Origin of the sequence: Streptomyces sp. TSRI0281, from assembly GCF_001905125.1 — a bacterium.
Classification (GTDB): domain Bacteria; phylum Actinomycetota; class Actinomycetes; order Streptomycetales; family Streptomycetaceae; genus Streptomyces.
On record NZ_LWLE01000034.1, the window covers coordinates 1 to 55,805 of the forward strand.

The following is a 55,805-nucleotide window of genomic DNA, read 5'->3' on the forward strand; positions in this document are numbered from 1 at the left end:
GGGGGACCCTGTGGGAGAGTAGGACGCCGCCGAACAATTTTTCCGGGAAAGCCCCGTGCCTTGTGGCACGGGGCTTTTCTGCGTTCTGAACGTCTAGGGTCGAACCATGCGCTACGAACTGGTCATCTTCGACAACGATGGTGTGCTCGTCGACAGTGAGCCGATCTCCAACACCATCCTCGCCGGCTACCTCACCGAACTCGGTCACCCCACCTCCTACGAGGAGTCGCTCCGCGACTACATGGGGGCCGCCGTGCACCGCGTGCACGACCTCGTCGCCGAGAGGACCGGGGAGAAGCTGCCCGCGGACTTCGACGAGACACTGCACGCGCGGGTCTTCGCCGCGTTCCGGCGGGAGCTGGTGGCGGTGGACGGGGTGCAGGAACTGCTGGGGACGCTGGTCGCCGACGGGGTGGACTACTGCGTCGCCTCGTCCAGCAGCCACGAACGGATCAGGGTCGGCCACCGGGCGGCCGGGCTCGACCAGTGGTTCGAGGAGGAGTGGATCTTCAGCTCGGAGGATGTCGGGCGGGGGAAGCCGGCGCCGGATCTGTTCCTGTACGCGGCGGAACGGATGGGGGTCGCCCCGGAGCGGTGTGTCGTCATCGAGGACAGCCCGCTCGGTGTCGAGGCCGCTCGGGCCGCCGGGATGGATGTGTACGGGTTTACGTCGATGATGCCGGCGGACCGGCTGACCGGCGTGACCGGCTACTTCTCCGAGATGGCTCAGCTGCCGGAATTGCTTGCCTGATCCATCTACCCATGGGTAGATCCTGGCCCTACGCTCCCGCCATGACAGATGCGCGGTTGCGGCACGGTCGGGCCTCCTTGGCGTTGAGCTTCCTTGTGCAAGGGGTGACCTTCGCTCTGCTCGTGACGCGTATCCCCGCCATCCAGGACCAGTACGGGATATCCGACGGGCTGCTGCCCGTCTTCCTGGCCGCCGTGCCGATCCTGGCGGGGGCCGGCAGCGTGGTCACCGAGAAGGTGGTCGCGCGGGTACGGCCCGGGACCGTACTGAGGTGGGCGCAGCCCGTCGTGCTGCTGGCCCTGCTCGGGGTGGGCGGCGGCGGGGAGGTGTGGCACGTCGCCCTCGCGCTGGGGGTCTTCGGTCTGGCGGTGGGAGCGCTGGACGCCTCGATGAACATGATGGGCGTCAGCCTTCAGCGGGCGTACGGGCGCAGCATCATGCTCGGGTTCCACGCCGTGTACAGCCTCGGTGGGATCGCCGGGGCGTCGATGGCCTGGGCCGGGGCGCACTGGGATCTGTCGTTGCTCGTGTCCTATCTGCCCGCCGTGGTGGTGCTGCTGCCCGCCGCGTTCCTCGGCAGCCGCTGGTACACGGAGGGGAAGGGGCCACAGGGGCAGGATGCCGCGGTGGCCGGAGCCGGTGGGGTGTCCGTGCCGTTCAGGCTGCTGCTGCCGCTGTGTCTCGTGATGAGCTTCGCGTACATAGGGGACTCGACCGTCTCCAACTGGAGTGCCAAGTATCTCCAGGACGTGCTGGGCAGTTCGGAGCAGATGTCGACGGTTCCGTACAACGTCTACATGGTGACGACGTTGCTGGGGCGGGCCCTCGGGGACATCGGGGTGCGGCGGCTCGGGGCGGTGGCCGTGGTGCGGGGCGGGAGCGTGCTGGCGGCGGCCGGGTTCGGGGTGGTGGCCGTGGCGCCGGGGGCGTGGGCGGGGATGCTCGGGTTCACGATGCTGGGGCTCGGGCTCTGTGTGATCGTGCCGCAGACCTTCGCGGCGGCCGGGCGGATGTTCCCCGGGGCCAGTGATGTGGCGATCGCCCGGCTGAACATCTTCAACTACGTGGGATTCCTTGTCGGTTCACCGCTCGTGGGGGCGCTCGGGGACGCGTGGAGCTACCGGGGCGCGATGCTCGTACCGATGGTCCTGGTGCTCGCGACCCTCGTGTACGCCCGGTCGTTCGGGCCGGAACCCGCCCGATACGGTGGCGGGCATGAGCGGCCGCGCACAGCTGATGTGGGATGACGCAGTAACGGGATACGACTTCGGGGACAGCCATCCGATGGACCCGGTCCGGCTCGCCCTGACGATGGGGCTGGTGCGGGCGTTCGGGCTCGACGGGGCAGTGGACGTACGGGCGGCGAAGGCCGCCGGGGACTCCACGCTGCGGCTGGTGCACCGGGCGGACTACGTGGCGGCGGTCCGGGCCGCGTCCGCGGACCCACGGTCCGCGGATCAGGCGTACGGGCTCGGCACCGTGGACGACCCGGCCTTCTCCGGGATGCACGAGGCGTCCGCGCTGATCGCCGGGCTGTCGGTGGGGGCGGCGGAGGCCGTGTGGCGGGGGGAGACCCGGCACGCGGTGAACTTCACCGGGGGGCTGCATCACGCCATGCCCGGTGCGGCCGCGGGGTTCTGCATCTACAACGATCCGGCGCTCGCCATCGCCCGGCTGCTGGAGCTCGGCGCGGAGCGGGTCGCGTACATCGATGTGGACGTCCACCACGGCGACGGTGTGCAGGCCGCCTTCTGGGAGGACCCGCGGGTGCTGACCGTGTCGATGCACGAGCACCCGCGCACGCTGTTTCCGCAGACCGGATGGCCCGAGGAGACCGGCTCCGGGGCGGGTGAGGGCAGTGCGGTGAATGTGGCGCTGCCGGCGGGTACGGGGGACGCCGGGTGGCTGCGGGCGTTCCACGCGGTGGTGCCCGAACTGGTGGCGGACTTCCGGCCGCAGGTGCTGGTGACCCAGCACGGGGCCGATACGCACTTCGAGGATCCGCTGGCCCATCTCGCGGTGTCGCTGGACGCGCAGCGGGCCGTGATGGCGTCCTGCCACGATCTCGTGCACGCGTATGTGGACGGTGGGCGCTGGCTGGCGCTGGGCGGCGGCGGGTACGCGGTCGTCGATGTGGTGCCGCGGTCCTGGACCCATCTGGTGGGGATCGCCGCGCATGCGCCGGTGGACCCGGAGTCGGTGATTCCGGCGTCGTGGCGGGACGAGGTCTACGCCCGGACGCGGCAGCTGGGTCCGGCCCGGATGACGGATGGGCGTACGCCGTCCTGGCAGCCGTGGGAGGCCGGGTACGATCCGGCGGACCGGCTGGACCAGGCGGTGCTGGCGACCCGGCGGGCGGCGTTTCCGCTGCGGGGGCTGCTGGCCTGAGGCGCCCCGGGCGCGGTGGGGGCACGGGCGGGTCCGGGCGTCCAGGGCGAAGAGTGCGGTGGAGCCGTGCCATTACGCCAACGGTGGGGCGTCGTCGGGGTTCCGGCCCCCGGCCGGCCGCCGTGCGGGAGCATCGCAAGGGTGTTGAGCACTGGAGCGCTGCGCGCTCATCTGCTGGCGGCCCGGCTGGCCGGGCCCGTGGCCACCTCGCGGGAGAACAGCCTGCGGAGTTATCGGCTCTTCGCCGCGCGAGATCCGCGGGCGACGCTCGGCCTCGATCCGGAGTGGGCCTGGGGCGAGCGGGATCTGTTGCGGCTGATGGCCGACAAGTGCGGGGTCTCGGACGATCCCGCGCACGTTTCCGGTCAGGATGTGATCGATCCGGAACGGACGCTGGCCGGTCTGGCCGCGTTCGCCGAGCGGCTCGCCGGTGTGGCGGCCCGGCGGGCGCCGGTGCTGTTCGGGACCGGTCATCCGCACCGGCTGATCGGGTTCTACGCCGAGCTGGCAGACGCCTTGTCGGCGGCAGGGTGCCACGTACTCACCCCCGCGCAGGGGCGATCTGTCGACATAACGACCCGGTTCGGCGTACGCACCTACCACCTCGACTACGTACGACGCGTCGCTCTGATGCGCGAACCCAGCGTGCGTGCCCCCGGTGGTGGGACCGGCGTGCACAGCCACTCCCCGCTGCCGGTTCGGGTCGCGCTGGCGGCGGCGGCGCAGCAGTTCGGGGTGCTGCCCGCGCTGGTGATCGGGGACCACGGCTGGGTCTGCGGTGCAGGTCAGCTGGGCATCGAGGCCATCGGGCTGGCGGATACGGATGATCCCGCGCTGTTCGTCGGGGAGGCCGAGGGGCGGGTGTCCGTCGCGGTTCCGCTTGATGACGGCGTGCAGTCGGACTACTACCGCCCGCTTACTCGCTATGTACTCAATCGGGCGTGTCTGTCACAGTAGGCGGCCGATCGCCTCTCCTCTTCCCCACTCGCATCACCCGCCCCTAATCTGGGCAGTGAGCGCACAACGACGAAGAGTCACCGGAGGGGAAGCCGGTGCGCGTCGCATGCGGAAGGTACAGGTGGGTCATGGCTGCTGGCAGCGAGAGGCCTCTGAACGAGGTCAAGTTTCTGACCGTGGCGGAAGTCGCCTCGGTCATGCGAGTGTCGAAGATGACCGTGTACCGCTTGGTGCACAGCGGTCATCTGCCGGCGATCCGGGTGGGAAGGTCCTTCCGGGTGCCGGAGCAAGCGGTTCACGAGTATCTCCGCGAGTCCTTTGTGGGGGTGGAGTCGGCCTGACATCGCCCTCGGATTACGTCCCTCACTCAGTGGCGGGTAGGCTAGGCCGACGTAGGTCGTGTGGGCCCAGACGCCCCGCACCAGTGAAGATGAAGTGAGCGAGGGTAGTCGTGGGCTCTGTTATTAAGAAGCGGCGCAAGCGGATGGCCAAGAAGAAGCACCGCAAGCTGCTCAAGCGCACGCGCGTTCAGCGTCGCAACAAGAAGTAAGCGAACGCAGTTCGTGAATCCGCAGCCCTTCCGCCGTCCTGGCGGGAGGGCTGCGGTGCTTTTTTCGGGCAAGCCCGCGTCAAGCCCGTCATGGGGTCGTCACAGGGCAACATCGACCGGCTACGGTGACGGCCAGGGGATTCCCGCGCTCCGCGCAGGACCCGCTCTCACGACCGACGGAAGGCGCTGATCTTGGGCAAGGTCGTGCTCGTCACCGGAGTGGCCCGGCAACTGGGGGGCCGCTTCGTGCGGCGCGTCCAGCGCGAACCCGGTGTGGACCGGGTGATCGCCGTCGACGCGGTCACGCCCGAGCATCGGCTCGGCGACGCCGAATTCGTCCGCGCGGACATCCGGCAGCCCGCGATCGCCAGGGTCCTCGCCCAGCACTCCGTCGACACGGTCGTCCATCTGGACGTCTCCGGCAAGGCGCTCGGTGCGGGCGGCCGGACGGCGGTCAAGGAGAATAACGTCATCGGCACCATGCAGCTGCTCGGTGCCTGCCAGAAGTCGCCGACCGTCCAACGGCTCGTGATCAAGTCCAGTACGAGTGTGTACGGCTCCGCCCCCCGCGATCCGGCGGTGTTCACCGAGACCACACCGCCCAAGTCCCTGCCCAGCGGCGGCTTCGCCAAGGACGCGGTGGAGGTCGAGGGGTATGTACGGGGCTTCGCGCGCCGCAGGCCCGATGTCGCGGTGTGCGTCCTGCGGTTCGCGAACATCCTGGGGCCCCATCCGGATTCGCCGCTCGCCGACTATCTGTCGCTGCCCGTCCTGCCGACGGTCTTCGGGTACGACCCGCGGCTCCAGTTCGTGCACGAGGACGATGTCATCGACGTCCTGGGGATCGCCTCGCGCGAGCCCCGGCGCGGGACGCTGAACAGCGGGACGTTCAACATCGCGGGCGACGGGGTGCTGCTGCTCTCGCAGTGCTCGCGGCGGCTGGGGCGGCCGACCGTGCCGGTGCTGCTGCCCGCCGTCACCTGGGTCGGCTCGGCCCTCCGTACGATCGGCATGACCGACTTCTCGGCGGAACAGATCCGGCTGCTCACCCATGGCAGGGTGGTGTCCACCGTGCAGATGCGCGAGACGCTGGGTTTCCGGCCGAAGTTCAGCACGGCGGAGACCTTCGCGGAGTTCGCGCGGAGCCGGGGTCCGGGACTGCTGCCGCCCGAAGCGGTGGGCAGGGCGGTGGACCGGCTGGCGTCGCTGCCGTTGCCGGGCGGTGGCGGGGCGACGGGCGGCGGGAGCGGTGCCGGGCCTTCGGGTGGCGGGGCCGGTGCGGTACAGACGACTCACGGCGCCAGGTAGAGGAGCGCACCGACGATGGCGGATGCCAAGGTCATTCCGTTCGACGACGACCGTTCGCGGTCCGGTGGCGCGCCGCGTTCGGCACGTCGCCGGACCGGGGCGGGCAGCGGCGCGACCGGGCAGGGCGAGGGCGCCACGGCGCCCGTGAGCGCGCTGCCGGGCGGGCAGGTCCCCGAATCCGCGGCCGCGCCGCCCCAGGAGTCACAGGGGGCTCAGGAGGGCCCGGAGCGTGGCGGCTGGGACCGGCGGATCGCGGGCGGGCTGGCCTTCCTGCGGCGCCGGGTCACCGGGGACTACGAGGTCGACGAGTTCGGTTACGACAAGGAGCTCACCGACCAGGTCCTGATGTCGATGCTCCGGCCGATCGCGGACAAGTACTTCCGGGTCGAGGTGAAGGGGATCGAGAACATCCCGTCCGACGGCGGGGCGCTCATCGTGTCCAACCACTCCGGGACGCTGCCGCTGGACGGGCTGATGCTCCAGGTCGCGGTGCACGACAACCATCCGGCCGGGCGGCATCTGCGGCTGCTGGCCGCCGATCTGGTCTTCCATCTGCCGGTCGTCAACGAGCTCGCGCGGAAGGCCGGTCACACGCTGGCCTGCGCGGAGGACGCGCAGCGGCTGCTGGAGGGCGGCGAGATCGTCGGGGTGATGCCGGAGGGCTTCAAGGGCATCGGCAAGCCGTTCGGCGAGCGGTACAAGCTCCAGCGCTTCGGGCGGGGCGGTTTCGTGTCGACGGCGCTGCGGGCCGGTGTGCCGATCGTGCCGTGCTCGATCGTGGGCGCGGAGGAGATCTACCCGATGATCGGCAACGCGAAGACCCTGGCGCGGCTGCTGGGGTTCCCGTACTTCCCGATCACGCCGACGTTCCCGTGGCTGGGGCCGTTGGGGGCGGTGCCGTTGCCGACGAAGTGGACGATCCAGTTCGGGGAGCCGATTCCCACGGACGGGTATCCGCCGGAGGCGGCGGAGGACCCGATGCTGATGTTCAACCTGACGGACCAGGTGCGGGAGCAGATCCAGCACACGCTGTACAAGCTGCTGGTGCAGCGGCGGTCGGTCTTCTTCTGACGTCTGTCCGGTCCAGGCCAGTTCGGTCCAGGTCCAGGTCCGGGTTCTGGATGCGGGATTCGGGTGCGAGCGCGCCGAGAGGGGGCCGGTCACTCGGATCGAGTGACCGGCCCCCTCCCGTGCTGCCTTACGGCTTCAGGCTCTCGCCGTCGATTCCCAGGCCCGGGAGCAGGCCCGGGAGCAGGGGTGGCAGGGTCACGTCCGGAGCGGGCGGCTTGCCGGCCTCGTCGTCGGGGGACGGAAGGGTGCCGTCCGTGGGGAGGTTGTCCAGCAGACCGCCCGTACCGCCGCCGAGCAGGCCTTCGGCGGAGGCGTCGCCGGAGCCCGAGGGTTTCGGCGAGGTGGTGTCGCCGCTGTGGCCTTCGGAGGCCACGGGGGGCGAGGGCGCCGGTCGCTGGGGCCGGGTGGCGTCGTGGGACTGTCCGGGGGAGTCGGAACGCGCGGTGCCGCCGCTCCTGCCCGGCGTACGGGGGAGCAGGGACTGGAGCGGTGCGACCTCCTCGTCCATGGCTTCGAAGACCGAGCTGACCTTTTCGCCGATGTCGGTCAGCTGCACGGGCAGTCGGTCGCGGAGGCTGCTCCAGCTCTCGCGGTGCGAGCGGGAGAAGGAGTCCAGGGTCTGGATCGGGCCGATGGTGCCGTCCCGCTGGTAGGCGGAGTGGAGTAGCCGGTGGCCCTCGGAGGCGTCGTGCGACATGCCGTTGAGCGCGCGCCTGACCTCACCGAGCGATTCGTGGTCCATCTCGCCCGAGCGTCCCCGCTCCATGAGGCGGCGGGCCTCGCTGAGCCGGGTCGACGCCTGGTCGAGGTAGACCTCGCCGCGGTCCGCGTCGCCGTCGGCCATGCCGCGGTTGATGTCCTCCATGCCTCGCTTGAGGCCGTAGAGGGAATCACCGGGCAGGGCGTCGGAGCTGGCGGCGGCCACTCCGCCGAAAGCGCCCGCGGCCACACCGACGGTGAGCCCACCGGCGGTGAGGCCCTTCGCCCAGCGTGAGCGGGGGCGCAACTTCCGGAGTGGGGAGGCCCGGTGGGCCCCCCTGTTCCGTTGTTCGGGTACCGGAGGGCCCGTGGACGCGCCACCCTCGGCGAACATGGTCTCCATGGCAGCGACGAGCTGGGCTCGTTGCACCACTTTGACCTCGGGATCCAACTGTGGCTTCGGTAGCTCACCGAGGCCGTTCGCCAGGGCCAACAGCTTTCCGTGGTCGGCCTGTTCGGCCGGTTCCTCGGGCTGTACGGCCGCCGCACCCTGGGGCGTCTGCTCCTCCAGGGCCTGGGCGAAGGCGTTCGCCCGCCGGTGTGCCGAAACGTTTGCGATCACTGGCGGCACCTCCTCTCGTCATGGACGGTCGACTCCCCTGGGGATCCGGAAGGTTGCACACCTTGAGCGTTTCCACACGATTGAGTGAGTGGTAACGGACAGGGGGTGACGACAGGGGGCCTTCGACCGGCACAACGAGCCGTTCGGCACTTGGGTTACGCACGAAGGATGATCGGACCAGTGTGTGACGGATTGGTTGCCGAAGGTGATTTTTTGCCCGGCTGTGGGATCAGCGGGCGTCGTCGGGGAGGAGCCGGGCCAGTGTGCGGACGGCTCGGTACTGGAGGGTTTTGATCGCGCCCTCGTTCTTGCCCATCACGCGGGCGGTCTCGGCGACCGAGAGACCCTGGAGGAACCGCAGCGTGACGCACTCCTGCTGCTGCGGGTTGAGTCGGCGCACGGCTTGGAGCAGTGCGGCGTTGGAGAGGGACTCCAGGACGGAGTCCTCGGGGCTGCGCTCGACCTCGTTGGCGTCGAGCATTTCGCCGGTGGTCACTTCCAGTCGGAAACGACTGGATTTGAAGTGGTCGGCGACCAGGTTTCGAGCGATGGTGACCAGCCAGGCGCCGAAGTCGCGGCCCTGCCAGGTGAACGTGGAGATACGGCGCAGCGCGCGGAGGAAGGTCTCACTGGTGAGGTCCTCCGCTGTCGCCTTGCCGCCCACGCGGTAGTAGATGTACCGGTACACGGTGTCGCTGTACTGGTCGTATAGGCGGCCGAAGGCATCCGCCTCACCGGCCTGTGCGCGCTCGACGAGATCCATCATGCGCGCGCTGTCGCTGTCGGCGGTGGGCCGGCGAACGGTTGACGTGGTCGTGGCGCCGCGGTTGCTGCGTCTTCCGACCGCCGCACCGCGTTCGGCCAGGGCGTAGCAGGGGCCGGCAGGTGCAGGGGTGGCAAAGGCGGGGACGGCGTACGCGGTGGGGACGAAGCCGCGCAAGCGGTCAATGACCGTTGCACGCAGCGTAGCCAGGCCCGAGGCGTCAACCCCGACGTGTGGGTACACGGGACTCCCAGAGGCAGAGCTTCCATCACGAGCAGTTCGAATACCGTCACACGTCGTAGCGGGTGACGGCTCCGGTATGCGTCTGAGGAGAATAACGCTTCGTACAGGCGACGCTACACCGAGTTGCTAAAATCATCGATTACGTCGCTTCTCTTACTGTTCAGCGACGTATCAAGTAGCACATCGTGACCGGTTATTGATCGGATTACTTCGTGATCTGTCTATGGGCGCGACAGGTTGTGGTCGGGCGTCGGTAATCCGACTGGCCGGAGGGGTGGTCGCGGTGCGTGTTCATCCGGTCCCGATCGGCCCTGCGGCCCCGGGCGTGGCACGGGCCGCAGGGACGGGCGCCGGGAACCGCGGGCGCGCTCGCGGGTGTGCTCACGCGTGCGATCAGCGGCGGCGGCGGTGCAGTGCGACCGCCGCGACGGTGCCGCCGGCCAGGGCGCCCACGCCCGCGGCGGCGGGGATGCCGACCTTGGCGGCCTTGCGCCCCGTGCGGTAGTCGCGCAGCCGCCAGTCCAGGGCGCGCGCGTGCTTGCGGAGCTTGGTGTCCGGGTTGATCGCGTAGGGGTGGCCGACCAGGGAGAGCATCGGGATGTCGTTGTGGGAGTCGCTGTACGCCGCGCAGCGGTCCAGGTCCAGGCCCTCGGCCGCCGCCAGGGCGCGTACCGCTTCGGCCTTGGCGGGGCCGTGCAGCGGTTCGCCGACGAGGCGGCCGGTGTAGACGCCGTCGACGGATTCGGCGACGGTGCCCAGGGCGCCGGTCAGGCCGAGGCGGCGGGCGATGATCGTGGCGGTCTCCACCGGGGCGGCCGTGACGAGCCAGACCTTCTGCCCGGCGTCGAGGTGGGCCTGGGCGAGGGCGCGGGTGCCGGGCCAGATGCGGTCGGCCATGTACTCGTCGTAGATCTCCTCGCCGATGGACATCAGCTCGGAGACGCGGTGGCCCTTGACGATGGACAGGGCGCTGTCGCGGGCGTCCTGCATGTGCTCCGGGTCCTCGACGCCCGCCAGCCGGAACCATGCCTGCTGCCAGGCGAACCGGGTGAGCTCGCGGCGCTGGAAGAACTTCCGCTTGTACAGGCCGCGGCCGAAGTGGAAGAGCGCGGCGCCTTGCATCACGGTGTTGTCGAGGTCGAAGAAGGCGGCGGCGCGGTCGTCCCCGGCCACCGGGAACGCGGGTTCCCCGGCGGCCTCGGATGCCGCGGCTTCCGGCACTTCGGGCGCTTCCGGGAGAAGAGAGGGGTCATCGGTGGCGAGCGAGGTCCTGCGTGCTGCTTCGGCTGCTGCCTCGCCGGCCAGCACGCTCCGTGCAGTCGCGGAACGCCTACGGGGTGTGAGCCATCCAAGAGCGGCCATGCCGTGAGCATAACCAGTCCGTCCGTACGTGCCCGACCTGCCGGGATGCGGAGACGTGAACTCTCCGAGGCCGAATCGTTAAACGGGTGATTCCGGGCGTACGGCATCGGTCCGCCGCGGGATCGGCGGCCGTGCGGCGGGCGGGGCCTGACAGGGCTCCGGCGGGCGCAGAATGAGTGCATGAGTGCCTTGCTGCGTCGTAAGAGGAAGAAGCCCGCCGAGCGGGTGATCACCCTGGTGGGGAAGCCCGGTTGTCACTTGTGCGACGACGCCAGGGCGGTCGTGGGGGCGGTCTGTGAGGAGACCGGCGCGTCGTGGGTGGAGAAGGACATCACCCAGGACGAGGCGCTGTACAAGGAGTACTGGGAGCAGATTCCGGTGGTGCTGATCGATGGCGAACAGCACACGTTCTGGCGTGTCGACCCGGTCAGGCTGCGCGACGCGCTGGGGGCCTGACCGAAACCCGGCTACCATCATGGGCGTTTTGAGTGGTCTCGGGGGCGTAGACATGAGGAGCGTGCACCGCTTTGTCCCCTTCGCGCCCGCAACGGGTTGATGCGGTCCATGGTTCCGGGATCGCGCAGGCAATGTGCGTGACCCCGGTCACTTTGACCGGACAAAACGGACACCATCTTTGTGCACGCGTTCACAAAGACATAGCCTGCATTCGACGGGGCGGTCTTGGGACATACGGCCGCCTGCAGCCCCGCTCATCCCGCAGGAGCACCGTGGCAACTGGCCGAACTCACCGACCGGCGACCCGTAGCCGAGGAATTCCCGAGGCCACCGTCGCCCGACTTCCGCTGTATCTGCGCGCACTGACCGCGCTCTCCGAGCGATCGGTTCCCACGGTCTCCTCCGAGGAGCTCGCCACGGCCGCGGGGGTCAATTCCGCGAAGCTGCGCAAGGACTTCAGCTACCTGGGGTCCTACGGCACCCGTGGTGTCGGGTACGACGTCGAGTATCTCGTGTACCAGATCTCCCGCGAACTCGGGCTCACCCAGGACTGGCCGGTCGCCATCGTCGGTATCGGTAACCTCGGCGCCGCGCTCGCCAACTACGGCGGCTTCGCCTCCCGCGGTTTCCGGGTCGCGGCCCTGATCGACGCCGACCCGGCCATGGCCGGTACGCCCGTCGCCGGGATCGCCGTCCAGCACACCGACGACCTGGACCGGATCATCAGCGACAACGGTGTGTCCATCGGCGTGATCACCACCCCGCCCGGCGCGGCCCAGCAGGTCTGCGACCGGCTCGTCGCCGCGGGTGTGACCTCCATCCTGAACTTCGCCCCGACTGTGCTCTCGGTGCCCGACGGCGTCGACGTGCGCAAGGTCGACCTCTCCATCGAGCTCCAGATCCTCGCCTTCCACGAGCAGCGCAAGGCCGGCGAGGACGCCGCGGCCGTCGAGGGCGACGCCGACGAGGCAGCGCCGCCGATGCGCGCCACCCCGGTGAGCCGGAAGGGACCCGACGGGGACATGCCCGCCGTGATGCCGGCATGAGTCTCCTCGTCGTGGGTCTGAGCCACCGCAGCGCCCCCGTCTCCGTCCTGGAGCGGGCCTCGCTGGCCGCCGACACCCAGACCAAGCTGTTGCAGGACACCCTCGCCGCGGAGCCCGCGACCGAGGCCGCCGTGCTGGCCACCTGCAACCGCATCGAGCTGTACGCCGACGTGGACAAGTTCCACGCGGGCGTCGCCGAGCTGTCCACCCTGCTCGCCCAGCACAGCGGGGTCGGGCTCGACGAGCTCACTCCGTATCTCTATGTGCACTACGAGGACCGGGCCGTCCATCACCTCTTCTCGGTGGCCTGCGGCCTCGACTCGATGGTGGTCGGCGAGGGCCAGATCCTCGGCCAGATCAAGGACGCGCTCGCGCTGGGCCAGGAGATCCACACCGCGGGCCGGCTGCTGAACGACCTCTTCCAGCAGGCCCTGCGGGTCGGCAAGCGCGCCCACAGCGAGACCGGGATCGACCGGGCCGGGCAGTCGCTCGTCACCTTCGGGCTCCAGCAGCTCGCCGGTGACGCCGACCCCGCCGCCTGGGCCGGCGGCAAGCGCGCCCTGGTGATCGGTGCGGGCTCGATGTCCTCGCTGGCCGCCGCGACGCTCGCCCGTACCGGCGTCTCCGAGATCGTCGTCGCCAACCGGACCCGGGCCCGCGCCGACCGGCTCGTCGAGATCCTGCACCAGGCCGACGGCACCGGTGTGCGCGCCCGCGCCGTCGAGATGGCCGTGGTCGCGGACGAACTGACACGTGCCGACGTCGTGGTCTCCTGCACCGGCGCCACCGGGCTCGTCCTGACCGCCGAGGCCGTCGCCGAAGCGCTCGGCATCCCCTACGACGCCGCCGTCGAGGCGCCCGCGGCCACCGCCGCGGCCACCCCCGACGACCTCGACCAGCACGCGGCGTGGGTGGAGAACGGTTCCGCCACGGCCGCCGCCCCCAGGACCGCGCGGGCCCTCGTGCCCGCGCAGAGCACCGGCCCCGTCCGGCTCGCCCTGCTCGACCTCGCCATGCCGCGCGACATCGACGGAGCGGCCCACCGCATCGACGGTGTGCGCCTCGTCGACATCGAGTCGCTCGCCGAGGCGTCCGCGGACGCCCCGATGGCCGCCGATGTGGACCAGGTGCGCACCATCGTCGCCGACGAGGTCGCCGCGTTCGGCGCCGCTCAGCGCGCCGCCCATGTCGCCCCGACCGTGGTCGCCCTGCGCACCATGGCCGCCGATGTGGTGGCCGGTGAGATCGCCCGGCTCGACGGGCGTCTCCCCGACCTGAACGAGAAGCAGCGCGCCGAGATCACCCAGACCGTGCGCCGCGTCGTCGACAAACTCCTGCACGCGCCCACGGTGCGGGTCAAGCAGCTCGCCAGTGAGCCCGGCGGCGCCGGGTATGCCGACGCGCTGCGGGAACTCTTCGACCTCGACCCGCAGACGGTGGCCGCCGTCTCCCGGGCAGACCTGAACGACCCGAATAGAGGGCGGTCATGACCGACAACTCATCCCCGGGCGCGCAGAGCACCGCGCCCCTGCGGCTGGGCACCCGACGCAGCAAGCTCGCCATGGCGCAGTCCGGCCTGGTGGCCGACGCGGTCAGCGAGGTGACCGGGCGCGCCGTCGAGCTCGTCGAGATCACCACGTACGGGGACACCTCCCGCGAGCACCTCGCACAGATCGGCGGGACCGGTGTGTTCGTCGCCGCCCTGCGCGAGGCATTGCTGCGGGGCGAGGTGGACTTCGCCGTCCACTCGCTCAAGGACCTGCCGACCGCACAGCCCGAGAACCTCGTACTGGCCGCCGTGCCGCTGCGCGAGGACCCGCGCGACGTGCTGGTGGCGCGCGACGGGCTGACCTTCGCGCAGCTGCCGTCCGGCGCCCGCATCGGCACCGGTTCGCCGCGCCGCATGGCGCAGCTCAACGCGTACGCCCGGACCCACGGCATCGACATCGAGACCGTGCCGATCCGGGGCAACGTCGACACCCGGATCGGTTTCGTACGAAGCGGAGAGCTGGACGCGGTGGTTCTCGCCGCCGCCGGGCTCAGCCGCCTCGGCCGCACCGGTGAGGTGACCGACTTCCTGTCGGTCGACATCATGCTGCCCGCTCCCGGCCAGGGAGCACTGGCGATCGAATGCGCTGCAACCAGCGCGGACCTCGCCGCCGCGCTCGCCGAGCTCGACGACCCGTACACCCGGGCCGCCGTGACCGCCGAGCGTGCCCTGCTCGCCGCCCTGGAGGCCGGCTGCTCCGCACCTGTGGGTGCGCTGGCCGACCTCCTGGTCGACGGTCAGACTGTCAACGAACTGCGCCTGCGCGGTGTCGTCGGTTCCACCGACGGTTCCTCGCTGGTGCAGCTGTCCACCACCGGTCCCGTTCCCACGTCGCACGACGACGCGGCGGCCCTCGGCCGCGAACTCGCGTCCGAGATGCTTGCCAAGGGTGCGGCCGGTCTTATGGGGGAGCGAGCACTTTGAGCCCCACCGGCCCCGCCGTATCCGACTTTCCGGTCCTGTCCGCACAAGGACACGTCACCTTCCTCGGCGCCGGTCCCGGCGACCCCGGACTGCTGACCCTGCGCGCCGTCGAGGCGCTCGCGAGCGCGGACGTCCTTGTCGCCGAACCGGAGGTTCTCGACGTCGTTCGCTGCCATGCGCGGGCAGGCGTAAGCACCCCTGAGCTGACGGTTGTTGACGTGGCGTCAACAGCCGCCGGAGTACCCGTTCTCAGGGACGCGGCCAATCTTGTCATGGAGGCCGCGAAGGGTGGCAGGCGGGTCGTCCGTGCTGTGACCGGCGACCCCGGTCTCGACGGCAACGCGGGCGCCGAGATGCTCGCCTGCGCCGCCGCGGGGGTGCCCTTCGAGGTCGTCCCCGGTGTCGCGAACGTCGTGGGTGTGCCCGCGTACGCCGGGGTGCCGCTGCGGGACGCGCAGGGTGCCGACGTGCGTTTCGTCGACGCCCGCACCGCCTCGGACCGCTGCTGGAGCGAGGTCGGCGCGAGCGACGCGACGGCCGTCGTGGCGACCACGCTGGACTCGGTCGCGGCCGCCGCCGGTGAGCTGGTGTCCGCGGGCCGCAAGCCCGACACCCCGCTGACCGTCACGGTCGCGGGCACGACCACCCGCCAGCGCACCTGGACGGCGACCCTCGGGACGATCGCCCAGGTCCTGAAGCAGGCCAAGGTCCTCCCGTCGCCGGACGGGCACCAGTCGGTCATAGCCGTGGTCGGGGAACGAAGCTCAGCCGCCCAGCGCGACCAGCTCGCGTGGTTCGAGTCCAAGCCGCTGTTCGGCTGGAAGGTGCTCGTGCCGCGGACGAAGGAGCAGGCGGCGTCGCTCTCCGACCAGCTGCGTTCGTACGGTGCCGTGCCGCACGAGGTCCCGACGATCGCCGTCGAGCCCCCGCGTACGCCCCAGCAGATGGAGCGCGCGGTCAAGGGCCTGGTCACCGGCCGCTACGAGTGGATCGCCTTCACCAGCGTGAACGCCGTGAAGGCCGTCCGGGAGAAGTTCGAGGAGTACGGGCTCGACGCCCGTGCCTTCGCCGGGATCAAGGTCGCGGCCGTCGGCGAGCAGACCGCCGCCGCGCTGATCGACTTCGGTGTGAAGCCCGATCTGGTGCCGTCCGGTGAGCAGTCCGCCGCCGGTCTGCTGGAGGACTGGCCGCCCTACGACCCGGTCTTCGACCCGATCGACCGTGTCTTCCTGCCGCGCGCCGACATCGCCACCGAGACCCTGGTGGCCGGCCTCATCGAGCTGGGCTGGGAGGTCGACGACGTCACCGCGTACCGCACGGTCCGCGCCTCGCCGCCGCCCGCCGACACTCGTGAGGCCATCAAGGGCGGCGGCTTCGACGCGGTGCTCTTCACCTCGTCCTCGACGCTGCGCAACCTGGTCGGCATCGCGGGCAAGCCGCACAACCTGACCGTCATCGCGTGCATCGGCCCCGCCACGGCCAAGACCGCCGAGGAGCACGGCCTGCGGGTCGACGTCCTGTCGCCGGAGCCGTCCGTGCACAAGCTCGCCGAGGCGCTCGCCGCCTTCGGCGCGCAGCGCCGGGACGCGGCGAAGGAGGCCGGTGATCCGGTGACCCGGCCGAGCGAGCGGCGTCCGGGCGCGCGGCGCCGTCGTACGACGACCTGACCGGCGGATTCCGCTGTGGGCCCGGCCGCCTCGGTGGCCGGGCCCGTCCGTCGTTCCGGGCCTTTTTCCGGCGCGGGTGTCGGTAAGACGCCGATGTGCGCGGGTCTATGGTCGAAGGATGACTGTGTACGGAAACTTCCCCGGCTCCCGCCCCCGGCGGCTGCGGACGACCCCGGCGATGCGGCGGATGGTCGCCGAGACACGGCTCGACCCGGCGAATCTGATCCTCCCCGCGTTCGTCCGCGAGGGCATCGGCGCCCCGGTCGCCATCTCGGCCATGCCCGGAGTGGTGCAGCACACCCTGGACACCCTGCGGAAGGCCGCCGTCGAGGCGGTGTCGGCCGGGGTCTCCGGGATCATGCTCTTCGGTGTCCCGGAGGACGCGAAGAAGGACGCCCGGGGCACGGCGGGCACGGACCCGGAGGGCATCCTCCAGCTCGGTCTGCGCGCCGTGCGGCAGGAGGTCGGTGACGATCTCGTCGTCATGTCCGACCTCTGCCTGGACGAGTACACCGACCACGGCCACTGCGGGGTCCTGACCGCCGACGGCCGGGTCGACAACGACGCCACCCTGGAGCGGTACGCCGAGATGGCCCAGGTCCAGGCCGACGCGGGCGCCCATGTGGTGGGCCCCAGCGGCATGATGGACGGCCAGGTCGGGGTCGTCCGCGACGCGCTGGACCAGACGGGCCACGAGGACGTCTCGATCCTCGCGTACACCGCGAAGTACTCCTCCGCCTTCTACGGCCCCTTCCGCGAGGCCGTCGGCTCCTCGCTCAAGGGCGACCGCAAGACGTACCAGCAGGACCCGGCGAACGCCCGCGAGTCCCTGCGGGAGCTGGCGCTCGACCTCGACGAGGGCGCCGACATGGTCATGGTCAAGCCGGCCGGACCGTATCTGGACATCCTCGCCAAGGTCGCCGAAGCGGTGGACGTGCCGGTCGCCGCGTACCAGATCAGCGGTGAGTACGCGATGATCGAGGCGGCGGCGGAGAAGGGCTGGATCGACCGGGACGCGGCCATTCTGGAGAGCCTGACGGGCATCCGGCGGGCCGGGGCGCAGATGATCCTGACGTACTGGGCGACCGAGGTCGCCCAGCGGCTGGGGCGCGGCGGCTCCTGACGGCCGGCCCTCGGCGGGTGCGCCGCTGAGGGCTGTCCCTCGGCGTTCGCATCGCTGAGAGCGGAGGGCCGAGGGATCCCCCGCCCGGCGGGTGCGCCGCTGAGGGATCCCCCGCCCGGCGGGTGCGCCGCTGAGGGATCCCCCGCCCGGCGGGTGCGCCTACTTTCCTGTGGCGTAGGCGCTCCAGATCCGGAGCGGGAAGACATTGCCGCGGTCCGATTCATCCCCGCCCACGCCCTGCATTCCCAGCAGTTGGGGGGTGCCGGGCTTGTTGCGGAACATCGTGACGGCGGTGGTCAGCCCCTTGGTGTGGCCGATGAACCAGGCCGACCTCATCCGGTCGCCCTCACCGGTCGCGCCCGCCGCGAGGCCGTCGAGCGCCTGGGACCTGATGAACGGTTCGAGCTGATTCTCCCGTGCCAGCTTCGTCCAAGCCACCGTCCCCAGGACGTTGTTCACGTTGTTCGCCACCGCGGCGTCCATCGCGCGCCGCAGCTCGGGCTTGGCGAAGCCCTCGACCTCCTCGCCGTCGCGGGTCACCCGGGTCACCGAGTAGGGATCCGCGCGCATGCCCTCGTTGCTGAAGGCGGTGTACGCGTCCGCCATCCTGACCGCGCTCGGTGTGGACGTGCCGAGGGGGAAGGACTTGTCCAGGCGGGCCAGGCTCCCCTCGTGGAGTCCGGCCGCGACCGCCATCTCCTTCACCTTCTTCAGCCCGATGTGCTTGCCGAGCTGGACGAAGGTGGCGTTGGCCGACGTGATCAGGGCCTCGCTCAGGGTCGTCGGCGCCGTGACCTTCACCGAGTCGGGCTCGGCCCCCGGCGGATAGGTGGGCACCGCGAGCGGGCCGCCCCTCACCAGGTTCCCCTCACTGTCGTAGCCGCTCTCCAGGGTGATCCCGTCGCCGTGCTGAAGGGCCGCGGCCAGCACGAAGGGCTTGAAGGCCGAGCCGACGGGGACGCCCGCGGTGTCGGCGTTGTTGGCGAAGCGGGTGGTCGCGTCGGCCCCGCCGTACACCGCGACCACGGCCCCGTCCTCGGGCCGCACGGATGCGGCGCCGACCTCGACGTACTTGTCCTCGGGGCGCTTCTTGGGGTCGAGGTCGCGCTCGCGCACGCTCCGCACGGCCCGCTCCAACTGCTGCGTCCTGTCCTTCTCGAAGGTGGTGTGCACCCGGTAGCCGCCCCGGGCGAGGTCCTTGTCGGTGAGACCCGAGCTCTTCTTGATGTACTTGTTGGCGATATCGACGAGGTAGCCGGTCTGGCCGCCGAGGCTGGTCGGCTTGGCGGCCGTGCGCGGCTCGGGGAACTCCCGGTACTTGGCCCGTTCGGCCTTCGTCATCCTGCCGGTCTCCACCTGCCGGTCGAGGATCCACTTCCAGCGGCCGACGGCGCGTTCGTGGTTGCCCTTGCTGATCGCCGGGTCGTACTGCTCCGCCCCCTTGAGCAGGGCCGCGAGCAGCGCCGCCTGGCTGGGGTCGAGGTCCTTCGCGGGGATTCCGTAGTACGCCTGCGCCGCCGCCTGGACGCCGTTGGCGCCACGGCCGAACCAGCTGGTGTTCAGATACCCCTGGAGGATCTCCTGCTTGGTCTGCTTGTTGTTCAGCTTCAGCGAGATGAAGAACTCCTTCAACTTCCGGGTGGCCGTCTGCTCCTGGGTCAGATAGGTGTTCTTCACGTACTGCTGGGTGATGGTGGAGCCGCCCTGGGTCTCACCGCCCTTGACCACGCTGACGACCGCGCGGGCGAGCCCCGTCACCGATACCCCCGGGTCGTCGTAGAAGGTCTCGTTCTCGGCGGCGATGACCGCGTCCTCCACCGAACCCGGTATGTCGGCGAGCGTCACGTTCTGCCGGTTGACCGTGCCCACGCTCACCAACTGGCTGCCGTCCGCCCAGTAGTAGACGGAGCCCTGCCGGCGCGCCTCCGCGTTCTCGTCCGGGATGTCGACGGACGCGTACACCACGGCGAAGAGCCCGGTCAGCGCACTGCATCCGAGCAGGACCCCGCTCAGCACGTGCCGCCACGAAGGGACCCAGCGGCGCCAGTTGGTTCTCCCCCGGCGGGGGTAGTCGATCAGGCGTCCGCGGTGGCGGTTCGGGCGGTTGGGGCGTCGGACCATGCTCCAGCTCCTCGTTCACCGTCCGCAGCGGTGGCGCGGACTTGTGAGAGGAGATGTTCCGGATAGCGATCAGGTTGTCTCGGGGCTCCCAACCTGCACAAGTGGCACGAGCGGCGTCGAGCCGCGGGTGCGGTCAGGCCTTGCGCGCCGCTTCGAGGACGGACCTCGCGCCGACCTGGACGAGGGGGTCCTCGTCCGCCCGCGCGGCGGCGGTCAGGGCCTCGGTGACCGCCGGGTCCAAGGCATAGGGGCCGAGCGCCAGCACCGCGTACTGGCGCACCAGGTCCTCCTCCGGGTCGTTGAGCGCCGCCAGCAGGGCCCGGCCGGCGCGGTGGGCGAGACCGGGGTCGGCCGGGGGCCACAGGCGCAGGAGCGTGGCGCATTCGACGCGGGCGAGGTCGTACTCGCCCGCGTCGGCGACCACCGAGACGAGGAACGGCTGCGCGGCGACGTTGGCGTCCAGTTCGGCGACGATCGCGCGCTTGCGGTCGCTGTCGGCGGGCAGGGCACGGTACTCCGCGATGAGGCGTCGCGCGGTGTCCGCGTCGTCCGCGTCGGCCGTGCGCTCCGGGTGGGTCATGGCCGCTGTGCTTTCTGTCGGGCCGGAGGTGGAGGGGGCTGCGAGGCGTGGTGACGGTTCAGGAACGTACGGGGAGTGCTGCCGACACCCCCCGTACGCCGGTGGGTCAGTCCCACCAGAAGGACCACGCCTCCTGGTTGAGCAGCGACTTCTCCGCGTAGACGGCCAGGTCGTCCGACGGGCCCTGGTCGATGTTGTCCGGGCAGAACGCGTAGTGCTCCTCGGCCAGTGCCCGTGCCTCCTCCGGGGTCGTGGGCGGCCGTCCGACCGAGACGACCAGGGTGTCGAACCCCAGCTCCACGACCCGGATGTCGAACCGGTCCTCCCAGGAGCGGAGCACCGCGCAGAGCCTGGCCACGTCGTTCTCGTGGTTCATCGGGCCGGTCCAGCCGATCGACGCCGGTATGTCGGCGCTGCGGCGGGCCGGGACGAGGGCGATCCGCGGTCCGGACTCCCCGCCGCGCACGTCGATGATCTGGCCCGCGATCTCGGTGGCCAGCGTGTCCGGGCCGTCCAGCCCGTCGGCCTCCGGGCGTGGGGCCAGGACCAGATGTTCGGGTTCGTCCTCGAACTCCTCGGTGTTGTACGACCGGTAGTCGTTGAGGACCTCTTCGGCATCGTGGTCACCGGGATACGACGTCCCGTCCGGGTCGAGGTCCCACTCCTCGGGCCACTGGTCCCGCCTGCCGCCGTCGATCAGCACCGGCAGCAGCCCCAGCGGCTTCCCGGCGGCGCGCATCGCCGACCAGGTGCGGGGAGTGGCGGGGTCGTTCGCGTACCAGAGGAGCGGTTCGTCCCAGGTGCCGTCCATGGTGTTGTCCACCAGGGAGCCGGGCGGGAGGTCCAGACCGGAGGTGGCCAGCGACGGCAGGGGGTTCGGAAGCGATGCCATGAGCGTGACTCTAAGCGGCACCACTGACAGTGCGACGGCGAGCGCGACGGCGCGGCTGCGGGTGCTGGGGGCGCCTCGGGCGTAACGTCGGCGGCCGTTCCCGGGAGGGCGTACTCCTGGATACGGAAACGGCGAGTACCCCATGAACAAGATCGTCTTGATGATGTCCGTGTCCCTCGACGGCTTCTTCGAAGGTCCGGAGCGGGACATCGCATGGCACCTCGTCGACGAGGAGCTGCACCAGCACTTCAACGACGAACTCCGCACGGTGGGCGCGTTCCTGGACGGCCGGGTCAGCTACGAGCTGATGGCCGGGTTCTGGCCGACCGCCGACGCCGACCCGGAGAGCTCCCCGCAGATGGCCGAATTCGCCGGGATCTGGCGGGACATGCCGAAGTACGTGTACTCCCGCACCCTGAAGCGGGCCGACTGGGGCACGACCGTGGTGCGCGAGATCGATGCCGCTCAGATCGAGGACCTACGGGCGCGGGCGGACGGGGACCTCGCACTCGGCGGCGCGAACCTCGCGGCGGGCTTCCGCCGTCTTGGCCTGATCGACGAGTACCGGATCTACGTCCACCCGGTGCTGCTCGGGCGCGGCAGGCCGCTGTTCGCGCCTTCGGACACACGGGAGGACCTGCGCCTGGCGGGGACCCGGACCTTCGGCAACGGTGTGGTGCAGCTGCGTTACGAGACGGTCCGGGCGTGAGGGGTGCGGCATGTGCGGTGTGCGGTGCGTGAGGTGGTTCAGGCCGTTCCGGCGAACGCGGCGAAGGCGGACCACGCGTCCGGCGCGACGGTGAACGTCGGGCCGTCGGGGTTCTTGGAGTCCCGGATGTGGACGGCGGCGGGGTGGGCGGCGACCTCGACGCACTGCCCGCCCTCGTCGCTACTGTGGCTCGACTTCTGCCAGTCGTAGGCGACTTCGAGGCAGGCGCCGCCCTCGTCAGCGCTGTAGCTCGACTTCTTCCATTGGTAGGCGACTTCGAGGCACTGCCCGCCTTCGCTGCCGCTGTAGCTCGACTTGAACCAGTCCAATGCGGTGTTCATTGCTCTCCCAGATAACGGTCCAGCAGGCGCAGGGTCTCTTCGGGGCTGAGGCCCTGAGCTCGCAGCATCGCATACTTCTGGGTGAGGATGCTGACCTCATTCGGGTCGGAGACCAGCTGGCTGCCGCGCTGGGTTTCGGAGTACGCGGCGTGCTGATGGTCCGGGGTTTCCAGCAGAGTGAAGGGGCCGTCGAGACCCGCGTGCGTGCTGCTGCTGAAGGGCAGCACCTGGAGGCAAACACCGGGGAGTTGGGCGCAGGCGCGCAGATGACGCAGCTGTTCCCGGTGCTCGTCGTCGGGGAGGATCTTCAGCATCAGGACCGCTTCCCAGATCACCATGCTGATCGTCGGCGGCACGTCCCGCTTGAGGATCTCCTGCCTCTTTACTCGCGTCGCGGTCTGGGTCTCGATCTCCTGCGCGCTGAAGACCGGGACCCTGTTGCGGAAGACCGCCTCCGCGTACGCCTCCGTCTGGAGGAGCCCCGGGATGACCTGGTTGTCGTACCAGGACAGCGCCAGCGCCTCCTGTTCCATGTCGATGTACTGCTCGGCCCACGCCGGGATCAGGTCGATCTCCGGCATGTTCTCCACAGACGTCTCCAGGGCGCCCTTCGTGCCGAGCAGGACGTCGATGCGGCGGGCGAGATCGGGCAGCAGAGCGCGTCTGCCCTGCTCGATGGAGGCGATGGTCTCCACCTGTACGCCTACGGAGGCCGCCAGTTGAGGTTGGGTCAGGCCGGCCGTCACGCGGAACAGTCCGACGAGCTTGCCCACGAGCTTCATGGCCGACGCGTTCTTGCGCTGTCGCTTCCCGGGTTGCATATGGTTCGAACTCCCACCGACGTGCCTACGTCACGCACGCACGACCCGTACAAATGATTTGTACGGGTCCGGGGCAGGCTTCCTGGTCCGGCGCGGCGAACTCGTCCCCGGCGTCCGGGCACCGTCAACGGCCGTTCCAGGTGCCTGCGGGCCCGCTGCTCGGCTACGCGGACATTCCGGGTGTGCGGTGCGTGCGGTGGTTCAGGCCGTTCCGGCGAACGCGGCGAAGGCGGACCACGCGTTGGGCGTGACGGTGAAGGTCGGGCCTTCGGGGTTCTTGGAGTCCCGGACGTGGACGGCGGCGGGGTGGGCGGCGACCTCGACGCACGCGCCCCCCTCGCTTCCGCTGAAGCTCGACTTCTTCCAGTCGTAGGCGACTTCGAGGCATTCGCCGCCGTCGCTGCCGCTGTAGCTCGACTTGAACCACTCGTGTGCCGTGCTCATGACTCTCCTAGCAGCCGGTCCAACAGGTGCTTCGGTCCATGGCTTTCAGGGCCTGTTCCGCAGCATCGCATACCCGCTGTTCCAGGACGCTGATCTCGTCCTGGCCGAACGCGGCACGTGCGTGGCTCTCCACAGGGGCTTCGTCCGCGTCAGGCGTCCCGGTCCGGCGTGGCGTCTTCGACCGCCTCGCGGACGTCCGCGTCCGGGTCGGCCGACAGGTGGTGGAGAAGGTCCGCGACGCCCGGCGTCGACCAGTGGGCGACCGCGTCCACCAGGGCCACCCGGACCGTGGGGGCGGGGTGGTCGGCCAGGTGGGTCAGCTGGTCCAGTGGGCCGCGTCGGCGCATCCGGAACCAGTAGAGCGCATCCGTGAGTTGGGCGGGGTCTCCGGGGTCGCCCGCCGCGGCGATCCGGCGCAGGAGCACCGCTGCGGCGGGGGCAGGGCCGTCCAGGGGGTGCGGGCGGCGCCGGCGCAGGCGTTGTGAGCCGTACTCGCCGCGTACCCGGCAGCCGAAGCAGGTGCAGGGGGGCCTGCCGTGCGCGTCGGGGAGGTAGCGCCAGCCGGTGACCTGCTTGACCGGGCGCAGCCGGTGCACCTCGCGTCCGGTGACCGGACGGGGGACGAACACCTCCCAGCCGCGCGGGTCCTCCAGGGCGGCCGTGCGGCGGACCGCCTCGGCGGCGGTGGTGGTCGCGGGGTCCCGGTGGTAGCGGCCCAGGGTGACGGGTTCGTCGTCCGGCAGGCGGATGTGGACGGCGACGAGAGGGCCTTGCCCGCCGTGCCGGGCCAGTTCGCGCAGCCACTGGTGGGTGAGGGTGTACGAGGGGAGGACGGGGAAGCAGTAGAGGCCCCGTGATCCGGTGCGGCCGTGGCTGATGGCCCGTATTCCGGAGCGGCGGATGCGCGCCGCGTTCGCCGAGGGTGTCAGGTGCACGAACATCGCCATGCCGCCGATGCTAAGCCGTGTCCGCGACGGCGTCGCCGGGATTCTCGTCGGGGGCCTTGCCCGGGGCCTGGGCGTCCCGGCTCCTGCGGTAGCTCACCCAACTGGCGCCCAGGGCGCCGGCTCCGGCGCAGAAGAGGGCGACCGTGATCCAGAGTTTCGTGTGGAGCGGTGAGGTGGACTCGTACGCCCAGCCGGGGCCCGCGAAGATCGTGTCGTCCTCGGTCACTCTTCCGCCGGTGATCTTCCCGGACTCCGTGTGGCCGTCGGCGAACGCCCACCTCCCGTAGCAGTAGGAGGGGCCTGATTGTCCGGCGCCGCCCTCGACGCACCGTGTGACGCTCCGGACGGTGGCGGACTCGCCGGTGATGAGTTTCCGGGCGCCGTCCCCGGCCCACAGGACCATGAGGAGCGGAATGACGGAGACCAGGAGGAGTGGGCCGACGATCGCGCCCCAGGTCCTCACACGGGACTGCCAGGGGGGCCGGGCGTGCTGTTCGGTCGTCCCGCGCATGACCCACCACGCCCCTTCCCCCGTGCCGATCCCCGGTCCCGGTCATCGGCCCCCTCCCCGATGGTACGAGCTACTGCTCTTCGGGGAGGGCGGGTCGGTGTCCCGGCGGGGTGCGGTTTACCAGCTGAGGGCGTCGGACATCTCGCGCTGCCAGTAGGTGACCTTCAGGGTGCTGTCCACGTACACGCTCTTGCTCAGCGGGACGACGGCCGCGGGGCCGGTGCTGTCGGAGACGCCGCCCCGGCCCGCGAAGCCGACGGACAGGTCCTTGGTCGAGTAGCCGCCGGTGCCGCTGCCGTCGGCGGAGGACGTCGTGACACCGGCGTATCCGGACTCACCCGGGGCGAGGGTGACCACGGCCTGCGGCTGGCTGTCCTCGTAGACCGGCGGGACGGACTGGGCCTCGCCGAAGCGCAGTGCGGGGTAGTAGTGCGCGTCGCAGTTCTTGCTGCCGGTGTTGGTGACCGTGAGCAGCATGTGGTTGACGGGGCGGCTCACGGGGGTGAGCGTGAGCTTGGTGTTCGAGGCGTTGCACGTCGTGCGGCCCGAGCTGGAGCTCTTGGCCGGGGTCTTGGTGTCCGGGGTCTTGATGTCCGGGCCCTTGGCGTCGGGGGCGTTGGTGCTGCTCGTTCCGTCGATGGTTTCCGTGTCGCCGCTGCTGTCCTTGGCGTCGTCCTTCGCGGAGGGCTTCTGGTCCGCCTGGGCTCCGGTGGAGGCCGCCGGAGGCGTGGAGCCGGTGGCTCCCGCCGCGCTGTCCTCGCCATTGCAGGCGGTGAGCGAGAGGGCGGCCAGGAGGGCGGTCGCGGCGAGGGCGGTCGTGCGGATGCGGTTGCTGCGCATGGTGTTTCTCCCCGTGGAGTGGTGCGTGGTGAGGTGGTGTGAAGGCTGACCTGACAGGTCAGTGATGGCGGATCAGGAGGGTCACGACCGTCGTGGCCGCGATCACCACACAGATCGCCAGGACATCGATGGGCTCGATGCGGAAACGAAATGACACGGCTGCTTCCCGGTGAGTGCTGGGCTGCCCTGCGGTGTGTCCACAGCTTGCGGGGCGAACGATTCCGGCCGCAACGCCGCGCAGCCCATTGGGAATGCTGGAACGCCTGCGCGTACGGTGACCTGGGCAGATTCCACGTGCCTGGAACGGTGTTCCGGGACGCATCAGGAGGGGGAACGCCGTAGTGGCGACGCCGGAGGCCGTGGAGTTCGCGGCTCTGCTGAGAGAACTGAAGGACCGTTCGGGGCGCAGCTATGGGGTTCTCGCCGGAAGACTCCACGTCAGCACGTCCACGCTCCACCGGTACTGCAACGGGGACGCCGTGCCGAACGAGTACGCGCCGGTCGAGCGGCTGGCGCGGCTCTGCGGGGCCACGGGCGACGAGTTGGTGGCGCTGCACCGGCGGTGGATCGTGGCCGATGAGGCGCGGCGGCGGGGCGCGGGGAAGCCGGAGGCGGGGGCGATGCCTGCGCCGGTGCCTCCGGCGGAGGCAGTGGTTCCGGTGGCCCCGGTGGCGCGTCCGGTGGAGCCGGTGGCCGTGCCGGAGCCGCCGTCACAGCCGGAGGCCGTATCGCCGGCCGACGTACCTGCCGACGAACCGGCCGACGTACCTGCCGACGAACCCGCCGACGTACTTGCCGGGGGGCGTGCGGACTCGGCCGACCCGGCCCGTCGGGGGCGGTTCGCCTCGCGGCGGCTGCGCGTCCTGCTGGCGGCGACCGCCGTCGTCGCGCTCGCCGTCTCCGGTGCGCTCATCGCCAATAGCCTCGCGGGCTCACCGGCGGACGACGCGCGCAACGGCTCCGGCACCTCCGAAGGCCACGTTCCTCTCGTGCCCGGTGCCGACAAGAGCGACCTTGCGACGACCGGCACACCGACGCCCTCGGGGACACCCTCCAAGGACGGTTCCAAGGCCACGCCTTCCACGTCGGCAACGGGTTCCGCGCCTCCGAAGTCCGCTTCGCCCAAGGCGCCGGCCGCCGGTGGTGTACCCGTGACCGCCACCATCAGCTCGTACAACTACGAGGCGCCCTGCGGGCAGTACTACCTCCTCGACCAGAAGCCCGACGACGTACCGCCGCCGCCCGCACCGCAGGACACCCGGGGCTGGGCGAAGGCGCTCGGCGGGGTCGACGGCGGCGACATGATGCTCGAACTCACCCTCCAGGGAAACTCGAAGGAAGCGGTCGTCCTTCAGGGGCTGCACGTACGGGTGCTGGCCCGCAACGCACCGCTGCCCTGGTCGGCGTACTCGATGGGTGAGGGGTGCGGGAGTGGCATCACACCGCAGAGCTTCGACATCGACCTGGACGACGGCCGGCCCCGCTCGAAGCCGGTCGCCGGGAAGCAGGGCGACACCGTCGTACCCGCGACGGACTTCCCCTACCGGGTCAGCTCCACCGACGTCGAGGTGTTCAACCTTGACGCGCACGTGGAGGGGCACGACGTGACCTGGTACCTGGAGCTGGAGTGGAGCAGCGGGGGCCGGAGCGGGACACTGCGCATCGACGACCACGGCAAGCCGTTCCGTACGAGCAGCATCAAGGCCCGGCCCGAGTACATCTACTGGCACGACAGGGCGCAGTGGGCGGACCGCGGCTACTGACGCCTCGTCGCGGCTTCCGACAGCCGAACGCGGACGGCGCGGCACACAGGGTGTGTGCCGCGCCGTCCGCGTAACGGATTCGCCGGGTGCTCAGTGGCGCCCAGAGGTGCTCAGAGGCGCTCGGGCGTCCGGATGCCGAGGAGCTTCATGCCCTGGTGCAGCGTGCGGGCGGTCAGCTCGACCAGGAACAGCCGGTTCTCGACGACCTCCGGCGCGTTGTCTTCGCTGAGCACCTGGCACTGGTCGTAGAACGTCGTGAGGTGCGACGCCAGCTGGTACAGATACGCGGCCAGCTTGTGCGGCTCGTACCCGGCGGCGACCTCGGCCAGCACCTCGCCGAACTGGTCCAGGTGCAGGCCCAGCGCGCGCTCGGCGGGGGCCAGCTCCAGCTCCGGGTGCGCGACCGGCTTCGCGTCCCCGGCCTTGCGCAGGATCGACCGGATACGCGCGAACGCGTACTGGAGGTACACCGACGTGTCGCCGTGCAGCGACACCATCTGGTCCAGGTCGAACTTGTAGTCCCGCACGGCGGACGTGGACAGGTCCGCGTACTTCACCGCGCCGACGCCGACGTACCGGCCGTTCTCGACGATCTCCTCCTCGGACAGGCCCACCTTCTCGGCCTTCTCCCGGACCACCGCGGTCGCCCTGGCCACGGCCTCGTCCAGCAGGTCCTCCAGCCGGACCGTGACGCCCTCACGGGTCTTGAACGGCTTGCCGTCCTTGCCGAGGACCGTGCCGAACGCCAGCTGGTGCGCATGGACGTCCTCGTTCAGCCAGCCGGCCCGGCGGGCCGTCTCGAAGACCATCTTGAAGTGCAGGGACTGCCGGGCGTCCACGACGTACAGAAGGGTGTTCGCCTTGAGGTTCTGCACCCGGTCGCGGATCGCGGAGAGGTCGGTGGCCGCGTAGCCGTAGCCGCCGTTCGTCTTCTTGACGATGAGCGGGACCTTGTTGCCGTCCGGGCCCTTCACATCGTCGAAGAACACGCACAGGGCACCCTCGGAGCGGACGGCGACGCCCGTCTCCTCCAGGATGCGGCAGGTCTCTTCGAGCATGTCGTTGTAGCCGGACTCGCCGACGATGTCGGGGTCGCGGATCTCCATGTCGAGCTTGTTGAAGACGGAGTAGAAGTAGATCTTCGACTCGTCGACGAACCGCTGCCACATGGCCAGCGTCTCCGGATCGCCCGCCTGGAGGGCGACGACCCGGTCCCGGGAGCGCGCCTTGAACTCCTCGTCGGAGTCGAAGAGCGCCCGCGATGCCTTGTAGAGGCGGTTGAGGGAGGACATGGCGGCCTCGCCCGCGCTGCCGTCGCTGCCCTCGACGTCCTGGTGGCCCAGCTCGTCCGGGTGCTCGGTCAGATACTGGATGAGCATGCCGAACTGGGTGCCCCAGTCACCGATGTGGTGACGCCTGACGACGCTCTCGCCGGTGAACTCCAGGATCTGGACCATCGCGTCACCGATGACCGCCGACCGCAGGTGACCGACGTGCATCTCCTTGGCCACGTTCGGCTGGGCGTAGTCGATGACCGTGGTGCCGGCCGTGGGGCTGAACGGGACGCCGAGACGGCCCTCGGCGTCCGCGGCCCGTGCGGCGAGCGTCTCGACGATCGCCCGGTCGGTGAGCGTCACATTCAGGAAGCCGGGGCCGGAGACCTCGATGTCCTTGATCAGACCGGTCTCCGGGAGGGCGGCGGTGACCTGGGACGCCAGCTCGCGGGGGTTGCCCTTGAGCTTCTTGGCGAGGGCGAGGATGCCGTTGGCCTGGAAGTCGGCCCGGTCGCTTCGGCGCAGCAGCGGGTCCGCGGTGCCGGCCTCCGGCAGGGCTGCCGTCAGGGCGTCCGCCAGCTGCTGCTGGAGCGTGGAAGCGAGGGAAGTGACCGATGCCATGGCCTGGCTGCCGTTTCCGTAGGGGTACAGGGGATCACCCGAGTATCCCACGCGGCGCAAAGCCGTTTTCGCGCTGTGGGTGGTACCTGGGAGAATGGGCGGTGCCCCCCGATGGGACCTACACGAGAGAAGGACGTGCCGACCGTGGCCGAGAGTCAGAGCAGCACCGAGACCGACTGGGTCTCCCGCTTCGCGGACGATGTCATCGCCGAATCGGAGCGTCGTGCGCCTGGCAAACCGGTCGTCGTCGCCTCCGGGCTCTCCCCGTCGGGCCCGATCCACCTCGGCAACCTCCGCGAGGTCATGACCCCGCACCTGGTCGCCGACGAGATCCGCCGCCGCGGGCACACCGTGCGGCACCTGATCTCCTGGGACGACTACGACCGCTATCGCAAGGTCCCCAACGGGGTCCCCGGCGTCGACGCGTCCTGGGCCGAGCACATCGGCAAGCCGCTGACCTCGGTGCCCGCCCCGGCCGGATCGGCGTACGCCAACTGGGCCGAGCACTTCAAGGCCGCGATGACGGGCGCACTGGACGAGCTGGGTGTCGAGTACGACGGAATCAGCCAGACGGAGCAGTACACCGCCGGTACGTACCGCGAGCAGATCCTGCACGCGATGAAGCACCGCGGTGACATCGACGCCGTCCTGGACCGCTACCGGACGAAGAAGGACGGCGCGGCCGGTGCCGGTGCCGGTCCCGGTGCTGCGGGCAAGGGCGGCAAGAAGCCCCAGCAGCAGCAGAAGAAGGTCGACGAGGCCGAGCTGGAGGCCGCCGAGGGCTCCGGCGCCGCCGACGAGGACGACGGCAGCGGCAGCTCGGCGGGCTACTTCCCGTACAAGCCCTACTGCGGCAACTGCGAGAAGGACCTCACCGTCGTCACCTCGTACGACGACGACAGCACCGAGCTGAACTACACCTGCTCGGCGTGCGGCTTCGCCGAAACGGTTCGGCTGAACGAGTTCAACCGCGGCAAGCTCGTCTGGAAGGTCGACTGGCCGATGCGCTGGGCGTACGAGGGCGTGATCTTCGAGCCCAGCGGCGTGGACCACTCCTCGCCCGGCTCGTCGTTCGTCGTCGGCGGCCAGATCGTGCGCGAGGTCTTCGACGGTGTCCAGCCGATCGGCCCGATGTACGCGTTCGTCGGCATCTCCGGCATGGCGAAGATGTCCTCCAGCAAGGGCGGTGTGCCCACCCCGGCCGACGCCCTGAAGATCATGGAGGCGCCGCTGCTGCGCTGGCTGTACGCCCGCCGCAAGCCCAACCAGTCCTTCAAGATCGCCTTCGACCAGGAGATCCAGCGGCTGTACGACGAGTGGGACTCGCTGGGCCGCAAGGTCGCCGACGGCTCGGTGCTGCCCGCCGACGCCGCCGCGTACGCCCGCGCGATCGGCACGGCCGCCGGTGAGCTGCCGAGCACCCCGCGCCCCCTGCCGTACCGGACCCTCGCCTCGGTCGCCGACATCACCGCCGGTGCCGAGGACCAGACGCTGCGCATTCTCGGCGAGCTGGACCCGGAGAACCCGCTGACCTCGCTGGACGAGGCCCGCCCGCGCCTCGACCGCGCCGAGAACTGGATCACCACCCAGGTCCCGGCCGAGGCCCGCACGATCGTGCGCGACGAGCCGGACAAGGAACTGCTCGGCTCGCTGGACGAGCAGGGCCGCGAGTCGCTGCGGCTGCTCCTGGAGGGGCTGGACTCGCACTGGTCGCTGGACGGGCTGACGACGCTCGTCTACGGGGTGCCGAAGATGCTGGCCGGTCTGGAGCCGGACGCCAAGCCGACGCCCGAGCTGAAGGCGGCCCAGCGGTCGTTCTTCGCCCTGCTGTACCGGCTGCTGGTCAGCCGGGACACCGGGCCGCGACTGCCCACGCTGCTGCTGGCCGTGGGCGCGGACCGGGTGCGCAGGCTGCTGGGCGCGTAGGCGTCGCGTTTTCCGTACGGAAGGGCCGTCACTCCGGAGACCGGGGTGACGGCCCTTCCGCCGTTGGCGCGTGAGGTGCGCGGCCGTTACGCGAGGTGCGCGGCTGCGGGACGGCCCTTACGCGATGTGCTCGGCTTCCATCTCGCTGTCGAAGCGCTTCTTGAACTCCGGCATCAGCCGGCGGAGCAGGGCCTCACTGTCCGGGTGGTGCACGTTGTGCCCGTCGGTGAGGTGTATGTCCAGGATCTCCAGGCTCGGGTAGCTCTGGTTCTGGTTGGTGTACGCCGCGTAGACCTCGTACGCGATGCCCACGAACTCGGCCTCGGCCTCGGCCAGCTGGGCGGACTGCGCCGCGTCGGCTTCCTGGCCCTGCGCCTGCTGCTGCCTCTGCTCCTGCTTGTGCAGGAGCGACGGCTGGGGCTGCTGTTGCTCCTGCTGGTCCTGCTCCTGCGGCTGCTGCTCTCCGGCCGTCGGCTGCGGTTCCGCGGCGCGGGGGTGGGGGACCGCGCCGATCGTGCCCACATTGCCGAGCGGGCGGGTCCGGCCACCGGGGCCCGACGGGATCATGACCGGGGTGGGCTCCAGGCCCTCGACGTACGTCGGGTTGTACGCGCTCTCGTGCGCGTTGTCCGGGACCTGCGGGGCCGCGAACCAGGGGCTGTCGTGGGAGCCGGGGCCCTGTTGCTGCGGGTACTGCTGCTGGACCTGCTGCTGGTGTTGCGGGTGCTGCTGGGGGTGCTGCTGCTGTTGCGGGTGCGGGGCGCCGAACTGCTGCTGCTCGTAGCCCTGCTCGTGCTCCTGCTGCGGCACGTACGGCAGCTCGCCCTGGGGCTGACCGCCTTCGACCGGCGGCAGCAGGGCGGGCTCGATACCCGCGGCGGCGAGTCCGGCGGGGGCGGTCTCGGCGAGCGGAACGCCGTACTTCGCCAGGCGCAGCGGCATCAGGGACTCGATCGGGGCCTTGCGGCGCCAGTTGCGGCCGAACCGGGCCTGGAGCCTGGCCTGGTAGATCAGCCGGTCCTGTTCGAGCTTGATGACCTGCTCGTAGCTGCGCAGCTCCCACAGCTTCATCCGGCGCCACAGCTTGAACGTGGGTACGGGGGAGAGCAGCCAGCGCGTGAGGCGCACGCCCTCCATGTGCTTGTCGGCCGTGATGTCCGCGATCCGGCCCACCGCGTGGCGGGCGGCCTCGACGGAGACGACGAACAGGATCGGGATCACGGCGTGCATCCCGGTGCCGAGCGGGTCGGGCCAGGCGGCCGCACCGTTGAACGCGATCGTCGCGGCCGTCAGCAGCCAGGCCGTCTGGCGCAGCAGCGGGAACGGTATACGCATCCACGTCAGCAGCAGGTCCAGCGCGAGCAGGACGCAGATGCCGGCGTCGATGCCGATCGGGAAGACCACGGAGAAGTCCCCGAAGCCCTTCTGCTCCGCGAGCTCGCGCACGGCGGCGTACGAGCCCGCGAACCCGATCGCGGCGATGAGTACCGCACCGGCGACGACGACCCCGATGAGTATCCGGTGCGTGCGTGTCAGCTGCATCGCGGCCACCCGCGATCCCCTCCCCGATGTCGTTCTCCGCCCGGATTTAGACCTCCGGCGCGGGCACAGCCTGGCACATGCGTGCGGGTCGCGTTGCGCGGGGGAGGGGCGAAGCCCGGTCCGCGGGGGCGGGCCGGGCTTCGGAAATGTGCCTCTGGGCAGGGCCGTTCGGTCGCCCGGCGGCTTTCTTGCCGGGCCGTCGGATCGGGCCCCGGGCCCCGGGTGACTAGTGCGTGGTCTTCGCGGACGCCTTGCGGGTCGTCTTCGGGTTGGCCTTGTCGCCGGAGCCGGACTTGCCGTCGTCCTTGGCATCGGTCTTGGCCTTGGGCTTCGTCGCGGGGCTGCCGGTGGTGGAGGGAGCCTCGGAGCCGTCGTCCCCGGCGACCGCGGCGACCGCTTCCTTGGCAGCCTTCTCGGCGCCCTTCAGGATGTCCGAGGCGGAGGGGGTCTTGGCGCCCGCGTAGCCCGCACCGTTGTAGGTGAGGGTGACGACGACGTTGCCCGTACGCGCCACGACGGTCGCGTACTTGAAGTCCTCGCTCGTCTTGGTCAGACCGTAGGTGACGGCGGTGGCCTGCTCGCCGATGCCGGTGACGGGGGCCGTCGCGAGCTTCTCGGCGTCCTCGGTCGCCTGGGCCTTGGTGATCTGCTTGGCGTAGTCGTCCGTGGCGCGCTTGGCGCCGCTGCCCAGGGCCTGGTCCGAGTCGAAGCGGGTGAAGCCGACGTCGAGCCAGCGGTACTGCGAGCCCTTGACGCCGTTGTCGTCCAGACCGTTCCAGGAGCAGCTGCCGCGCGCTGTGAGGTCGCTGGACTTGCCGGCCGTGCCGCCCTTCTTCTTGGCCTTGGGCACCAGGTCCTCGATCGTTTTCTTGGCGATCGAGGTGCACGGGTCGGGCAGGGCGTCGAACTTCGCCGGCTCGACGGTCGCCTTCGACTTCTTCGCGCTCGGGGATGCGGCCGAGGAGGAGCCCGAGTCCTTCTTGCCGTCGGAGTCCGACGAGCAGCCGGCGGCTACGAGCATCACCGGAACGGCGGCGCAGGCGAGTATGCGGGACAGTCGCGGGGCTGATCGGTGCATGGTTCCTTCACTCGGATGGCACGGAGATCTCGGTCGTGCGGGCGGGCGGTCTCTCGGCGGGCGGCCGGTCGGTGGGGGTGTTGCCGAAGAGCCACGGTACGACGGACGGGGGCCGGATGCCGCCACGGTCGCGGACCCCGGCGGACCGGAATCCGCCCGCGCGGCGGCGGCCGTGACGGGTCTACTCGCTGAGCCCCTCGGCCAGCTTCCGGGCCAGTGCCTGGGCCTTCTCCTGGAGTTCCTTGCTGTCGGGCACCTCGGTGACGAGGGACGGCTGCTCGGTGTACTCGACCGTCACGATGACGTTCGATGTGCGGAATACCACGCTTACGGTGCGGTGCTGTGCGGTGGAACCTGCCTGAGTGAGCAGATCATCCAGAAACGCGGTGTCTCCGAGGTGGTCCAGGACGCGCGGCCGGAGGTCGTCGGTGTCGCTCCCGCCGCCGGACGAGGCGTCGGCGGCGGGAGCGGAGGGGGTGGTGGCGGTGCCGGACGGGGGGACCGATGCCTTGTCCTTCTTCGCCTCCTCCTCCTTGTCCTTCTTCTCGTCCTCGTGGGGCGCGGCGGCGGTCGGCAGGTCGGCCGCGTTCTCCCGCTGCGCGTACACGTCGCGGGCGCGGTCGTCGTCGCTGACGGCGGGGTCGTACGACACGACGCGCTCGAAGTCGATGACCAGGTTCCGGGACCCGTCCGGGGCCTGGGACTTCCAGGTGCAGCCGACCTTGCGATCGGTGTCATAGGTGACGGACGGGGCCCCCTGGAAGACCTTCTCCTGCTGGTCCTGCGGCAGTTCGGCGGTGCCGGGGAGCAGGTCCCTCAGTGTGCCGGGCGGCACGGCGCGGCAAGCCTCGGGCAGGGTGCGGTACTTGCCGGGGGGCGCGGCCGAGACCGTGGGGCTGCCCGGCTTGCTGCCGGCGTCCTCGGCGTCGCCGTCCGAGCCGGAACTGCAGCCGACGGCGAGCGCTGCGAGGAGCGCGACGCCGGGTACGTACGCCATGTGTCGCACGGTCCCAGGCTCCCTTCGGTACGAGAAAACAGGTTGCCGCTCGGAGGCGGCCGATGGACACAATGTGTATCGCACGCACCGCTGTGAATGCCGGTCGGCCGACTCATTTGCCGATCTTGGCACCGGTTTTGCGCTTTCCATCTTTTCGGGGGAATCGAGGGGTTATGTCGTACGTGGAGATACCGGGGGCGAAGGTTCCCATCCGGATGTGGGCCGACCCGGCTTCGGTCGAGGACGTCGCGATGCGGCAGCTGCAGAACGTGGCCACACTGCCCTGGATCAAGGGCCTCGCGGTGATGCCCGACGTCCACTTCGGCAAGGGCGCGACCGTCGGTTCGGTGATCGCGATGCACGGCGCGGTCTGCCCGGCGGCGGTGGGTGTGGACATCGGCTGCGGTATGTCCGCGGTGAAGACGTCCCTGACCGCCAACGATCTGCCGGGTGACCTCTCGCGGCTGCGCTCGAAGATCGAGCAGGCCATTCCGGTGGGCCGGGGGATGCATGGCGACATGGTGGACCCGAGCTCGCTGCACGGATTCGCGACGTCGGGGTGGGACGACTTCTGGGGGCGGTTTAATGGGGTCGCCGATGCGGTCAAATTCCGTCAGGAACGCGCCACAAAGCAGATGGGAACGCTCGGATCGGGCAACCACTTCATCGAATTCTGTCTCGACGAGACAGGTTCGGTCTGGCTGATGCTGCACTCTGGATCCCGGAACATCGGCAAGGAACTGGCCGACTTCCACATCGGCCAGGCGCAGCGGCTGCCGCACAACCAGGGCCTCGTCGACCGTGACCTGGCCGTCTTCATCGCGGACACCCCGCAGATGGCGGCGTACCGCAACGACCTCTTCTGGGCGCAGGAGTACGCGAAGTACAACCGCGCGATCATGATGAAGCTCTTCCAGGACGTCGTGCGCCGGGAGTTCAAGAAGGCGAAGGTCACCTTCGAGCCCGAGATCAGCTGCCACCACAACTACGTCAGTGCCGAACGCTACGACGGCCTCGACCTGTTGGTCACGCGCAAGGGCGCGATCCGCGCCGGAGCGGGTGAGTTCGGGATCATTCCGGGCTCCATGGGCACCGGCTCGTACATCGTGAAGGGCCTGGGGAACGAGAAGTCGTTCAACTCGGCGTCGCACGGTGCGGGGCGCCGGATGAGCCGTGGCGCGGCGAAGCGGCGCTTCTCCACGAAGGACCTGGAGGAGCAGACGCGGGGCGTGGAGTGCCGTAAGGACTCCGGTGTCGTGGACGAGATCCCGGCCGCGTACAAGCCGATCGAGCAGGTCATCGATCAGCAGCGGGACCTCGTCGAGGTCGTGGCGAAGCTCAAGCAGGTGGTGTGCGTCAAGGGCTGACGGGCCCTGTCGGTCCCGGTCATCGGGCCTCGGCCCGTGGCCCTCGGCGCCTGACCCCGCCCGTCGGGTCAGAGCGTTCGGTGGACCTTGGAGTTGGAGGCCTGGGCGCGGGGGCGGACCACCAGGAGGTCGATGTTGACGTGGCTGGGGCGGGTGATGGCCCAGGTGATCGTGTCGGCCACGTCGTCGGCGGTCAGGGGGGCGTCGACGCCCGCGTAGACCTTGGCCGCCTTCTCGGTGTCGCCGCGGAAGCGGGTGGTCGCGAACTCCTCGGTCCTGACCATGCCGGGGGCGACCTCGATGACGCGGACCGGGGTGCCGACGATCTCCAGGCGCAGGGTCTCGGCCAGGACGTGTTCGCCGTGCTTGGCCGCCACGTAGCCGCCGCCGCCCTCGTAGGTGGACAGGCCCGCGGTCGAGGTGAGGACCACGATGGTGCCGTCGCCGCTCGCGGTGAGGGCGGGGAGCAGGGCCTGGGTGACGTTCAGGGTGCCGATGACGTTCGTCTCGTACATCTGGCGCCAGTCCGCCGGGTCGCCGGACGCGATGGGGTCGGCGCCGAGCGCTCCGCCCGCGTTGTTGACGAGGACGGCGAGGCTGCCGAACGCGGTGGCGAACTCGTCCACGGCGGCGCGGTCGGTGACGTCCAGGGCGTACGCCGTCGCCTGGTGACCGGCTGCGGTGATCTCGGCCGCGAGCGCCTCGATGCGGTCCTCGCGGCGGGCGGTGAGCACGACGCGGTAGCCGGCGGCGGCCAGCTGCCGGGCGGTCGCGGCGCCGATGCCGCTGCTCGCGCCGGTGATGACGGCGATGGGGGTGGCGGCCATGGCGATCTCCTCGGACAGCTGATCGGTACGGGCCAAGGATAGGCAGGCCGGCGGGAACGGGTTCCGGCGGCCGTGCGGACGCCGGAGCGGGGCCGTCCGCGGCGGGTTCAGCGCCCGCGCGGGGCGTACATGATCAGGGCCATGCCCGCCAGGCAGACCAGCGCGCCGATGACGTCCCAGCGGTCGGGGCGGTAGCCGTCGGCGACCATGCCCCAGGCGATCGAACCGGCGACGAAGACCCCGCCGTACGCGGCGAGGATGCGGCCGAACTCGCCGTCCGGCTGGAGCGTGGCCACGAAACCGTACGCGCCCAGGGCGATGACCCCGGCGCCGATCCAGATCCAGCCCCGGTGCTCCCGTACTCCCTGCCAGACGAGCCAGGCGCCACCGATCTCGAAGAGGGCGGCGACGACGAACAGGGCGGCGGAGCGGGCGAAGAGCATGACGGCAGAATTTCATGCGGTGGTGAGTGGGGGGCGGTGCGGGCCGTGGGGGACCGCGCGAGCGGTGGGGGCGGTGCGAGCCGTGGTGACGGTGCGAGCCGTGCCCCGGCGCGCGGTGGGCTGTGCGGGTTGCTGCGGGCGCGTCGGGCCGGTCATTAAATAGGGATGATTCGCGGCGATCGGTATGTTCCGGGCATGGTAGTGACGCGTAGAGCTCTCCTGGTGCTGTCCGCAGCCGCGGCGATGATGGCGACGGCCGTGATCCCGGCGGCGGGGACGGGCGGTTCGGCCACGGCCACCCCGGTGGCCCCGCGCGTGGAGGCGGGGCTGCGGGCGGACGTCTCCCACCACGGTCACGTCTCGCTGTGGGGCGACCGGCTCGGGGTCTGGCTCCGGAGCGAGAACCGGGGTCCGGCGGATCTGGGGGATGCGACGGTACGGCTGCGCTTCTCCGAGCCGTTCTCCGCCCCGCGGGGGCTGCCGCCGGGCTGTCTGCGGGGCGGCAGCCGGGCGCTGCTGTGCGGGACGGGGGCGCTGGCCGCGGACGGCCAGGAGCGGCGGACCGCTTTCGATCTGCGGCTCGCGGGCCGGCCCGCCGAGGTGGTCGTGCGCATCGACACGGTGTGGAACGGGGGCGCGGTGGACCGCAATCCGCAGAACAACGTGCATGAGGTGCTGGCACCGTCCACCGGGGACGCGTACGTCTTCTGAGCCGGTGGCCGCAGGGTGCTCCTACGCCGCCGTTCCGCCGAACTCGCCTACCGCGTCCGCGACGATCGACTCCAGGTGGCCGTGGTGGGCGCCGCGCCAGTACACGCGTGCGCACTGCGTGCACTGGGCGAACACGTCGTACGCCTGCTGCGTGCCGTGCTCCAGCCGGGTGCTGACGGAGTCCTTGTCGGCCTCGGCCAGCGTCCCGTTGCACGCGGTGCACCGCGTCCAGGGGGCAAGGACCGGCGCGAACCTGCTCAGTACGTCGCGGAGTTGTTCCTGGGGCCGGTCGCTGTAGACGTAGGCCCCGGCCCAGATCTCCCGCCGCCGCAGCAGCCCGCGGTCCCGGGAGAGGAGGACCCGCTGTTCCCGCGCCGACAGCGTGGCCAGCGCCGCGTCGCCGATGTCCTCGTTCTCGTACGCGGTATCGATGCCCAGGAGCCGCAACCGTCGTGCGAGCGTGCCGAGATGGACGTCGAGGAGGAAGCGGAGAGGGGCGCCCGACACCTGCTGGGGGCGTTCCACGGCGCGTACCTCGATCAGTTCGCCCGCTGCCGGAACGTGCGAGGGGGATACGGGCCGGCCGTCGACGAGCAGGTGGCCGGCCTCGGTGAGCGGGATGCCGAGCGACTCCACGACATGGCCGAGCGTCGAGGCGCCGTCCGTGGTGACGGCCGTCCGGCCCTGGCGGCGTTCATGGGCGACGAAGAGCCTTAGTTCCGGTGCGACTTCGAGGGCGATCTCGGGTCCGTTCACGTCGCCAGGATGCCACTGGGGGGACGTGGGCGGCCAGGGATTTGCCGGGAGGGTGCGGGGCGCGTAGTCGGTCGGGGAGGCGGACGGTGGTGCGGGGGGCCGGTCGTTCCCGGGAAGGCCCGGCGGGGGGTTCGCCGCCCTTGTCCGCGCCTGCCCGGGACCGTGCCTCCTTCAGGTCGATCTCCTCTGCCTCGGCGTGTCGGCGCGTCGGACAGGTCAGCTGAAGATCATTCTTCGGCCAATGAATGGCCGAATATGACTGCATGTATGTGCATGGGGGCGTGTGGGTGTGCGTGTGGCATTCGGTGTACGGCGGTCGGAGGGGCCGGTGCGCGGCGGTCCGGCCACTTGGTGAATACACCGTGTTCCCACGGCGGGTGCGGGGGAGAGTGGATCCACCGTACGAGCCAGTGACCGACCCAGGACGAGGGGACTGCCGCATGCATGGGGCGCCGGGTGAAGGAACCGCATTGGCCACCCCGCCGGAGCTGGCGGCCGAGCCGCTGGTCCGCGCGGTCACCGAGGTGGCGGTCGGTGTGCTGCGGCCCCTCGCCGAGCGGACCGCCCAGGAGGGCGTCACCCGCTCACATCTGGACGCGCTGGCCCGCTGCGGCGCCCACGGTCTCGTCAGCTACCGGCCCGCCCCCGACAGCGGTACGTCGCGGAGCCGGGTGACCCGCGAGGTGCACGAGATCCTGTCCGCCGTCGATCCCTCCACCTGGTTCGTCTTCACCCAGCACTACGCCCTGGTGAAGGCGCTGGAGAAGACCGCCAACACCGGGCTGAGAGACCGGTGGCTGCCGTCGCTGCTCACGGGCGGGACGCTGGCCACGGCCGGGTTCGCCTACCTGCGGCACCCGCGTCCCCCGGTGACCGCGGAGGAGACCGACGACGGGTGGCGGCTGCGGGGGCGGGTGCCGTGGATGACCGGCTGGGGCATCGCGGACGTGGCGATCATCGGGGCCGTCACCCCGGACGACCGGGCCCTGTTCGTACGGACCGGCTGCGCGCCCGGCAGCGGGCTCGTCCCGGTGGGGTCGCAGGCGCTCTGGGCGATGGAGGGGACCCACACCGCTTCGGTGGAACTACGGGATGTCGTCGTGCCGCCCGAGGACGTGATCTCCCTCGCGCCCCGGTCGGACTGGGCCCGCGACTACGACCTGGAGAACGCGAACTGTCACCCCGCCGTCCTCGGCCATGTCCGCGCCGCCGTCGACCTGTTGCTCGCGTCGGCGCCCCGCGCGGGCGCCCCGTTCGAGACCCTGGCCCACCGGGTGGCCGAGGAAGCGGTCCGGCTGCGCGCCGAGTCGTACGCACTGCGCGACGACCTGGCGCCCGAGGAGGAGGTCGCGGCCCGGATCGAGAACCGGGCCGCGATCCTGGACCTCGGGGTCCGGGCGGCCACCGCCTGTGTCGCGGCGGCGGGCGGCAGGGCCGTCCAGTTCGGCAACACGGCGGGGCGGCTGGCCAGGGAGGCGCAGTTCCATCTGATCCAGGCGCAGACTCCGCAACTGCGGGAGGCCACCGCCCGGCGCGCGCTTCAGGGCTTCTGAGGGGTCACGCCGGGTCCGCCCGAGCCACCGGGACCACCGGCGCCCTGCCCGGCCGCCGCGGTGCGGCGGAATTCGGCGTTTATGCGTTGGGCTTCCTCAAGTTGGTCCTCAAGGATGACGATGCGGCAGGCGGCCTCGACCGGGGTGCCCTGGTCGACGAGCTCACGTGCGCGGGCGGCGATCCGCAACTGGTAGCGCGAGTAGCGCCGGTGGCCGCCTTCGGAACGGAGCGGGGTAATCAGGCGGGCCTCTCCGATGGCACGGAGGAAGCCGGCCGTGGTGCCCAGCATCTCCGCCGCCCGGCCCATCGTGTAGGCGGGGTAGTCGTCATCGTCCAGTCGGCCGCCGAGCGGATTATCCGCTGTCATCTGCACCTCTTCTTGGGAACGCGTCGAGGGGCCCTGGTGCCGTACAGCACCAGGGCCCCGAAGGAAATTCAACACCATCTGCCGACGCTAGTGCCGCGCCGACCTTCTGTTTCCGCGGTTCGCCCTGGAGAAGGGCGGGAGCGCGGGGATCGCGATTGCGGTGACCGGGGACCAACCTTCCGTTCCGGGGTCTTGCGGTACCCGGGCTGCGTGCTTCTCACCCGGGCGATCCTGATGGCGCCTGCTTCCTCCGTTCTTCCCTCTGGTCTTCCTTCTGGGTCAACGTTCTGCCGAACCGGTGGTGCCGGCGGCGCCCCCTGGAACTGCGAGCACCTTGCCCGGCAGACCGTCCCGCCGCCCGCTTGCGTGGCCGGGCGGAGGACCCGAGTGCCGAACTCCTCGGCGCGGGCGCCCCGAGGTGCCTCTGCCGAGATACCGCGCACCACCGACTGCCCGGCAGTTCGTGTCTGCCGGACCCTTCGTGTTCTTGGCTACGAGAGAAACCATAGCCGCGCTCAGGGGTAATGTCTATCTTCGCAAGCGTAGATTTTGGCGGGCTGGAGACGCAGATAGTTTGACCCCAGTGATGGGGCGTCCTTCCCGCGTCCGCTCGTCGCACACCTGCGCCGCGCGACCGGCGGCGATCCGCCGGCGATCCGGCAGGGCGGGGCGGTCGGGCGGGGGTGGCGGCGATCCGGCAGGGCAGGGTGGGGCGGTCGGGCGGGGTGGCGGCAGTTCTGCGGGGCGGGGCGTTCCGTCGGCGGCCGTGCCGGGCGGGCGCCGTCTCCCGGCACGGCGGACCCCCGAATAGACTCCGCTCTCATGTCGAAGCCTGACGAACTGCTCGTTGACGTCGCCACGATGGTGGAGTCCGGACAAAGCAATCAGATGTCCCTGACCGTGGTTGTCGGCGGCACGGTCATCACCGGCCGCCTGGCCCCCGAAGCGGTGTGGAGGCGGCGTGTCGCGGAGGTACTGACGGATTCGGCCCAGCTGGGCGAGTTCTCCGGCACCTTCACCGCGTCGACCCCCGCCATGTCGGCCTCTGCCGCCCCCGCCACGTCGGCGTCGGCCGCGTCCTCCACGTCGGCCTGTGGCTCCGTGCGGAGGGACGGACCGCCCACGCACCTTCACTTCCACGTCGCCCGGATCCTGCAGGGCACGGTGGGCATCCCGGAGACGGGCGGGATGTACCGCGTCTCGATCGAGGACGTCGGTGCCTGGACCGTGGGCGACTTCAGCTACCACTGATCCATGTGATCCGGTGATCCACCGGCACGGAGACAGCCGATGAAAGCGATGAGGGCCCGGCCGACACCTGTCGGCCGGGCCCTCATCGCGTGGGCGGATCAGTGCCGGTTCGGGGCTGGACCGGGCTTCGGGTCAGGGCCAGACCAGGCAGTACGCCTGGTGCCCCGCGTCGTGCAGCCGGTGGGAGAAGTCCTGCCACTCGTGGAGCAGCTGGTAGACGTTGAACGCGTCGCGCGGTCCGCCGCGGTCGGGCACCGTGGACCAGATGAAGGCCGCCGCGCCGACCGATTCCTCACCGACGCCGCGCAGCGGGTCGACGACCGTCATGGGGAGCTTGACCACCGCGTAGTCGGGGTGCAGCACGACCAGTTCGAGCGGGGGGACCTTGTACAGGGGTATGCCCTGGATGCCGGTGAGGACCATGGCCGCCACCGTCTCCGGCTTGATCTTGCTGAACATGCCGCCCATGCCCAGCTCGTCGCCGCCCAGCTCCTCCGGGCGCATCGAAATGGGCACGCGTGCGGCGGTGGCCCCGTCGGGGGCACCGAAATACTTGTAGGTCACCCCCACCCGGCCACTGCTCCTGCTCCCCGGGCCTGCGGCGTTCCCCGCCTGCCTGCCCTGTGCGCGCTCAGCCTCGCGCCGGTGCCGCCCTCGTCGGGCAGGCTCGGGCCCCAGGTCGTCGGTCCCTTCGCCCACTCCGCCACCGCGATGCATATCTCATCCACCCGACTACTTCTTAGGAGACACAGCCCCCGCCGCGCAACCCGATCATCGTGTCAGTGACCTCCCCCACGGGCGTGCGGTGAAACACCTGTCCGCAAGACCGTCCGTGCCTCTGACACCATGGCATGTGTGAGCTTTCCCTATGACGCCTCAGTTTCGCAGACGTGAGAGGGTCGACGCCCTTTCGTGATACGGGGAGAGCGCGCTCCCTGCTCACCGGCGGCCGAGATTTCCGGCCCGGCCCTCCGACACCCGAATCGCAGATCAGGACCAAAGTGTCGTATTCATACGAAGCCCCAGTTTCGCAGTCGCTTTTCGACCGCGCGTCCGTCGTGACGCCCGGCGGCGTGAACTCTCCCGTGCGTGCCTTCCGGGCCGTGGGCGGTACGCCCCGGTTCATGGTGTCCGGCACCGGTCCGTACCTCACCGATGCCGACGGCCGCGAGTACGTCGACCTCGTGTGCTCGTGGGGGCCGATGATCCTCGGCCACTCCCACCCCGAGGTCATCGCCGCCGTCCAGGACGCGGTCGGGCGGGGTACCTCGTTCGGTACGCCCGGCGAGGGCGAGGTCGCGCTGGCCGAGGAGATCGTCTCCCGTATCGAGCCCGTCGAGCAGGTGCGCCTGGTCTCGTCCGGCACCGAGGCGACCATGTCCGCGATCCGGCTGGCCCGCGGTTTCACCGGCCGGGCCAAGGTCGTGAAGTTCGCCGGGTGCTACCACGGGCACGTCGACGCGCTGCTGGCCGCCGCAGGGTCCGGAGTCGCCACCTTCGGGCTGCCCGACACCCCCGGTGTCACGGGAGCCCAGGCCGGCGACACGATCGTGCTGCCGTACAACGACCTGGACGCCGTGCGGGCCGCGTTCGCCGCGCGGCCCGGCGAGATCGCCTGTGTGATCACCGAGGCGTCGCCCGGCAACATGGGCGTCGTCCCGCCGCTGGACGGCTTCAACGCCGGGCTCAAGGAGATCTGCGCGGCCAACGGGGCGCTCTACATCTCCGACGAGGTCATGACCGGATTCCGTACTTCGAAGGCCGGCTGGTACGGCGTCGACGGCGTCCGGCCCGACCTGATGACGTTCGGCAAGGTCATGGGCGGCGGCTTCCCCGCCGCGGCCTTCGGCGGGCGCGCCGACGTGATGGCGCACCTCGCCCCGGCCGGGCCCGTCTACCAGGCGGGCACCCTCTCCGGGAACCCCGTCGCCACCGCCGCCGGGCTCGCTCAGCTGCGCCTGCTGGACGACGCGGCGTACACGAAGATCGACGCGGTCTCCGCGGAGCTGCGGGGGCTGGTGAGCGAGGCGTTCACCAAGGAGGGCGTCGCGCACACGGTGTCGGCGGCCAGCAACATGTTCTCCGTGTTCTTCACCGACGAGCCCGTCCTCAACTACGAGGACGCGAAGAAGCAGGAAGCCTTCCGCTTCACCGCCTTCTTCCACTCGATGCTGGCCCAGGGCGTGTATCTGCCGCCGTCCGCCTTCGAGTCCTGGTTCGTCTCCACCGCCCACGACACGCAGGCCGTCGAGCGGATCGCCGCCGCCCTGCCCGCCGCGGCCCGTGCCGCATCGGAGGCCACCGCATGAGCGAGAACGGAAACCGCGAGGGCGCCGACCGCGAGGGCGCCGACCGCGCGCAGGACATCACCGTCGTCCACCTCATGCGCCACGGCGAGGTGCACAACCCGGAGGGCGTCCTCTACGGGCGGCGCCCCGGCTATCACCTCTCCGAGCTCGGCCGGAAGATGGCCGACCGGGTCGCCGAGCACCTGGAGAAGCGCGACATCACCCATGTCGTCGCCTCCCCGCTGGAGCGGGCCCAGGAGACGGCGACCCCGGTCGCCACGTCGCACGGTCTGGAACTGGCCACCGACGAACGCCTCATCGAGGCCGCCAACGTCTTCGAGGGCAAGACCTTCGGGGTCGGCGACGGGGCGCTGCGCAAGCCGGACAACTGGAAGCACCTGACGAATCCGTTCCGGCCGTCGTGGGGCGAGCCGTACATCGAGCAGGTCGTACGGATGATGGGCGCGCTGGACGCGGCACGCGACGCCGCGCGGGGGCACGAGGCGGTCTGCGTCAGCCATCAGCTGCCGATCTGGATCGTGCGGTCCTTCGTCGAGCGGCGGCGGCTGTGGCACGACCCGCGCAAGCGGCAGTGCACGCTGGCCTCGCTGACGAGCTTCACGTATCGGGGCGACAAGATCGTTTCGGTGGGGTACTCGGAGCCGGCGCGGGATCTGGTGCCGACGCATCTCCTGGCGGGGGCGAAGCCGGTGAAGGGGAAGTCGAAGGCGTTCGGGGCGTAGGCGGGGGTAGGGGGCTGCCCGGGTGCGTCCGGGGGCGCTTTGTCCTCAATCGCCGGACGGGCTTGATTTTGCCTGTGTGGGTGCGGCCGTGCGCCGGGTTGTCCTCGATCGCCGGACGGGCTTGGTGTGCGGACGGGCCTGATGTGTCTGTGCGGGTGCGGTCGCGTGCCGGGCTGTCCTCAATCGCCGGACGGGCTTGAGTGTGCCGGGTGGGCCTGATGCGCCTGTGCGGGTGCGGCCGTGCGTCGGGTTGTCCTCAATCGCCGGACGGGCTTGGTGTGCGGACGGGCTTGAGTGGTGCGGTGCACGGGTCCGGTGTGGCGGTGGGGGTGATGTGGGCTGGTCTCTTGATGTGCAGGATTCGTAAGGGTCTAGTCGCGTAACGAAAAATATGTTAATCGGGGGAACCCCCGTGTTGCTTCACCCATCTAAGCCTCTGCCAGTTTGTATGGACTTGAGGTAAAACGACCGCAGATGGGGACGGCATGCGCGAGATCAACCGAAGGGGACTGCTCGGAGCCGGACTGGGGGCCGCAGCCGCGATCGGAGTCGCGGGCTGTGGTTCCTTCGGCTCCGGGAGCGAGAGCCGGTCGGGCACCGGCAAGGGCGACCAGGGCACGGACGGGAACGGCCGCGGCAGCGGTGCCGGGAAGAAGGACGTCCGGCTGATCGGTGACGGTTCCACCGCCGATACCGGAAAGCAGCCGAATCAGCCCTCCGCCCCGGTTCGGCTCGAACCCGGTCAGACGCCTCCGCAGTTCGTGATCTTTTCCTGGGACGGCGCGGGCGAGGTCGGCAACGGGCTCTTCCCGCGCTTTCTCGAACTCGCCAAGGAACACGACGCGGCGATGACCTTCTTCCTCTCCGGGCTGTACCTCCTGCCCGAGTCGAAGAAGTCGCTGTACCGGCCGCCGAACAACCCCCGCGGCGCCTCCGACATCGGTTATCTCACCGACGGTCACGTCAAGGAGACGCTGAAGTACGTCCGCCAGGCATGGACCGACGGCCATGAGATCGGCACCCACTTCAACGGGCATTTCTGCGGCGGTTCCGGTTCCGTCGGCAACTGGACCCCCGCGCAATGGCACAGCGAGATCAATCAGGCGGTCTCGTTCGTCACCGAATGGCGGACCAACACCGGCTGGAACGACCTCGATCCGCTGCCTTTCGACTACCGCAAGGAACTCATCGGCGGCCGTACCCCCTGTCTGCTCGGCCAGGACAATCTGCTGCCGACGGCGAAGAAGCTGGGGTGGCGCTACGACGCGAGTTCGCCCGGCGGCCGTCAGATGTGGCCCGAGAAGCGCCAGGGTGTGTGGGATCTCCCGCTCCAGGGGATGCCGTTCCCCGGGCACTCCTTCGAGGTCCTCTCGATGGACTACAACATCCTCGCCAATCAGTCGAAGAACTCGACCAAGGGAATGCCCTCGCGCTATCCGGGGTGGCGCACCCAGGCCGCCGGTGCGTATCTCGCCGGTTTCCAGCGTGCGTACGAGAGCAATCGCGCACCCTTCTTCATCGGCAACCACTTCGAGGAGTGGAACGGCGGTATCTATATGGATGCCGTGGAAGAAGTGATCAAGAAGGTCGCCGGTAAGCCGGATGTGCGCCTCGTCTCCTTCCGGCAGTTCGTCGACTGGCTCGACGCGCAAGATCCGGCGGTGCTCGCGAAGCTCCGTTCGCTGGAGGTCGGTCAGTCGCCCGCAGGCGGCTGGAACACCTTCTTTAAACAGGCTTGACAAGGGGCTTTACGGGCACCGAGGGGGGTGCGGGAGATCGTGGAAACTGCCATGCGAAACTTTTCACATGAGCTCTGGCCGCGCATCCCGACGCCGCTTCACCCTGCTCGCCGCCACGGCCGTGGCCGGTGCCCTGACCCTGTCCGCGTGCGGGGACGGCAACAAGGCCGGTGGTGGCGGAAGCACGAACTTCGTCACCGGCAGCGGGGGCATCTCCACCGTCGCCAAGGGTGACCGGACCCCCGCGCCGAAGCTCGACGGAACGAGCCTGGACGGCAAGCCGCTCGACCTCGCCGACTACAAGGGCAAGGTCATCGTCCTGAACGCCTGGGGCTCCTGGTGCGGCCCCTGCCGCCTTGAGGCCAAGCACTTCGTGAAGGTGCAGGAGGAGACCGCGGACCAGGGCGTCCAGTTCATCGGGATCAATGTCCGGGACCCCCAGAAGGACCTGGCGGTGAACTTCGAGAAGGACTTCGGCGTCACGTACCCGAGCTTCCACGACCCGACCGGGAAGCTCATCCTCCGCTTCCCCAAGGGCACCCTGAACCTCCAGGCCATCCCCTCGACGGTCGTCATCGACCGCGACGGCAAGATCGCCGCCCGCACGCTCCAGGCCCTGAACGCGGAGAAGCTGCGCAAGATGATCGACCCGCTGATCGCGGAGAAGTGATCCGGTGATCACGCTCGCCGCGTCCAGCGGAACCGTCGAGGGCGGGGCACTGCTGGTGGCACTGCCGCTCGCCCTCCTCGCCGGGCTGGTCTCGTTCTTCTCGCCCTGTGTCCTGCCCCTGGTCCCCGGCTATCTGAGTTACGTCACCGGGGTCAGCGGCACCGACCTGGCCGAGGCCCGGCGCGGCCGGGTCGTCGCGGGCGCCTCGCTCTTCGTGCTCGGCTTCACCGCGGTCTTCGCCTCCAGCGGGGCGCTCTTCGGCTACTTCGGCCAGGAGCTCCAGGAACACTCCGGCGTGTTCAACAAGATCCTCGGCGCCCTGATGATCCTCATGGGGATCTTCTTCATGGGGCTGCTGCCCGGAGTGACGCAGCGCGAGTTCCGCTTCCACAAGCGGCCGGTGGCCGGACTGGCCGGAGCACCGCTGCTGGGCGCTCTGTTCGGGATCGGCTGGACACCCTGCATCGGCCCGACGCTCGCCTCCGTACTGACCCTCTCGTTCGACCAGGGCACCGCCGGACGCGGGGCGATACTCACCGTCGCGTACTGTCTCGGACTTGGCGTCCCGTTTGTCCTGGCGGCCGTCGCCTTCCGTAAGGCACTCGGCGCGTTCGGCTGGATCAAGCGCCACTACGCATGGGTCATGCGGATCGGCGGCGGCATGATGATCGTGACCGGAATCCTTCTGCTGACGGGCGTCTGGGCGACGCTCATGCAGGAGATGCAGGTCTGGTCCAACGGCTTCACTGTGGGGATCTGAGTTCATGAGCAAGACGAACACCACGGACGAGCGCGAGCAGGAGCGTGAGCTCGGCGCCGCCGGGGAACAGCTCTCCACCGCGCCGCGCGAGGAGCGCCCCGAGCGCGAGTCCGGCGGGACCGTGCCCGCCATGGGCGTCATCGGCTGGGCCCGCTGGTTCTGGCGCCAGCTCACCTCGATGCGGGTCGCGCTGATCCTGCTGTTCCTGCTGTCGCTCGGCGCCATCCCCGGCTCGCTGATCCCGCAGAACAGCGTGGACGAACTGAAGGTGCAGACCTTCAAGGAAGCCCACACCACTGTCACGCCGATCTACGAGAAGCTCCAGTTCTTCGACGTCTACAGCTCGGTGTGGTTCTCCGCGATCTACATCCTGCTGTTCATCTCGCTGATCGGCTGCATCGTGCCGCGCACCGGCCAGTTCATCGGCCAGCTGCGCAGCCGTCCGCCGGGCGCGCCGAAGCGGCTGACCCGGCTGCCCGCGTACACGACGTGGCGCACCGAGGCCGACCCCGAGCAGGTCCGCGAGGCGGCCCTCGCCACCCTGCGCGGACGGCGCTTCCGCTCGCACGCGGTGGGTGACGCGGTCGCCGCCGAGAAGGGCTATCTGCGCGAGGCCGGGAACCTGATGTTCCATGTGTCGCTCATCGTGATGCTGGTGGCCTTCGGCGCGGGTCAGCTCTTCAAGTTCGAGGGCGGCAAGCTGGTCGTCGAGGGTGACGGTTTCTCCAACACGCCCACCCAGTACGACGACGTCAAGCCGGGTTCGCTCTACGACCTCGACTCGCTCGTCCCGTTCAGCTTCACGCTCGACAACTTCGTCGGTACGTACGCGAAGAGCGGCCCGCAGCGCGGGACGCCCCGGACGTACGAGGCCCGTGTGACGTACTCCGAGGGTGCGTACGGCAAGCCGAAGAAGTCCGTCATCAAGGTCAACGAACCGCTGGTCGTCGACCACACCAAGGTCTATCTCAACGCGCACGGCTACGCCCCGGTCATCACCGTCAGGGACGGCAGGGGCAAGGTCGTCTCGCGGGGTGCCGTGCCGCTGCTGCCGATCGACAACAACGTCACCTCGACCGGCGCGATCAAGGTGATGGACGGCTACCGCGACAAGAACGGCAAGAAGACCCAGCTGGGATTCCAGGCATTCTTCGTCCCGACGTTCGCGGGCGACGGCATGGGCACGATGTTCTCCCAGTTCCCCGCCGCCGACTACCCGGTGCTGGCCCTGAACGGTTACCACGGGTCCCTCGGCGTCGACTCCGGGCTGCCGCAGAACGTGTACCAGCTCGACAAGAAGAACATGAAGGAGTTCAAGAACGCCGAGGGCAAGCAGCTCAAGGAGCGGCTGCGCCCCGGCGAGTCGATGAAGTTGCCCGACGGCGGCGGCTCGATCACCTTCGAGAGCGTCGAGGAGTGGGCGAGCTTCCAGATCTCGCGGCAGCCGGGCACCGGCTGGGCGCTCACCGGGGCCATCGCCGCCATCGCCGGACTCGCCGGTTCGCTGTTCATCCAGCGCCGCCGGGTGTGGGTGCGGGCGGTACGCGGAGCGGACGGTGTCACGGTCGTGGAGATGGCGGGTCTGGGCCGCAGCGAGTCCGCGAAGCTTCCCGAGGAGCTGGCCGACCTCGTGGCCGACCTCAACGCGGTGGCGCCCGTCGCGCCCGCCGCCCCGGCGCCCGACACTCCGGCGACCGACGCCCCCGACGCGTCCGACGACTCCGACGTGTCCGCTGTCGCGACCGGCGATCCGGCCGCGACCCATGACCCCGCTGTCGCGAGTGGCCCCGGGGCCGATCCCGTACAACCTGCCGAAAAGCCTGCCGAAGGGGCTGAGAAGTGAATCTCGCCGCCGCAACCAACGAGAATCTGGCGCACACCAGCAATGTGCTGATCTATTCGTCGATGGCCGTCTACACCCTGGCCTTCTTCGCACACATCGCGGAGTGGGTCTTCGGCAGCCGCAGCAAGGTCGGCCGTACCGCCGCCGCGCTGGCCGGGACCGGCGCCGAGAAGGCCGACTCCACGGTGAAGGTGCAGGTCGCCGGGAAGAACGGCGCCACCGCCGTGCTGGAACGCCCCGCGATCGTCACCCGTTCCGCGGCCGGGACCCGGGACGTCCCCGACGGCCCCGGCGCGGCCGGCGGCACGTTCAAGGGCGACATGTGGGGGCGGATCGCGATCTCCCTCACCGTCCTCGGCTTCCTGGTCGAGGCGGGCGGTGTCATCGCCCGCGCGCTGTCGGTGGAGCGGGCCCCCTGGGCCAACATGTACGAGTTCTCCATCACCTTCTCCACGGTGGTGGTCGGCGCGTACCTGGTGTTCCTCCTGCTGAAGAAGAACGTCCGCTGGATCGGTCTGCCGCTGGTCACCACGGTTCTGCTGGACCTGGGCATCGCGACCACCACGCTCTACACCGACAGCGACCAGCTGGTGCCCGCGCTGCACTCGTACTGGCTGTGGATCCATGTCTCCACCGCCATCATCTGCGGCGCCGTCTTCTACCTGGGCGCGGTCGGCACGGTGCTCTACCTGTTCCGTGACGGCTACGAGAACCGGCTCGCGAGCGGCGGTACGCCGGGGAAGTTCGCCACCTCGGTCATGGAGCGGCTGCCCTCCGCGTCGTCCCTGGACAAGTTCGCGTACCGGATCAACGCCGCCGTCTTCCCGCTGTGGACGTTCACGATCATCGCGGGCGCGATCTGGGCGGGCGACGCGTGGGGCCGCTACTGGGGCTGGGACCCCAAGGAGGTCTGGTCCTTCATCACCTGGGTCGCGTACGCCTGCTATCTGCACGCCCGCGCCACCGCCGGGTGGAAGGGCCGCAAGGCCGCCTACCTGGCGCTCGTCGCGTTCGGCTGCTGGCTGTTCAACTACTACGGCGTGAACATCTTCGTCACCGGCAAGCACTCCTACGCCGGAGTCTGAGACACAGCGGTACCCGAAACGGCTGCCCGCCCCCTGTGCACGGGGGCGGGCAGCCGTCTTTCGCGAGGGGGGCGGCGCGGACAGCCGTTCCTCGCCGGCCCTCTGGCGCGGTCAGCTCGCGCCGATGTCCTCGTTCCAGAGGTCCGGGCGCTCGCGGACGAAGTCCCGCATGAGCGCGGTGCATTCCGCGTCGTCGAGCAGCACGATCCCGACGCCGTGCCGGGCCAGCCAGTCGTGGCCGCCGCGGAAGGTCTCCGCCTCCCCGATCACGACCCGGGAGATCCCGAACTGCCGGACCAGGCCGCTGCAGTACCAGCAGGGCGAGAGGGTGGTCACCATCGTCGTACCCCGGTACGAGCGCTGCCGCCCGGCCGCACGGAACGCCGCCGTCTCCGCGTGCGCGGACGGATCGCCGTCCTGTACACGGCGGTTGCGGCCACGGCCCAGGAGGGTGCCGTCGGCCCCGAACAGGGCGGCGCCGATCGGTACGCCGCCCTCCGCCAGGCCGGCACGGGCCTCGGCGAGGGCGACCTTCAGCCAGGGCGCGTAGGGGCCGTTCACGCGGAAAGGGGGGTGTCCAGGACCGCCTTGCGGTGGCTGAACGTCTCCAGGGAGTACCGGCCGTGGTACCGGCCCATGCCGCTCTCGCCGACCCCGCCGAACGGCAGGTCGGAGACGGTCAGATGGGCCAGCGGCAGTCCGAGGCCGACGCCGCCCGAGGAGGTCTCGGCCAGCAGCCGGTCCCGTACGGCGGGTGATCCGGTGAAGGCGTACAGGGCGAGCGGCTTGTCCCGGTCGTTGATGAAGGCGATCGCCCCGTCGAGGCCGTCGACCGTCACGAGGGGCAGGATCGGCCCGAAGATCTCCTCGCGCATCACGGGCGCGTCCGGCGCGACGTCCGCGAGGACGGTCGGGGCGATGTACTTGGTGTCCCGGTCGTGGGCCCCGCCCGTCACCGTCCGCCCGGACCCCAGGAGCGCGGCCAGCCGGTCGAAGTGGCGTTCGTTCACGATCCGCCCGTACTCCGGGTGCGCCGAGGCGTCCGGCCCGTACAGCTCCTCGACGGCGGTGGCGAGCGCGTCCGCGAGGGCGGGGGCGGTCTCCGGGCCGGTCAGGACGTAGTCGGGGGCGACGCAGGTCTGGCCCGCGTTGAGGAACTTGCCCGCGGCGAGGCGGGCGGCGACCGTGTCCAGGTCCGTGTCCCCGTCCACGTACACCGGTGACTTGCCGCCCAGTTCCAGGGTGACCGGGGTGAGGTGCCTGGCGGCGGCGGCCATCACGATGCGGCCGACCGTGCCGTTGCCGGTGTAGAAGATGTGGTCGAAGCGCTGCTCCAGCAGTGCGGTGGTCTCCGGCACCGCGCCCTCGACGACGGCGACCTCGTCCGGGTCCAGGAAGCGCGGCAGCAGCCGGGCGACGGCGGCGGAGGTCGCGGGCGCCAGTTCGCTGGGCTTGGCCACCACACAGTTCCCGGCCGCCAGCGCGCCGACGACCGGCGCGAGCAGCAGCTGCACCGGGTAGTTCCACGGCGCGATCACGAGGACGACGCCGAGCGGGTCCAGCACGGTGTGGGCGGTGGCCCCGGTGGGGGCGAGATGGGCGGGTACGGGGGCGGGCTCGGGCCGCAGCCAGTCGGCGAGGTGCTCCAGGGTGTGGTCGATCTCCCGGACGGTGAAGTCGATCTCGGTGCGGTACGCCTCCTTGCGGCTCTTGCCCAGGTCGGCGCGGAGCGCGTCGGCGAGGTCGTCGCCGTGCTCGGTGAGCAGCGAGCGCAGCCGCAGCAGCCGGTCGGTGCGCCGGTGGAGGTCCCTGGTGCGGCCCGTGCGGAAGGTGGCGCGGAGGCGGGCGACGATGTCGGCGGGGGCCTCGGGCGCGGCCGGCCGGCCGGTGGGGGAGGTCTGCATGGGGGTGTACTCCTTACGGGACACGGGGGTGAGCGCAAAGGTTGATATGCTCAAGCAATACGTTTCATGTAACGGCCAAAAGTTGAGCATGTCAAATAAGTGTGTGCGGGTTACCGATCGAAGGATGACCGACCCATGCCCCAGGAACCGGCCCACCGCGCCGTCCCCACCCCGGACGAACTGCTGGAACCCCTGGCCGTCGTCGTCCGCGGACACCACGACGATCTCACCGCCGTCGCCGCCCGCCACGGCCTCAGCACCTCACAGGCGCGCGCCCTCATCGCACTGAACGCACCCCTGCCGATGAGCGCGCTCGCCGCGCACCTGGTCTGCGACGCGTCCAACGCCACCGGTCTCATCGGCCGCATGGAGGCCCGCGGCCTGGTCACCCGCACCCCGTCCCCCGAGGACCGCCGCTCGAAGGTCGCCGCCCGCACCGCGGAGGGCGCCGAGCTGGCCCACCGCATCCGCGCCGAGATGCGTGTCGTGCACGGAGCCCTGGAGGCGCTCACCCCCGAGGAGCGCACCGCACTGCTGCCCCTGCTCAACCGGCTGGGGCACCTGCTGTACCCGTGAGGGACCCGAAGGTCAGGAGGAAGCCGGCGGAGTGGGGTCCTCCGGGCCCGCGCTGCCCTCGCGGCGCTTGATCTCCTCCTCGCGGCGGCGCAGATCCGCCTCCCAGTCCTTGAGGAGCGACTCGTCCTTCTTGTTGTCGTCCTTCAGCCCCTTCAGGAACTCCGGGTTGTCGTCCGGCGCCACCCACTGGGTGCGGTGCCCGCGGTGCCACTCGGAGGGCGTACGGCCTCCGGCGGGCCCCTGGCGCACCTTGCCCGCGGCGAGCCAGACGATCGGGCCGACGATCCAGAACAGCAGGATGATGAAGACCCAGGCCACCTTCGGCAGGTGCTTGGCCTCGTCCTCCGGCGTGTTCAGACAGTCGATGAACGCATAGATCGTCAGCGCCAGCGGCAGCAGATAGATCAAGGCCCTGAGCATGGTGAGGCGTCCCCCTGAAAGCGGCGGCGGGATGTGATGACCCCGGTGACGCGGCCAGGCTACCGGCTGCGGGTGGACTTCCCGGGTCCGGAGTCGGGGGAGCCCCGGCGGGCGGCCGGGGCGGGGATGACAAACTGGACGGCATGGCTTACGACGATCTTCGCTCCCTGCTCCGGGCTCTTGAGCGTGAGGGCGATCTCAAGCGCATCAAGGCCGAGGTCGACCCGCACCTGGAGGTCGGCGAGATCGTCGACCGGGTGAACAAGGCGGGCGGGCCCGCCCTGCTCTTCGAGAACGTCAAGGGCGCTTCCATGCCCCTGGCCATGAACGTCTTCGGGACGGACCGGCGGCTGCTCAAGGCGCTGGGACTGACGTCGTACTCCGACATCAGCGACAAGATCGGCGGACTGCTCAAGCCGGAACTGCCGCAGGGCTTCGTCGGGGTGCGGGAAGCCTTCGGGAAGCTCGGCTCGATGGTGCACGTGCCGCCGAAGAAGGTGAAGGGCGACAGCGCCCCGGTCCAGGAGGTCGTCCTCACCGGGGACGACGTGGACCTGGACCGGCTGCCCGCGCTCTTCACCTGGCCCGAGGACGGCGGCTCCTTCTTCAACCTGGGCCTCACGCACACCAAGCACCCGGAGACCGGCGTACGCAATCTGGGGCTGTACCGGCTCCAGCGCCACGACAAGCGCACCATCGGCATGCACTGGCAGATCCACAAGGACAGCCGCAACCACTATCAGGTCGCCGCCAAGCGCGGGGAGCGGCTGCCGGTCGCCATCGCCTTCGGCGCACCGCCCGCGGTGACGTACGCCTCGACCGCACCACTGCCCGGGGACATCGACGAGTACCTCTTCGCCGGGTTCATCCAGGGCAAGCGGATCGAGATGGTCGACTGCAAGACCGTGCCGCTCCAGGTCCCCGCCCAGGCGGAGGTCGTCATCGAAGGGTGGCTGGAGCCCGGCGAGATGCTGCCGGAGGGACCCTTCGGCGACCACACCGGCTTCTACACCCCGCAGGAACCGTTCCCCGCACTGACCATCGACTGCGTGACCATGCGCAGGCGCCCGCTGCTCCAGTCGATCGTGGTGGGACGGCCGCCGACCGAGGACGGGCCGCTGGGGCGGGCCACCGAGCGGTTCTTCCTGCCGCTGCTCAAGATCATCGTGCCGGACATCGTGGACTACCACCTGCCGGAGTCGGGCGGCTTCCACAACTGCGCGATCGTCTCGATCGACAAGAAGTACCCCAAGCACGCCCAGAAGGTGATGAGTGCCGTCTGGGGCGCGCACATGATGTCGCTGACCAAGCTGATCGTCGTCGTGGACGCCGACTGTGACGTCCACGATCTGCACGAGGTCGCGTGGCGGGCGCTGGGCAACACCGACTACGCCCGTGACCTGACGGTCGTGGAGGGTCCGGTCGACCACCTCGACCACGCCTCCTACCAGCAGTTCTGGGGCGGCAAGGCGGGCATCGACGCGACGCGGAAGTGGCCCGAGGAGGGGTACACCCGGGACGGGGGATGGCCGGAGATGGTCGAGTCCGACCCGGAGACGGCGGCGAAGGTCGACCGCCGCTGGAAGGAATACGGACTGTGAGCGCCGCCGAGGCA

At 70.3% G+C, this 55,805-nt stretch carries 55 protein-coding genes (1 of these 55 running past the window's edge); 31 read left to right on the forward strand and 24 right to left on the reverse strand.

Going from position 1 to position 55,805, the window contains the following annotated elements:
- Positions 1-106 precede the first annotated feature (106 nt).
- The 8 genes from A6A29_RS31875 (at position 107) to A6A29_RS31910 (ending at position 7,025) form a co-directional block, all read left to right on the forward strand.
- Complete coding sequence (locus A6A29_RS31875; protein ID WP_073725520.1) at positions 107-751, forward strand: HAD family hydrolase; 645 nt, start codon at positions 107-109, stop codon at positions 749-751.
- 41 nt (positions 752-792) lie between these two features.
- Positions 793-1,998, forward strand: coding sequence for an MFS transporter (locus tag A6A29_RS31880; RefSeq protein ID WP_073726464.1), 1,206 nt, complete (start codon positions 793-795; stop codon positions 1,996-1,998).
- Positions 1,967-3,139: an acetoin utilization protein AcuC gene (locus tag A6A29_RS31885; RefSeq protein WP_073725522.1), complete on the forward strand. Its 1,173-nt coding sequence runs from the start codon at positions 1,967-1,969 to the stop codon at positions 3,137-3,139. Before A6A29_RS31880 ends, A6A29_RS31885 begins: the two co-directional genes overlap by 32 nt.
- Positions 3,140-3,280: 141 nt before the next feature.
- Positions 3,281-4,096, forward strand: coding sequence for a phosphatase (locus A6A29_RS31890; RefSeq protein ID WP_073725524.1), 816 nt, complete (start codon positions 3,281-3,283; stop codon positions 4,094-4,096).
- Between the two features lie 128 nt (positions 4,097-4,224).
- Positions 4,225-4,437 carry a helix-turn-helix domain-containing protein gene (locus A6A29_RS31895; protein WP_014046653.1) on the forward strand — a complete coding sequence of 71 codons (213 nt, stop codon included), beginning with the start codon at positions 4,225-4,227 and terminating at the stop codon, positions 4,435-4,437.
- Positions 4,438-4,547: 110 nt separating this feature from the next.
- Positions 4,548-4,646 carry a 30S ribosomal protein bS22 gene (locus A6A29_RS31900; RefSeq protein WP_003948845.1) on the forward strand — a complete coding sequence of 33 codons (99 nt, stop codon included), beginning with the start codon at positions 4,548-4,550 and terminating at the stop codon, positions 4,644-4,646.
- 192 nt (positions 4,647-4,838) lie between these two features.
- Positions 4,839-5,954 (forward strand): NAD-dependent epimerase/dehydratase family protein, encoded by a 1,116-nt coding sequence (locus tag A6A29_RS31905; protein WP_073725528.1) that lies wholly within the window; start codon positions 4,839-4,841, stop codon positions 5,952-5,954.
- A gap of 15 nt (positions 5,955-5,969) precedes the next feature.
- Positions 5,970-7,025: a lysophospholipid acyltransferase family protein gene (locus A6A29_RS31910; protein ID WP_073725530.1), complete on the forward strand. Its 1,056-nt coding sequence runs from the start codon at positions 5,970-5,972 to the stop codon at positions 7,023-7,025.
- 127 nt (positions 7,026-7,152) lie between these two features.
- Here the strand turns inward: A6A29_RS31910 and A6A29_RS31915 are convergent, their stop codons facing one another.
- The 3 genes from A6A29_RS31915 to A6A29_RS31925 all read right to left on the reverse strand — a co-directional run bounded on the left by A6A29_RS31915 (position 7,153) and on the right by A6A29_RS31925 (position 10,714).
- Complete coding sequence (locus A6A29_RS31915) at positions 7,153-8,346, reverse strand: DUF5667 domain-containing protein (RefSeq protein WP_073725532.1); 1,194 nt, start codon at positions 8,344-8,346, stop codon at positions 7,153-7,155.
- A gap of 229 nt (positions 8,347-8,575) precedes the next feature.
- Positions 8,576-9,352 (reverse strand): ECF subfamily RNA polymerase sigma factor, BldN family, encoded by a 777-nt coding sequence (locus A6A29_RS31920; protein ID WP_073725534.1) that lies wholly within the window; start codon positions 9,350-9,352, stop codon positions 8,576-8,578.
- A 393-nt stretch (positions 9,353-9,745) separates the two neighbouring features.
- Positions 9,746-10,714, reverse strand: coding sequence for an HAD family hydrolase (locus A6A29_RS31925; RefSeq protein WP_073725536.1), 969 nt, complete (start codon positions 10,712-10,714; stop codon positions 9,746-9,748).
- A 180-nt stretch (positions 10,715-10,894) separates the two neighbouring features.
- On the opposite strand from A6A29_RS31925, the gene A6A29_RS31930 reads away from it, so the two are divergent.
- From A6A29_RS31930 to hemB, 6 genes are all read left to right on the forward strand, one after another.
- Complete coding sequence (locus A6A29_RS31930) at positions 10,895-11,170, forward strand: glutaredoxin family protein (RefSeq protein ID WP_073725538.1); 276 nt, start codon at positions 10,895-10,897, stop codon at positions 11,168-11,170.
- Positions 11,171-11,442: 272 nt separating this feature from the next.
- Entirely contained in the window at positions 11,443-12,216 is a 774-nt protein-coding gene (locus tag A6A29_RS31935; RefSeq protein ID WP_073725540.1) for a redox-sensing transcriptional repressor Rex, read from the forward strand.
- Entirely contained in the window at positions 12,213-13,706 is a 1,494-nt protein-coding gene (locus A6A29_RS31940) for a glutamyl-tRNA reductase (RefSeq protein WP_073725541.1), read from the forward strand. Before A6A29_RS31935 ends, A6A29_RS31940 begins: the two co-directional genes overlap by 4 nt.
- Complete coding sequence (gene hemC / locus A6A29_RS31945; protein WP_073725542.1) at positions 13,703-14,689, forward strand: hydroxymethylbilane synthase; 987 nt, start codon at positions 13,703-13,705, stop codon at positions 14,687-14,689. The genes A6A29_RS31940 and hemC overlap by 4 nt, the downstream gene beginning before the upstream one ends.
- The gene (locus A6A29_RS31950; RefSeq protein ID WP_073725543.1) at positions 14,686-16,356 is read left to right on the forward strand and encodes a uroporphyrinogen-III synthase; all 1,671 of its coding nucleotides are present in this window, start codon (positions 14,686-14,688) and stop codon (positions 16,354-16,356) included. Before hemC ends, A6A29_RS31950 begins: the two co-directional genes overlap by 4 nt.
- A 118-nt stretch (positions 16,357-16,474) precedes the next feature.
- Positions 16,475-17,479 carry a porphobilinogen synthase gene (gene hemB / locus A6A29_RS31955; protein ID WP_198953424.1) on the forward strand — a complete coding sequence of 335 codons (1,005 nt, stop codon included), beginning with the start codon at positions 16,475-16,477 and terminating at the stop codon, positions 17,477-17,479.
- Between the two features lie 159 nt (positions 17,480-17,638).
- Here the strand turns inward: hemB and A6A29_RS31960 are convergent, their stop codons facing one another.
- The 3 genes from A6A29_RS31960 to A6A29_RS31970 all read right to left on the reverse strand — a co-directional run bounded on the left by A6A29_RS31960 (position 17,639) and on the right by A6A29_RS31970 (position 21,072).
- Positions 17,639-19,600 carry a transglycosylase domain-containing protein gene (locus A6A29_RS31960; RefSeq protein WP_073725546.1) on the reverse strand — a complete coding sequence of 654 codons (1,962 nt, stop codon included), beginning with the start codon at positions 19,598-19,600 and terminating at the stop codon, positions 17,639-17,641.
- 133 nt (positions 19,601-19,733) lie between these two features.
- Positions 19,734-20,180 carry a hypothetical protein gene (locus tag A6A29_RS31965; RefSeq protein WP_073725547.1) on the reverse strand — a complete coding sequence of 149 codons (447 nt, stop codon included), beginning with the start codon at positions 20,178-20,180 and terminating at the stop codon, positions 19,734-19,736.
- Positions 20,181-20,286: 106 nt separating this feature from the next.
- On the reverse strand, positions 20,287-21,072 hold the full coding sequence (locus A6A29_RS31970) for a DUF4253 domain-containing protein (protein WP_073725553.1): 786 nt from the start codon (positions 21,070-21,072) through the stop codon (positions 20,287-20,289).
- 142 nt (positions 21,073-21,214) lie between these two features.
- Here A6A29_RS31970 and A6A29_RS31975 point away from each other — a divergent pair, with 142 nt between their 5' ends.
- Positions 21,215-21,781 (forward strand): dihydrofolate reductase family protein, encoded by a 567-nt coding sequence (locus A6A29_RS31975; RefSeq protein WP_073725555.1) that lies wholly within the window; start codon positions 21,215-21,217, stop codon positions 21,779-21,781.
- A gap of 38 nt (positions 21,782-21,819) precedes the next feature.
- On the opposite strand, the gene A6A29_RS31980 is transcribed toward A6A29_RS31975, so the two are convergent.
- The 6 genes from A6A29_RS31980 to A6A29_RS32005 form a co-directional block, all read right to left on the reverse strand.
- Positions 21,820-22,122 (reverse strand): DUF397 domain-containing protein, encoded by a 303-nt coding sequence (locus tag A6A29_RS31980; RefSeq protein ID WP_079183110.1) that lies wholly within the window; start codon positions 22,120-22,122, stop codon positions 21,820-21,822.
- The gene (locus A6A29_RS31985) at positions 22,119-22,904 is read right to left on the reverse strand and encodes a helix-turn-helix domain-containing protein (RefSeq protein WP_073725558.1); all 786 of its coding nucleotides are present in this window, start codon (positions 22,902-22,904) and stop codon (positions 22,119-22,121) included. Before A6A29_RS31985 ends, A6A29_RS31980 begins: the two co-directional genes overlap by 4 nt.
- A gap of 240 nt (positions 22,905-23,144) precedes the next feature.
- Positions 23,145-23,387, reverse strand: coding sequence for a DUF397 domain-containing protein (locus A6A29_RS31990; RefSeq protein WP_073725560.1), 243 nt, complete (start codon positions 23,385-23,387; stop codon positions 23,145-23,147).
- Positions 23,388-23,536: 149 nt separating this feature from the next.
- Positions 23,537-24,334 (reverse strand): HEAT repeat domain-containing protein, encoded by a 798-nt coding sequence (locus tag A6A29_RS31995; protein WP_198953425.1) that lies wholly within the window; start codon positions 24,332-24,334, stop codon positions 23,537-23,539.
- Between the two features lie 10 nt (positions 24,335-24,344).
- A complete protein-coding gene (locus A6A29_RS32000; RefSeq protein ID WP_073725561.1) occupies positions 24,345-24,845 on the reverse strand; it encodes a hypothetical protein in 501 nt (166 codons plus the stop codon).
- 117 nt (positions 24,846-24,962) lie between these two features.
- The gene (locus tag A6A29_RS32005; protein ID WP_073725562.1) at positions 24,963-25,685 is read right to left on the reverse strand and encodes a DUF4232 domain-containing protein; all 723 of its coding nucleotides are present in this window, start codon (positions 25,683-25,685) and stop codon (positions 24,963-24,965) included.
- 341 nt (positions 25,686-26,026) lie between these two features.
- Here A6A29_RS32005 and A6A29_RS32010 point away from each other — a divergent pair, with 341 nt between their 5' ends.
- Positions 26,027-27,448, forward strand: a complete 1,422-nt coding sequence (locus A6A29_RS32010) for a helix-turn-helix domain-containing protein (protein WP_073725563.1) — start codon at positions 26,027-26,029, stop codon at positions 27,446-27,448.
- A gap of 110 nt (positions 27,449-27,558) precedes the next feature.
- Here A6A29_RS32010 and argS read toward each other — a convergent pair whose 3' ends face one another.
- A complete protein-coding gene (gene argS / locus A6A29_RS32015; protein WP_073725565.1) occupies positions 27,559-29,343 on the reverse strand; it encodes an arginine--tRNA ligase in 1,785 nt (594 codons plus the stop codon).
- 135 nt (positions 29,344-29,478) lie between these two features.
- Between argS and lysS the strand changes: the two genes are divergently transcribed.
- Complete coding sequence (gene lysS / locus A6A29_RS32020) at positions 29,479-31,269, forward strand: lysine--tRNA ligase (RefSeq protein WP_198953478.1); 1,791 nt, start codon at positions 29,479-29,481, stop codon at positions 31,267-31,269.
- 117 nt (positions 31,270-31,386) lie between these two features.
- Here the strand turns inward: lysS and A6A29_RS32025 are convergent, their stop codons facing one another.
- From A6A29_RS32025 to A6A29_RS32035, 3 genes are all read right to left on the reverse strand, one after another.
- A complete protein-coding gene (locus tag A6A29_RS32025; RefSeq protein ID WP_073725567.1) occupies positions 31,387-32,820 on the reverse strand; it encodes a DUF2637 domain-containing protein in 1,434 nt (477 codons plus the stop codon).
- Between the two features lie 217 nt (positions 32,821-33,037).
- The gene (locus tag A6A29_RS32030; protein ID WP_073725569.1) at positions 33,038-33,889 is read right to left on the reverse strand and encodes a DUF3558 domain-containing protein; all 852 of its coding nucleotides are present in this window, start codon (positions 33,887-33,889) and stop codon (positions 33,038-33,040) included.
- A gap of 181 nt (positions 33,890-34,070) precedes the next feature.
- Complete coding sequence (locus A6A29_RS32035; protein WP_073725571.1) at positions 34,071-34,886, reverse strand: hypothetical protein; 816 nt, start codon at positions 34,884-34,886, stop codon at positions 34,071-34,073.
- A gap of 173 nt (positions 34,887-35,059) precedes the next feature.
- Here A6A29_RS32035 and A6A29_RS32040 point away from each other — a divergent pair, with 173 nt between their 5' ends.
- Entirely contained in the window at positions 35,060-36,253 is a 1,194-nt protein-coding gene (locus A6A29_RS32040; protein WP_073725573.1) for an RtcB family protein, read from the forward strand.
- Positions 36,254-36,321: 68 nt separating this feature from the next.
- Here A6A29_RS32040 and A6A29_RS32045 read toward each other — a convergent pair whose 3' ends face one another.
- A complete protein-coding gene (locus tag A6A29_RS32045) occupies positions 36,322-37,080 on the reverse strand; it encodes an SDR family NAD(P)-dependent oxidoreductase (RefSeq protein WP_073726470.1) in 759 nt (252 codons plus the stop codon).
- Positions 37,081-37,187: 107 nt separating this feature from the next.
- The gene (locus A6A29_RS32050) at positions 37,188-37,523 is read right to left on the reverse strand and encodes a YnfA family protein (RefSeq protein WP_073725575.1); all 336 of its coding nucleotides are present in this window, start codon (positions 37,521-37,523) and stop codon (positions 37,188-37,190) included.
- A gap of 195 nt (positions 37,524-37,718) precedes the next feature.
- On the opposite strand from A6A29_RS32050, the gene A6A29_RS32055 reads away from it, so the two are divergent.
- Complete coding sequence (locus A6A29_RS32055; RefSeq protein ID WP_107468371.1) at positions 37,719-38,234, forward strand: hypothetical protein; 516 nt, start codon at positions 37,719-37,721, stop codon at positions 38,232-38,234.
- Between the two features lie 21 nt (positions 38,235-38,255).
- Here A6A29_RS32055 and A6A29_RS32060 read toward each other — a convergent pair whose 3' ends face one another.
- On the reverse strand, positions 38,256-38,990 hold the full coding sequence (locus A6A29_RS32060; RefSeq protein WP_073725577.1) for a Mut7-C RNAse domain-containing protein: 735 nt from the start codon (positions 38,988-38,990) through the stop codon (positions 38,256-38,258).
- A gap of 470 nt (positions 38,991-39,460) precedes the next feature.
- On the opposite strand from A6A29_RS32060, the gene A6A29_RS32065 reads away from it, so the two are divergent.
- Positions 39,461-40,543: an acyl-CoA dehydrogenase family protein gene (locus A6A29_RS32065; protein WP_079183111.1), complete on the forward strand. Its 1,083-nt coding sequence runs from the start codon at positions 39,461-39,463 to the stop codon at positions 40,541-40,543.
- On the opposite strand, the gene A6A29_RS32070 is transcribed toward A6A29_RS32065, so the two are convergent.
- Positions 40,531-40,911: a MerR family transcriptional regulator gene (locus A6A29_RS32070; protein ID WP_073725579.1), complete on the reverse strand. Its 381-nt coding sequence runs from the start codon at positions 40,909-40,911 to the stop codon at positions 40,531-40,533. The genes A6A29_RS32065 and A6A29_RS32070 overlap by 13 nt on opposite strands.
- Positions 40,912-41,733: 822 nt before the next feature.
- Between A6A29_RS32070 and A6A29_RS32075 the strand changes: the two genes are divergently transcribed.
- Entirely contained in the window at positions 41,734-42,162 is a 429-nt protein-coding gene (locus tag A6A29_RS32075) for a hypothetical protein (RefSeq protein ID WP_073725581.1), read from the forward strand.
- 132 nt (positions 42,163-42,294) lie between these two features.
- Here the strand turns inward: A6A29_RS32075 and A6A29_RS32080 are convergent, their stop codons facing one another.
- Entirely contained in the window at positions 42,295-42,879 is a 585-nt protein-coding gene (locus A6A29_RS32080; protein ID WP_073725583.1) for a hypothetical protein, read from the reverse strand.
- Positions 42,880-43,163: 284 nt separating this feature from the next.
- Between A6A29_RS32080 and hemL the strand changes: the two genes are divergently transcribed.
- The 7 genes from hemL (at position 43,164) to ccsB (ending at position 51,290) form a co-directional block, all read left to right on the forward strand.
- Positions 43,164-44,471: a glutamate-1-semialdehyde 2,1-aminomutase gene (hemL, locus tag A6A29_RS32085; protein ID WP_073725585.1), complete on the forward strand. Its 1,308-nt coding sequence runs from the start codon at positions 43,164-43,166 to the stop codon at positions 44,469-44,471.
- Entirely contained in the window at positions 44,468-45,193 is a 726-nt protein-coding gene (locus A6A29_RS32090) for a histidine phosphatase family protein (protein WP_073725587.1), read from the forward strand. Before hemL ends, A6A29_RS32090 begins: the two co-directional genes overlap by 4 nt.
- 485 nt (positions 45,194-45,678) lie before the next feature.
- Positions 45,679-46,932, forward strand: a complete 1,254-nt coding sequence (locus A6A29_RS32095; protein WP_073725589.1) for a hypothetical protein — start codon at positions 45,679-45,681, stop codon at positions 46,930-46,932.
- Between the two features lie 67 nt (positions 46,933-46,999).
- Complete coding sequence (locus tag A6A29_RS32100) at positions 47,000-47,602, forward strand: TlpA family protein disulfide reductase (protein WP_073725591.1); 603 nt, start codon at positions 47,000-47,002, stop codon at positions 47,600-47,602.
- A 4-nt stretch (positions 47,603-47,606) separates the two neighbouring features.
- The gene (locus A6A29_RS32105; RefSeq protein WP_073725593.1) at positions 47,607-48,362 is read left to right on the forward strand and encodes a cytochrome c biogenesis CcdA family protein; all 756 of its coding nucleotides are present in this window, start codon (positions 47,607-47,609) and stop codon (positions 48,360-48,362) included.
- A gap of 4 nt (positions 48,363-48,366) precedes the next feature.
- Positions 48,367-50,205, forward strand: coding sequence for a cytochrome c biogenesis protein ResB (resB, locus tag A6A29_RS32110; RefSeq protein ID WP_073725595.1), 1,839 nt, complete (start codon positions 48,367-48,369; stop codon positions 50,203-50,205).
- Entirely contained in the window at positions 50,202-51,290 is a 1,089-nt protein-coding gene (gene ccsB, locus A6A29_RS32115; protein WP_073725597.1) for a c-type cytochrome biogenesis protein CcsB, read from the forward strand. Before resB ends, ccsB begins: the two co-directional genes overlap by 4 nt.
- A gap of 111 nt (positions 51,291-51,401) precedes the next feature.
- Here ccsB and A6A29_RS32120 read toward each other — a convergent pair whose 3' ends face one another.
- Positions 51,402-51,851 carry a nucleoside deaminase gene (locus tag A6A29_RS32120; RefSeq protein ID WP_073725599.1) on the reverse strand — a complete coding sequence of 150 codons (450 nt, stop codon included), beginning with the start codon at positions 51,849-51,851 and terminating at the stop codon, positions 51,402-51,404.
- Positions 51,848-53,194, reverse strand: coding sequence for an aldehyde dehydrogenase family protein (locus tag A6A29_RS32125; protein ID WP_073725601.1), 1,347 nt, complete (start codon positions 53,192-53,194; stop codon positions 51,848-51,850). Before A6A29_RS32125 ends, A6A29_RS32120 begins: the two co-directional genes overlap by 4 nt.
- A 135-nt stretch (positions 53,195-53,329) precedes the next feature.
- Between A6A29_RS32125 and A6A29_RS32130 the strand changes: the two genes are divergently transcribed.
- Positions 53,330-53,770, forward strand: a complete 441-nt coding sequence (locus tag A6A29_RS32130) for a MarR family winged helix-turn-helix transcriptional regulator (protein ID WP_073725603.1) — start codon at positions 53,330-53,332, stop codon at positions 53,768-53,770.
- Between the two features lie 12 nt (positions 53,771-53,782).
- On the opposite strand, the gene A6A29_RS32135 is transcribed toward A6A29_RS32130, so the two are convergent.
- On the reverse strand, positions 53,783-54,190 hold the full coding sequence (locus A6A29_RS32135) for a PLD nuclease N-terminal domain-containing protein (protein WP_073725605.1): 408 nt from the start codon (positions 54,188-54,190) through the stop codon (positions 53,783-53,785).
- A 143-nt stretch (positions 54,191-54,333) separates the two neighbouring features.
- Here A6A29_RS32135 and A6A29_RS32140 point away from each other — a divergent pair, with 143 nt between their 5' ends.
- Positions 54,334-55,791: a menaquinone biosynthesis decarboxylase gene (locus A6A29_RS32140; protein ID WP_073725607.1), complete on the forward strand. Its 1,458-nt coding sequence runs from the start codon at positions 54,334-54,336 to the stop codon at positions 55,789-55,791.
- Positions 55,788-55,805: the beginning of a menaquinone biosynthesis prenyltransferase MqnP gene (gene mqnP / locus A6A29_RS32145; protein ID WP_073725609.1), read on the forward strand. 900 nt of this gene lie beyond the right edge of the window; 18 of the gene's 918 nt are visible here — the first part of the coding sequence; the start codon lies at positions 55,788-55,790; its stop codon lies off the right edge, out of view. Before A6A29_RS32140 ends, mqnP begins: the two co-directional genes overlap by 4 nt.

Bases quoted from the DNA above. Each gene is read 5' to 3' on its own strand.
- A6A29_RS31875 (WP_073725520.1), top strand. From the start codon at position 107: ATGCGCTACGAACTGGTCATCTTCGACAACGATGGTGTGCTCGTCGAC.
- A6A29_RS31880 (WP_073726464.1), top strand. From the start codon at position 793: ATGACAGATGCGCGGTTGCGGCACGGTCGGGCCTCCTTGGCGTTGAGC.
- A6A29_RS31885 (WP_073725522.1), top strand. From the start codon at position 1,967: ATGAGCGGCCGCGCACAGCTGATGTGGGATGACGCAGTAACGGGATAC.
- A6A29_RS31895 (WP_014046653.1), top strand. From the start codon at position 4,225: ATGGCTGCTGGCAGCGAGAGGCCTCTGAACGAGGTCAAGTTTCTGACC.
- A6A29_RS31910 (WP_073725530.1), top strand. From the start codon at position 5,970: ATGGCGGATGCCAAGGTCATTCCGTTCGACGACGACCGTTCGCGGTCC.
- A6A29_RS31925 (WP_073725536.1), bottom strand. From the start codon at position 10,714: ATGGCCGCTCTTGGATGGCTCACACCCCGTAGGCGTTCCGCGACTGCA.
- A6A29_RS31930 (WP_073725538.1), top strand. From the start codon at position 10,895: ATGAGTGCCTTGCTGCGTCGTAAGAGGAAGAAGCCCGCCGAGCGGGTG.
- A6A29_RS31940 (WP_073725541.1), top strand. From the start codon at position 12,213: ATGAGTCTCCTCGTCGTGGGTCTGAGCCACCGCAGCGCCCCCGTCTCC.
- hemC (WP_073725542.1), top strand. From the start codon at position 13,703: ATGACCGACAACTCATCCCCGGGCGCGCAGAGCACCGCGCCCCTGCGG.
- hemB (WP_198953424.1), top strand. From the start codon at position 16,475: ATGACTGTGTACGGAAACTTCCCCGGCTCCCGCCCCCGGCGGCTGCGG.
- A6A29_RS31960 (WP_073725546.1), bottom strand. From the start codon at position 19,600: ATGGTCCGACGCCCCAACCGCCCGAACCGCCACCGCGGACGCCTGATC.
- A6A29_RS31965 (WP_073725547.1), bottom strand. From the start codon at position 20,180: ATGACCCACCCGGAGCGCACGGCCGACGCGGACGACGCGGACACCGCG.
- A6A29_RS31970 (WP_073725553.1), bottom strand. From the start codon at position 21,072: ATGGCATCGCTTCCGAACCCCCTGCCGTCGCTGGCCACCTCCGGTCTG.
- A6A29_RS31975 (WP_073725555.1), top strand. From the start codon at position 21,215: ATGAACAAGATCGTCTTGATGATGTCCGTGTCCCTCGACGGCTTCTTC.
- A6A29_RS31980 (WP_079183110.1), bottom strand. From the start codon at position 22,122: ATGAACACCGCATTGGACTGGTTCAAGTCGAGCTACAGCGGCAGCGAA.
- A6A29_RS31985 (WP_073725558.1), bottom strand. From the start codon at position 22,904: ATGAAGCTCGTGGGCAAGCTCGTCGGACTGTTCCGCGTGACGGCCGGC.
- A6A29_RS31990 (WP_073725560.1), bottom strand. From the start codon at position 23,387: ATGAGCACGGCACACGAGTGGTTCAAGTCGAGCTACAGCGGCAGCGAC.
- A6A29_RS31995 (WP_198953425.1), bottom strand. From the start codon at position 24,334: ATGGCGATGTTCGTGCACCTGACACCCTCGGCGAACGCGGCGCGCATC.
- A6A29_RS32000 (WP_073725561.1), bottom strand. From the start codon at position 24,845: ATGCGCGGGACGACCGAACAGCACGCCCGGCCCCCCTGGCAGTCCCGT.
- A6A29_RS32005 (WP_073725562.1), bottom strand. From the start codon at position 25,685: ATGCGCAGCAACCGCATCCGCACGACCGCCCTCGCCGCGACCGCCCTC.
- argS (WP_073725565.1), bottom strand. From the start codon at position 29,343: ATGGCATCGGTCACTTCCCTCGCTTCCACGCTCCAGCAGCAGCTGGCG.
- A6A29_RS32030 (WP_073725569.1), bottom strand. From the start codon at position 33,889: ATGCACCGATCAGCCCCGCGACTGTCCCGCATACTCGCCTGCGCCGCC.
- A6A29_RS32035 (WP_073725571.1), bottom strand. From the start codon at position 34,886: ATGGCGTACGTACCCGGCGTCGCGCTCCTCGCAGCGCTCGCCGTCGGC.
- A6A29_RS32040 (WP_073725573.1), top strand. From the start codon at position 35,060: ATGTCGTACGTGGAGATACCGGGGGCGAAGGTTCCCATCCGGATGTGG.
- A6A29_RS32045 (WP_073726470.1), bottom strand. From the start codon at position 37,080: ATGGCCGCCACCCCCATCGCCGTCATCACCGGCGCGAGCAGCGGCATC.
- A6A29_RS32050 (WP_073725575.1), bottom strand. From the start codon at position 37,523: ATGCTCTTCGCCCGCTCCGCCGCCCTGTTCGTCGTCGCCGCCCTCTTC.
- A6A29_RS32055 (WP_107468371.1), top strand. From the start codon at position 37,719: ATGGTAGTGACGCGTAGAGCTCTCCTGGTGCTGTCCGCAGCCGCGGCG.
- A6A29_RS32070 (WP_073725579.1), bottom strand. From the start codon at position 40,911: ATGACAGCGGATAATCCGCTCGGCGGCCGACTGGACGATGACGACTAC.
- A6A29_RS32075 (WP_073725581.1), top strand. From the start codon at position 41,734: ATGTCGAAGCCTGACGAACTGCTCGTTGACGTCGCCACGATGGTGGAG.
- A6A29_RS32080 (WP_073725583.1), bottom strand. From the start codon at position 42,879: ATGCATCGCGGTGGCGGAGTGGGCGAAGGGACCGACGACCTGGGGCCC.
- A6A29_RS32090 (WP_073725587.1), top strand. From the start codon at position 44,468: ATGAGCGAGAACGGAAACCGCGAGGGCGCCGACCGCGAGGGCGCCGAC.
- A6A29_RS32095 (WP_073725589.1), top strand. From the start codon at position 45,679: ATGCGCGAGATCAACCGAAGGGGACTGCTCGGAGCCGGACTGGGGGCC.
- A6A29_RS32100 (WP_073725591.1), top strand. From the start codon at position 47,000: ATGAGCTCTGGCCGCGCATCCCGACGCCGCTTCACCCTGCTCGCCGCC.
- resB (WP_073725595.1), top strand. From the start codon at position 48,367: ATGAGCAAGACGAACACCACGGACGAGCGCGAGCAGGAGCGTGAGCTC.
- A6A29_RS32125 (WP_073725601.1), bottom strand. From the start codon at position 53,194: ATGCAGACCTCCCCCACCGGCCGGCCGGCCGCGCCCGAGGCCCCCGCC.
- A6A29_RS32130 (WP_073725603.1), top strand. From the start codon at position 53,330: ATGCCCCAGGAACCGGCCCACCGCGCCGTCCCCACCCCGGACGAACTG.
- A6A29_RS32135 (WP_073725605.1), bottom strand. From the start codon at position 54,190: ATGCTCAGGGCCTTGATCTATCTGCTGCCGCTGGCGCTGACGATCTAT.
- A6A29_RS32140 (WP_073725607.1), top strand. From the start codon at position 54,334: ATGGCTTACGACGATCTTCGCTCCCTGCTCCGGGCTCTTGAGCGTGAG.